The sequence below is a fragment of the Bradyrhizobium sp. Ken51 genome (genome assembly GCF_055807435.1).
This window is the reverse complement of the sequence record NZ_JBVVPB010000028.1, coordinates 1-55,700: the sequence shown is the minus strand read 5'-3', so window position 1 is coordinate 55,700 and position 55,700 is coordinate 1. Positions and strand designations below refer to the sequence as shown.

Here is a 55,700-nt window from a genome sequence, read left to right as displayed (position 1 = left end):
ATTCATGAGCGTCCTCCCGCTGGTTGCGACGGAAGCTATGCTATGCGTATTGTCCTGAAAAGCACTCTATCAGAGGAAACGGCTCACAAGGTGATGAGAGCATTTGGTCGATCATTGGCGCTCGCGGTGACGCTGGCGCTGACACTAGCCGGGCCCGGCCGCGCCGCGGATACCATCCGCCTTGCGGTGCAGAAGACCGGAACATTCTCCTGGGAGCTGGCCGCGATCCGCGCCGGCGGCCTCGACAAGGAGGCCGACCTGTCGCTCGACGTCAGCGAGCTTGCGAGCCCCGAGGCCGGCAAGATCGCGCTGCGCGCCGGCAATGCCGACATCATCCTGTCCGACTGGTTGTGGGTGTCGCGCGAGCGCACGCTCGGCGCCAAGCTCACCTTCTATCCCTATTCCAGCGCGCTCGGCGCGGTGATGGTACCGGCCTCCTCGCCGATCAAGTCGCTGGCCGATTTGAAGGGCCGCAAGCTCGCCGTCGGCGGTGGTCCCATCGACAAGAGCTGGCTGCTGCTCCAGGCGCGCATGAAGCAGGACGGCATCGACCTGAAGTCGGAGGCGACCATCGTCTATGGTGCTCCGCCGCTGATAACCGCCAAGGCGCTCGACGGCGAGATGGATGCCAGCCTCAACTTCTGGAATTTCTGCGCACAGCTGGAGGCCAAGGGTTTTAAACGTCTCGCCGGCATCGAGGACATCCTGCCGAAACTCGGCGCCAAGGGCGCGGTCTCTGCAGTCGGCTATGTCTTCGACGAAAGCTGGGCGGCAAGTCATCGCGAGGCCGTGGCGCGCTTCATCGCGATGACTCGCAAGGCCAAGCAGCTGCTGGTGACCTCGGATGCCGCCTGGGACAAGGTCGCGCCGCTCACCGGCACGAGCGATGCCACACTGCTCAAGACCTATCGCGAGCGATATCGCGACGGCATTCCGCGCCGGAGCATCGATGACGAAGAAAAGGACGCGCGCGTGCTCTACCGCGTGCTGGCCGAAACCGGCGGCCGCGACCTCGTGGGCTCTGCCGCCGAGCTCGATCCCGGCACGTTCTATCACGCAGTTCCCGGAGACTGAGGTGCTGCGTCTTCTGTCGTTTGCCCTGTTCCTCGCGATCTGGTGGATTGCCGCGCTGTTCGTCGGCGCCACAAAGCTGCCGTCCCCGCCCGCCGTGCTCGACGTCGTCATCGCGGAAGCATCGAGCGGCGCACTGTTCCTGCATCTCGGCGCCACGCTCGCCCGCGTGAGCCTCGCCTTCGTGCTGGCGATGTCGCTCGGTAGCGCCATCGGCTATCTGATGGGGCGGGTGAAGCTCGCCGACCGGCTCGGCGATCCCTGGCTGATCCTGCTCCTGAACCTCCCCGCGTTGGTCGTGATCGTGCTGGCCTATATCTGGGCCGGGCTCACTGAAGCCGCAGCGGTCGCGGCGATCGCCATCAACAAGCTGCCGACCGCCATCGTCACCCTGCGCGAGGGCACGCGCGCGCTCGACCGCTCGCTGGACGAGATGGCGAGCGTGTTCGCGATGCCGCGCTGGCGGGCCTTCCGCCACGTCGTGCTGCCGCAGCTGGCACCCTATATTGCAGCCTCAGCCCGCTCCGGATTGTCGCTGGTGTGGAAGATCGTGCTGGTCGCCGAACTCCTGGGCCGGCCAAACGGCGTCGGCTTCGAGATCGGCGTTGCTTTCCAGCTGTTCGACACGCCGCGGCTGCTGGCCTATTCGCTGACCTTCGCCGCCGTCGTGCTCGTGATCGAGACCGCGCTGGTGCAACCGTTCGAAGCCCGCGCAACACGGTGGCGACCCCGTGCGGCTTGAGGTCGATATCACAGGCAAGAGGTTCAGGAGTGCCGCGGGCGGAACGCAGGAGGTGCTCGCGCCGGTCAGCTTCGCGCTTCAATCCGGCGAGGTCGGCGTGCTGATCGGTCCGTCCGGCTGCGGCAAGAGCACGATGCTTCGCATCATCCTCGGGCTCGACCGCGATTTCGAGGGACGCGTCTCGCGCCCGCCGGAAGCGCGGATCGGCATGGTTTTCCAGGAGCCGCGGTTGCTGCCATGGCGCTCGGTCGAGCAGAATGTGCGGCTTGCGGCACCCGATGTCACTGATGCCAAGCTCGCCGAGCTGTTCAGGATCCTGGAGCTGGACGCGCACCGCAGCCACTTTCCCGGCGAGCTATCGCTCGGCCTCGCCCGGCGCGTCGCGCTCGCCCGCGCGTTTGCTGTCGAGCCCGATCTGCTCGTGCTCGACGAACCCCTCGCCTCGCTCGACGATGCACTCGCCGGCCGTTTGCGCGACGAGATCGCGACGCTGGTGGCGCGCCGTCCGGTAATGACGCTGCTCGTCACCCACAGCCTGGACGACGCGATCCGGCTCGGCGACCGCCTGTTCTTGCTGTCGCCGCGACCGGCGCGCATCGTGCGGGAGGTGCCGATTGCCATCCCGCGCGCGGAGCGCAGCGAGGCCGAGCTCGGCCGGATCAGGGCCGAGCTCGCGGCGTTGCAGCTTGAATCGAAATGAGAACTCATGGTCAATTGGACCAACGACATCTTCGCGGGAGGTTCACCATGCGGCGTACGCTGATTGCGATCGGCATCCTGTTGGTTGCGATGCCGGGCGCGGCGCTCGCGCAGGCCAAGGGCAAGGGTATCCGGCTCTGGAATCTGACGACGGAAACGATCTCCGGCTTCCAGCTCTCGCCAGCCGGGAAGATCGAGTGGGGGCCGAACCAGTGCCTGAACGACAAGGACAAGGAGGTCGACCACGACGAGCGGCTGCGCATCACCGGCGTCGAGCCCGGCCGCTACGACGCCAGGGTCAGCTATCCCAATACCCGGCAGTGCATCGTGCGCGACATCGAGATCAAGGCGGATGCGGTATTCTCGATCGCCGACAAGGATCTGAAGGACTGCACGAAGTAACGCCGGCGGCTCACGCCTTGTCGTTCGGGTGCGGGTATTCGCAGCGCCACCGCACCGCCTGCCACTTCGGATGGTCGCCAACCCATTGCGCGATATAGGGCGGCGCAGCCATCGCGCATTGCGTCGGCGACCCCGCATAGTTGAACACCAGATGCTGCTCCTCGCAGGTCGCAGGCGAGAGCACCGCACACACAGTCACCACCAGGTCGATCGGGTTCATGCCGGGATCCTCGCAGAGGCGATGAAGATTAGCACAAAAGGTTACGCTCCGAGCAGCGGGAAGTTTCAATCCGGCCGCGAGAAATAAAACGGGAATTGCCCCGTCGCCTCTCCCCGCAACCGGGGCGCGAGCGTTAGAAATTGACCCCAAACACCAGCCTCGCCTGGTGGCGCTCGAAATTGACGAGGTCAAGATTGCCGCCCGACCCGGCCGGACGGCCCCAGGCCTGCATGCTCCAGCTCATGGTCAGGCGCGAGCGCTCGGAAAGCTGGAAATAAGCGGTCGGACCGACGAAGAGGGCCTGGCCTGCGAACTCGCCGAGGCCGATGCCTTCATACTGCCGGAAGTAGCGCACCTCGCCGCCGAGCAGCACGTCGGGACGCACCCGCACGAGGCCGGCGAAGGCCGCGCCGATCGTCGAGCTCTTTTCGGACCGTCCCGCCATCTCGAAGCGTGCCCATTCGGGTTGATAGATCAGGTTGAGCGCCCCGATCGCGAAGTTCGGGATCAGCTCGCGATCGAAGGCGAGCGTGAAATCGGTACCGTACATCCGCCCTTTTGCGCCCGAGGTCTCGTCGATGCGGTCGCCATGGAGTTCGGCGGCGACAGTCAACCCGATTGGCGCGCGCTCGCGATCGAGCAGGCGATAGCGCAGGTCGAGCGAAGCGCCCTGAAAATTGAACTGGCGGCGGTCGCCGATATCGGGGACGCCGGTGATGTCGTGCAGCGTGGCGGTGCCGCCGACCTCGATCCGGAAGTTCGGCAGCGGCACGATCTCGATCTCGACCTCCTGCGACAGGGCGCGATAGGTCCCGCCGCCTTTGCCGAATCGTCCTGTCGTTTGGGTCTGGAATTCGCGCTCGCCGGGATTGCCGACATCGGTGCCGATCATGAAGCCGAAGATGTGCTCGGTATCAAAGCCCTCTTCGGCGCTGACGCATACCGGCGCGAGCGCGACGGTGCAGGCGGCTATGGTCCAGAATGTATGGGCTCTCGCGCGCATCCCCGACACTACCACGGCTTCGACGGTGGTTGCCATCGAAGCCGCGGCAGGTCGTCAGTCTTACTTGTGGTCTTACTTGCGCAAAGCGCAGGCGTACATGTTGATTTCCATGCCGACCGGCACTTCCACGATCTTCGGAGCTTTCCAGGCCATTCGGGGACTCCCAAGGGATTGAGCGCGACATCGCGCCGGCCAAAACCTAGGGCTGCGTCAGTCACAGCGCAAGTCTGGAATCGCGCCGTCGACACAGCGAACTGCCGCATCGCGCTTGCAAATTTCTCTCTCGGGCAACTCGCCTTCGCTCCCAGTCAAGCGGCGCTGTTCTCACCGCAACAAGCGCAGCAGCGCACGGCCGGCGCGCGAGTTCAGCTCCTTCCCATCCAGCGTTCCATCCTTGTCGGGATTCGCTGCGTTGAAGCGCTGCTCCACCACCGAGAGATATTCGTCGAGCGTGAGAGTCCCGTCGCGATCGGGATCGGCGGCGGCGAGTTCTTTTGCCGTTAACCGTCCGCGCAACTCGCGGGCATCGAGCGTGCCGTCGTGATCGGGATCGAGCTTCGCGAACGACGCGGCCGCCGCTTTCTTCACCTCGGCAAGATCGAGCGTGCTGTCATTGTCGGTATCGAACGTCTTGACCGGGGTGCCGGAGGCCGACCATGCCGGACCGGACAGCAGCGCAATTGTGAGCGCAAGTGCAACAGAGCGACGCGATATCATGAAAATCTCCCTCACCAAGAGCTCCGATTCGAACCGGATCGAAACGACATAAGTCCACAAGCGAGCCTCGGTTCAAGCCCCGAATTGCAGCCTGCGCTCGGCACAACTTGCGGAACCCGTCGGCCCGACCGCTGCCGTCGCGCACGCGCTCTGCATCATGCCGCGGAATTTCTTCAGCGCCTGCGCACAAGTGAGCATGGCTTGTCAGGTCTCCGTCAGGTGACGACATCCGGTCGCCCACCATATCGGCGTCCCAGATACGACTTTCGTATTGACGCGTTTTGCATTCGGGCGGAGTGTTGCTGTCGCAGCGTCAATAGGCGCGCATATTGGGAGGAACGGATGAAACGCTTTGCGATGGCCGCGGGCCTCGTCATGCTTGCATCGTCTTGTGCAAATGCACAAACCAGCGAGCAGCTGGTCAAGGGTGCGACCGATACATCGAACGTTCTCAACTACGGGATGGGCTACAATCTCCAGCGTTTCTCGACGCTGAACCAGATCAACAAGGACAGCGTCAAGAACCTTGTCCCGGTTTGGAACTACTCTTTCAACGACGATCGCAGCGAGGAATCGCAGCCGCTGGTGTACCAGGGCGTGATCTACGTGACGTCGCACAACGCGACCATGGCGGTCGACGCCAAGACCGGCAAGCAGATCTGGAAATCCAAGGTCGAGTATCCTGCCGAAACGCCGCGCATCGTCTGCTGCGGCATCATCAATCGCGGCGCCGCGCTCTATGAGGGCAAGGTGTTCCGCACCACGCTCGATGCCAACGTGATCGCGCTCGACGCCAAGGACGGCAAGGAGCTGTGGCGGCAGAAGGCGGCCGACATCAAGGAGGGATATTCGATGACGGTGGCGCCGCTGGTCGCCGACGGCGTCGTGATCACCGGCATCTCCGGCGCCGAGTTCGGCACCCGCGGCTTCATCGACGGCTGGGATCCGGCCACGGGCAAGCACCTGTGGCGCACCCATTCGATCCCCTCCCCGGACGAGCCCGGCGGCGACACCTGGAAGGGCGATACGTGGAAGCTCGGCGGTGGCTCGACCTGGATTACAGGCTCCTATGATCCCGAGCTGAACACGGTCTATTGGGGCATCGGCAATCCCGGCCCGTTCAATTCCGCAGTGCGCCCGGGCGACAACCTCTACACCTGCTCCGTGCTGGCGATGGATCCCAAGACCGGCAAGATCAAGTGGCACTACCAGTTCTCGCCCAACAATCCGTTCGACTATGACAGCGTGGCCGAGATGGTCCTCGCCGACATGAACGTCGAGGGCAAGCCGACCAAGGTGCTGATGGACGCCAACCGCAACGGCTTCTTCTACGTGCTCGACCGCACCAACGGAAAGCTGCTCGCGGCCAATCCTTACGTAAAGGTCAACTGGGCGACCGGAATCGACATGAAGACCGGACGTCCCATCGAGACCGACGTCTCGAAGGACGCGCGTGAGGGCAAGAAGGTGACAGTCTATCCGTCTATTCTCGGCGGCAAGAACTGGGAGCCGATGTCGTTCAATCCGCAGACCGGCCTCGCCTACGCCAACACGCTCGCCTTCGGTGGCAGGTACAAGACCGAACCCGCCACCTTCAAGCAGGGTGAATGGTATCTCGGCATGGACCTTACCGATCTCTGGGAATGGGGTGACGGCCCGCGCGGTCATCTGAAGGCGATCGATCCCATGACCGGCAAGGCGAAGTGGGAAGCACCAAGCGACATCCCGCGCTTCTCCGGCGTGCTGTCGACCGCGGGCGGCGTCGTGTTCTCGGGCGCGCTGACCGGGGAGTTCGAGGCCTTCGATGCCGACACCGGCAAGAAGCTCTGGCAGTTCCAGACCGGCTCGGGCATCGAGGGACAACCGGTGACCTGGCAGCAGGACGGCGTGCAGTATGTCGCGGTGACAAGCGGCTATGGCGGCGTCTACTCGCTGTTCTCCGGCGACGAACGGCTGGCCAAAGTGCCGCCCGGCGGCTCGCTTTGGGTTTTTGCGGTCAAGCAATAACCACGGCACGATGCTGAGAATGCTATCCCACAAGACGGTGGCGATCCTCGCCACCGTCGCGGTGCTGACGGTCGCACTTGCGGCGACCGTTCGTGCCGCGGATGACTCAACCGGCAATCCCGTGCAGGCGCAGATCGACCACGGCAAGTCGACCTATGCCGAGAAATGCTCGCACTGCCACGGCCCCAACATGATGAATCCCGGCACCATCACGCCGGACCTGCGCGCCTTCCCCGACGACAAGACGCGCTTCGTCACCACCGTGAAGAACGGCAAGAACAACAAGATGCCGCCCTGGGCCGATATTCTCAGCGACGAGGAGATCGGGAATCTCTGGGCCTTCGTCTCGAGCCGGAGAAAACCATGACGCGCTGGCTGGTCGCTTGGAGCATTGCCGCGATCCTCGCGGCGGCGGCCACGGCTGCACGCGCGGCCGACGATCCGCTCAAGATTTGTCTCGACGAGGACCGGCCACCGCTCTCGGTGCATCACAAAGGCAAGCCGGACTCGGGATTCGACGTGCTGCTGGCGCAGGCGCTCGCCGACCGGCTCGGACGGCCGCTGACGATCCAGTGGTTCGAGAGCAAGCTGGATGAGGATTCGAGCCCGCAGCTCGAGGCCAATGCGCTGCTGTCCGACGGGCGCTGCTCGCTCGTCGGCGGCTACGCTCTGACGACGGACTCCCTGGTCAAGCCCGGCATGAAAACGGCGCGCCTGCCGGATTTTGCCGGCGCCACGCGCGACGACCGGCGCCGCCGCGTCGCGCTCGGCGTGCTCGCACCGAGCCAGCCCTATGTCTACTCGCCGATGACGGTCGTGCTCGGACCGAAGGCGCGGGGTCGCAAGATCGGCGATATCGGCGACCTCGCCGGCCTGCGCCTCGTTATCGAGAGCGGCTCGCTGGGCGATGCGATCCTCATGACCTTCGACAAGGGGCGCCTGATCGACGACATCACGCATCTCGTCCCCGGCCGCGATGATCTCCTCGGCGCACTTGCCCGTGGCGATTATGACGCGACGCTGATCGACCTCGGCCGCCTCGACTCCCACCGCGCCGCGCACCCCGATACGGCGATCACCGCGTCCGGCTACTACTATCCGATCGGGGCCAATCGCGGCTATGTCGGGCTGGCCAGCGATCCCGCGCTGATCGACGCCGTCAACAAGGCGCTGACCGGGCTTGCTGCCGAGGGCAAGATCGCCGAATTCGGCAGGCAGGCGGGGCTGACCTATCTGCCGCCGCGGGAGCCTGCGGTCCTCGGCGACGTCTGGATGAAGATCATTCAGCGTTGACGCTCTCGCTTCCCGCTGTGTCCAGTCTCGAGACTTAAATCTTCGCCCGCAACTGCATCAACATCGTCATTGCGAGCGTAGCGAAGCAATCCAGAGTCCCTCCAGAGAAAGACTGGATTGCTTCGCTACGCTCGCAATGACGGAGTGTGGAGCGGCGACGGCGCATCTCTTGAATCAACCTGACGGCATCCACTCGCTTAGTGGCGCCCCGCACCGTATGATGTCTGCGTTCTCATTCGCCCTTTCGGTGCCCCGTGAATTCCCCGACCACTACTGCCAACCTGCGCGACCTCCTCGCCCGGGAAATCAAGACCGGCGAGCTGGTGCGGGCGTTGGTCGTCGTCGGCCCGGTGATCGCCGCGTATTTCGTCGCGCGCGAGACGGCGCTGCTGAATCTTGGTTTGGTCGCGGTCTCGTTGCTCATTCCTGCGCTCAGGTTGCACCTGCCGCCGAAAGTCGTCGCGTGGCATTATCTCGCCATCCTCCTCACCTTTGCCGCGCTGTTCCTGGCGAGCCCGATCAAGCCGCTATTCGCAGTGCTGACGGCGCTCGCCGGATTCCTTGCGGTCGCGGTGACACGCCATGGCGAACATTTCCGCACGCTCGGGAATTGGGTGTTCATCCCCGCCGTGTATCTTGCCTGCGAGGTGCGGGAGGGCGTGAGCGCCTCGGAAGCCCTGCGCCATGCCGGCATGATCATCGTGTCCTCCCCGATCGCGCTGGCTCTGGTCTGCGCTATCCAGATTTACGATCAGCGACGGTGCGGCGATGCCGCGACCTCGTTCGGAGCGCCCCGGCCGAGTGGTTTGTGCCCGCGGCGGCAACCGCCCTTGCGGTGTTCGCTGCGGCGGTGCTGGTCGAGATCCTCGGTCTCGCGCAGGGCCAATGGGTGATGTGGTCGGCCGCAAGCGTCGTGGTCGGCGATCTCGCCGCTTCTACCGGCAAGCTGAAGCAGCGGGCGATCGGCGCCGTCGTCCGCGTGCCGCTCGGCTTCCTTGCCGGCATAGTGCTGCCGCAAAGCCGGATCGGCTATGCGCTCGCGGTTCTCGCGGCCACCCTCACGCTGATCTCGTTCTCCCGCTACATCATCGGCTTCGGCCTGCGCTGCTTCTTCATCGCGCTGGCCGCCTCTTTCGCTGGGAGCGCCAGCGGCATCGCGGAGGAGCGCATCCTCAACGTGCTGATCGGCGGCACCTTCGGCTTGCTTGCGGTAGCCCTGACCGAAATCGTCTGGCTGCGTGTCATGCGAAAGGTGCGATCGTCCGGATGACGCCCGAATAGGCACAATGCGGCCCTTCGAATGCGCCAATCTGTCTCGCCTGCCACCCATGGCAGAGGCGACCCGATGCAGTACCGTCGGCGGCAATCCGGGAGAGAATCATGTCCGCAACGCTCGATCGCCGCAACTTCATCGCCGCCGGCACCGCGACGCTCGCGATGCCTTTCGTCTCGCGCGGCGCCTCGGCGCAGGCTGCGTGGCCATCGCGGCAGATCCGCATGATTTGCAGCTATCCCGCCGGCGGACAGACCGACCTGCTCGCGCGCGCCTATGGCGAATTCATTGCCAAGCAGGTCGGAAAGACCGTCGTCGTCGAGAACAAGCCCGGTGCCGCCGGCGCGATCGGGACGGCGGAGGTTGCCCGCTCGGAGCCCGACGGCCACACCATCCTGTGCTCGATCTCGACCACCTACATCATGAACCGGGTGGTGATGAAGGCTCCGGGCTACGACATGGACAAGGATTTGACGCTCGTCAGCGTCATTCCGGGCGCCGGCTTGTTGCTGGTGGCGAACCCGAAAACCGGCGTCAAGACGCTGGAGGATTTCGTCGCCTTTGCGCGCAAGAGCGGCAAGGTCAACTTCGGCACCTATAGCGCGGGCTCGGCCCCGCATATGACGGTCCATGAGCGCAACAAACAGTACGGCCTTGCCATCGAGCCGATCCACTATCGCGGCGAAGCCCCGATGTGGACGGGCATGTTGGAGGGTACGCTCGATGTGGCCATGGGCAGCTACACCGCAGCGCAATCGGTTTTGCAGAGCGATCGCGGCACCGTGTTCGCGGTGCATTCGAAGAAGGTCGACGCCATCCCTGATATCAAGACCCTGCCCGAGCAGGGCGCGACGTCGAAATTCTTCACCGTCAGCGGCTTCTCCGGTTGGGCCGTGCCGAAAGCGGCACCGCAGCCGGTCGTCGACCGCCTGGCGGAGCTTTGCGTCGCTGCCAACAGCGATCCGAAGGTGAAGGAAGTGCTCACCACGTTCGTGCTCGAACCCGCGATCGGCTTCAAGGAAACCAACGCGCTGTATCAGCGCGAACTGCCGATCTGGATCGAGAGCGCACGGTCGCTCGGCCTCGAGCCCTCCTGAACCGCGAGCAAGACGCCCTTCGCGGCGCAGCATCCGACCAAAGCCTAGTGCCGGAAACGCATTTTCCCGCTATGATTGTGCGACGCTGGCGGGAAGGTTTGACCGGCGCGGAGAAGAAAGGCCGATCCCATGACACCGGATGGCGTTGCCGTAGCCGTCATGATCATCCTGCTCTTTCCGATGGGCTATTTCACGCTGGCGTCTCCGGCCTTCCTGCTGGTGAAGCTGGATATCCAGCCCGTCGCCCAGCTTTTGCGCGGAATGTTCAATGCGCATTTTCTGGTGATGCGCATTGCCGGACTGATTGGGACGGTCGCTTTCCTGCTCGACGGTCGTTTGGTCGCCGCGATGGGCGTTGGCCTCCTTGCAGCCTTGGCGATCTACGGACGCCGCGGGTTCATGCAACGGATGGACGAACAGCTCAGCGCGAGGGACGCCGGCGATGCCGAGGCCCCGCGCCGGCTACGCCGACTGCATTGGAGTGGAATGCTGGGCAACGCGGTCTTGCTCGTCGCTCTCCTGACCAGCATTCCCTACATCGCCATATCGGCGTGAGAGACATCGCGGGCGCGTGACGGCCAACCCTGGTCGTCGACGCCGAACCTGGCGTTTGCCTAATGCTCGTCCGCGGCAACGGCGCCCTGTTGCGCCTTGTGGATCGAGGAAGGCACCACGCCGAAATATTTCCGGAACACCCGGCTGAAATGCGATGAGCTGGAGAAGCCCCAGGAGAACGCGACGTCGGTGATGGTCTTGCCGGCGTGGGCCTCGAGCTCCTGGCGGCAATTCTGAAGACGCGCCTGCCAGATGTAGTCGCTCACCGTTGTGCCGCGCTCCGAGAACAGCATGTGCAGATAGCGCTTGGAGCAACCGAGCTCGTTGGATATCTGGTCGATGCACAGATCCGGATCGCGCAAATGTTCTCGGATGAAGAACTGCGCGCGCACATAGGTCGCTTCGGGCCCGACGCGATCGAGCATCGTGTCCGCCTCGCGCAGCGGCAGCAGCAAGAGGTCGATCAGCGAATCGGCGACCCCGACTGCACTGTTCGCCGACAGCTTGGCCGCCTCGTCGAAGGTCGCATGCACGAAATCGTGGGCGATCCGCCCCGTCCCCGTGCGTGAGGTCAATTTGCAGGCGGGCATCCGCTGCGACGGGAATCCGCGGTCGCGCAGCAGCGCCTTCGGCACGATCACCACGTCGTGGCGCGTGAAAGCCGGGCTGATGATCGAATGCGGACAGGAGACGTCATAGGCGATGATGTCGCCGGGGTTCAGCTCGATGTGGCGACCTTCCTGCTCGAAATAGGACACGCCGTATGTCTGGAAGTGGATCTTGATATACGGATGTTCGTTGGCCTTGGCGCGCGCCAGCGTGTGCGCGATGCGATGCTGGCTGACCTCGATCTGGCAGAGCTTCAGGCGCGAGACGCTAGTGTAGTCGATGCGGCCTTCGAGCGAAGACGCTTCCAGCGGATCGACGTCGAAATGCCCACACAGGCTGGTCAGCCCGTCGATCCAGCTCTGGATCTGCCGCTTCGGCGTCATTCCCGTCGTCGAGAGCGTGTGAATTGTGTCGGACATTAATCCAGCCACTGGTTTGATCCGGAGATTTTGACGCGAATCGCGAGCCGCGCTGCCGGAGCCCTGAACCGTGATTGCGTGACGTTTACCTCGATTTTGAGCGATCTTGTGGAACGAGCGCCATCGTTCCATTGCCACCCTTGAAAGTTAATCCTCCGCCTTAGTTGCTGCGCCGTCAAGGGGAACCTAAGCGTGGAAGGCGGTCCCAAACCGCTGCGGAAGCCGCTGAATTCGCTACTGCAAAATCAAAATCTTCGCGGCCGTGCGCTGTCAAGCAAACCAGCTTCTCTCTTGGGCAAGTTTCCCGGTGGCGAAGTCGCTACGGATGCATCAGGACAACAAAAACGGGCCGCTCCTGCACGTGGACCCGTAGCTCTCATCAGGAGGAGAAAGCACCACAGCATCGTTTCTGGTCCCAAACGTGACCGCCCTGCACGAGCAGACACCGGACGAGAAGCCCGGTGATTGAGCAATGCTTCGGAAAAATAAACGAGACAACGGAGGAATGACTATGCGCAAGGTACTACTGGCGACCTTTCTTGGGTCCGCGGCGGCTCTCGCCGTAGGCAGCGCGTCAGCCAATGACGAGCTGAACAAGATGGCGCAGAACCCGAAAGACTGGGTGATGCCGGCGGGCGATTATGCAAATACCCGCTATTCCAAGCTCAACCAGATCAATGCTCAAAACGTCGGCAAGCTCCAGGTCGCCTGGACCTTCTCGACCGGCGTGCTGCGCGGCCATGAAGGCGGCCCGCTGATCATCGGCAACATGATGTACGTCCACACGCCATTCCCGAACAAGGTCTACGCTATTGACCTTTCGAACGAGAACAAGATTGTCTGGAAGTACGAGCCGAAGCAGGATCCGAACGTCATCCCCGTGATGTGCTGCGACACAGTCAACCGCGGCGTATCTTACGGCGACGGCAAGATCTTCCTGCATCAGGCCGACACCACCCTGGTCGCGCTCGATGCCAAGACCGGTCAGGTTGCATGGACCGTCAAGAATGGCGATCCCGGCAAGGGCGAGACCGGCACCTCGGCGCCGCTCGTCGTCAAGGACAAGGTGCTGATCGGCATCTCCGGCGGCGAGTTCGGTGTTCAGGCCCATATGACCGCCTACGACATCAAGACCGGCAAGCTGGCTTGGCGCGGCTACTCTGAAGGGCCGGATGATCAGATCCTGGTCGACGCAGAGAAGACCACCGCACTCGGCAAGCCGGTCGGCAAGGACTCGAGCCTGAAGACCTGGCAAGGCGATCAGTGGAAGATCGGCGGCGGGGCCACCTGGGGCTGGATCTCCTACGACCCCGAGCTGAACCTCGTCTACTACGGATCGGGCAATCCCTCGACCTGGAATCCGAAGCAGCGTCCCGGCGACAACAAATGGTCGATGACGATCTGGGCTCGCAACCCTGACACCGGGCAGGCCAAGTGGGTTTATCAGATGACGCCCCACGACGAGTGGGACTATGACGGCGTCAACGAGATGATCCTCTCGGACCAGGCCATCAACGGCCAGCCGCGCAAGCTGCTGACGCACTTCGATCGTAACGGCCTCGGCTACACGCTCGATCGTGCCACCGGTGAACTCCTGGTCGCCGAAAAATACGATCCGAAGGTGAACTGGACCTCCGGCGTCGACATGGACAAGAACTCGCCGACCTACGGCCGCCCGAAGGTGCTCGACGCAGCTTCGACCGACAAGGCGGGCGAGGACCACAACGTGAAGGGCATCTGCCCGGCCGCGCTCGGCACCAAGGACGAGCAGCCGGCAGCCTACTCGCCGGACACGCAGCTGTTCTACGTTCCGACCAACCACGTCTGCATGGACTACGAACCGTTCAAGGTGAGCTACACCGCGGGCCAGCCCTATGTGGGTGCGACGCTCTCGATGTATCCGCCGCAGGGTGAAACCCACATGGGTAACTTCATCGCCTGGGACGGCAAGACCGGCAAGATCGTCTGGTCGAACAAGGAGCAGTTCTCGGTCTGGTCGGGTGCGCTCGCAACCGCGGGCAACGTGGTGTTCTACGGAACGCTCGAAGGCTACCTGAAGGCAGTCGACGCCAAGACCGGCAAGGAGCTCTACAAGTTCAAGACTCCCTCCGGCATCATCGGCAACGTCACCACCTATGAGAACGGCGGCAAGCAGTATGTCGCAGTGCTCTCCGGCGTGGGCGGCTGGGCCGGCATCGGTCTGGCGGCAGGCCTGACCGATCCGACCGCCGGTCTCGGCGCAGTCGGCGGCTACGCGGCGCTCAGCAACTACACGGCACTCGGCGGTACGCTGACCGTGTTCTCGCTGCCCAACTAGACCTCTCAGCATCGCTCCGGCGCGTGGATCAACTCCACGCGCCGGCTCGTCTCACCGAATGCCTTCCGAGGAAAATCTCTTGCGTAAAATCTGCTCTGCCATTGCTGCGATGTTCTTGGTCGCGTCCGGGGGAATTGCCGTCGCGGACGGCTCAGGTGACCCGACTGCCGTCAAGCAGAACGAAACCGGCGAATGGTCCGACAAGGAAGGCAACCCAACCTACAAGGTCACTGACGGATCCGTCGACTGGTACACCTATTCCGGATACCGCCGCTATCACTCGGACTGCCATGTGTGTCACGGCCCGGATGGAATGGGCTCGACCTACGCCCCGGCGCTGAAGGATTCGCTGAAGACGATGAGCTATGCCGATTTTCTCGGCGTCGTCGCCTCCGGCCGCAAGAACATCTCGACTGCCGCAGACAACGTGATGCCGGCCTTCGGCGATAACCCGAACGTCGCCTGCTACATGGACGATCTCTACGTCTATCTGCGCGCCCGGTCCAACGAGGCCTGGGGCCGCACAAGACCCGGCAAGCACGAGGACAAGAACGACGCCTATACCAAGAACGAAGATTCGTGCATGGGCAAGAAGTGAACGTGCGGAGCCCGACCAGGACCTGGTTCTTGGCGCCCTGCTGGATTTGAGGAGTTTACGATGAAGACACGTGCCGCCGTCGCTTTCGAAGCCAAGAAGCCGCTCGAGATCGTCGAAGTCGATCTGGAAGGACCGAAGGTTGGCGAAGTCCTGGTCGAGATCAAGGCGACGGGCATCTGCCATACCGACGCCTACACGCTCGACGGCTTCGACAGCGAGGGAATCTTCCCGTCGATCCTGGGCCATGAGGGCGCGGGCATCATCCGCGAGATCGGTCCTGGCGTGACCTCGGTAAAGCCGGGCGACCATGTCATCCCGCTCTACACGCCGGAATGCCGGCAATGCAAAAGCTGCCTTAGCCAGAAGACCAATCTCTGCACCGCGATCCGCGCGACGCAAGGCAAGGGCGTGATGCCCGACGGCACCAGCCGCTTCTCCTACAAGGGCAAGCCGATCTACCACTACATGGGCTGCTCGACCTTTTCGAACTTCACTGTGCTGCCGGAGATCGCGGTCGCCAAGATCCGCGAGGACGCGCCGTTCGACAAGAGCTGCTACATCGGCTGCGGCGTCACCACTGGCGTCGGCGCCGTCGTCAACACCGCCAAGGTCGAGCCGGGCTCCAACGTGGTCGTGTTCGGCCTCGGCGGCATCGGCCTGAACGTGATCCAGGGCGCCAAGATGGCTGGCGCGGACAAGATCATCGGCGTCGACATCAACGATTCCAAGGAGGAATGGGGACGCCGGTTCGGCATGACCGATTTCGTCAATCCCAAGAAGATCACCGGCGACATCGTCCCGCATCTCGTGACCCTGACGGACGGAGGCGCCGACTACACCTTCGACTGCACCGGCAACACCACAGTGATGCGCCAGGCGCTCGAAGCCTGCCATCGCGGCTGGGGCACCTCGATCATCATCGGCGTTGCCGAATCCGGCAAGGAGATCGCTACCCGCCCGTTCCAGCTCGTCACCGGGCGAAACTGGCGCGGCACCGCCTTCGGCGGCGCGCGGGGCCGCACCGACGTGCCGAAGATTGTCGACTGGTACATGAACGGAAAGATCCAGATCGACCCGATGATTACCCACACGCTCAAGCTCGAAGACATCAACAAGGGCTTCGACCTGATGCATGAGGGCAAATCGATCCGTTCAGTCGTCGTGTTCTAGCTCGAAAAGCGTCACCCCCAAGGAGGATCGACCCATGACTGTTGCACTCCATCCCTCGATCGATAACGGCCTCAAACAGGGCAGCGGCAGCTTCGCCGGCGGCACGCTCGCCTGCAAATGCAGCGACCATCAGGTCAAGGTCGCCGTCAAGGGCGACGTCGCGCACAACCACGCCTGTGGCTGTACCAAGTGCTGGAAGCCGCAAGGCGCGAATTTCTCCGTCGTCGCTGTGGTACCGCGTCAGAACGTCACCGTGCTCGAGAACGGCGACAAGCTCCAGATCGTCGATCCATCGGCGGTGATCCAGCGCTACGCCTGCAAGGCCTGCGGCACGCACATGTACGGCCGCATCGAGAACAAGGGCCACCCGTTCTACGGCCTCGACTTCATCCACCCCGAACTGTTCCAGGAGCAGGGTTCGCAGGCGCCGCAATTCGCCGCCTTCGTCTCGTCGGTGATCGAATCGGGCGTGAAGCCGGAGCAGATGGGCGGAATACGGGCTCGGTTCAAGGAACTTGGACTTGAGCCCTATGACTGCTTGTCGCCGGCGCTGATGGACGCGATCGCGACGCACGTGGCGAAAGCCAAAGCCGCCTAAGCAAAGGCCTCCCTGACGTTTGCCGCGCCCCGCCCGCTCGCCGGTTCCACCACAGCCAGCGAGCGGACGGAGCCGGCCCCGGGGACAATCGCGGCGCTACCGCCGCTTCTCGACTGCGCTTGTGCGGGAGCCGTCAGCTCCCTCAGTCCTGGTCTCTGAATGACTGCGCAGGGCCGCCGGCTTCCTGCTTGAAGTCCGCGGCGCCTGCGTTTCTCCCTCCCTCGACTGAGGCATCCTGCTTCGTCCGCACAGGTCTTCTGGCGGACGAAGCTTTTTTCAGTGTGCCCGTATCGAGAGGCGCGCGGCGTGGCGCCCTGCTTTTGACAAACCTTCGTTGCAATCTTTTCCCATCGAGAACAGCTGACTCAAGAATACTTGGCTGTGAACGCCAGACTGAAGCGATCCCGCTACGATCGCGACGTCGCGATGCCGCGCGAATTCAATAATCAAGAACACGACGGGAGGTATCGAACACATCCGGACATGACATAGGCATTCCTGATTCCTGCCGGGATCTGCCCGCGCGGGATAACCGCTGGAATGCGACGCCGCGCAGCGGGCACTGCACCGACCGGCATCTGGAAAATCTGAAATCAGCAAAGCTTATGAAGAGCGAGGGACGATCATGATCAAGGTGAAGATCAATGGCCAGGAACAGAGCTGGGACGGCGACCCGGATCTCCCGCTACTCTGGTTCCTGCGCGACGAGGCCGGGCTGACCGGCACCAAGTTCGGCTGTGGCCAGGCCCTGTGCGGCGCCTGCACCGTCATCGTCGACAAGGAAGCCGTGCGCGCCTGCATCACGTCGATCAACGACGTCGCCGGCCGCGAGGTCACGACGATCGAAGGACTGCATCCGAACGGCGATCACCCGGTGCAGAAGGCCTGGCGCCAGGTCAACGTTCCCCAATGCGGCTTCTGCCAGGCAGGCCAGATCATGCAGGCGGCTGCGCTGCTGATGGACAATCCAAAGCCGTCGCACGACCAGATCCGCGAAGCGATGTCCGGCAACATCTGCCGCTGCGGCTGCTACCAGCGCATCGAGAATGCGGTCCATCTCGCATCGACGGGAGTGTGACATGAATTTCATCGACAATCCGAAGAAGCTTCGTGGTTTCGAGAAGAACATCAAGGTCGAGAAGGTTTCGCGCCGCAGCATCCTGAAGGGGCTCGGCATCACCGGCGGCTTCGTGCTCGCGGCGCCCGTGATGTCGCGCCGGGCGTTCGCCTACGAGACCGGCGCCGGCAAGATGCCGCACGGCGTCGTGATAGATCCGCGCGTATTCGTCGCGGTCGCTCCCGATGGCACCGTCACCATCCTCGCCCACCGCGCCGAGATGGGCACGGGCGTGCGCACCAGCCTGCCGCTGATCGTGGCTGAGGAGATGGAAGCCGACTGGTCCAGGGTCAAGGTGGAACAGGCCCATGGCGACGAGGTCAAATTCGGCAACCAGGACACCGACGGCTCGCGCAGCACGCGGCATTATTTGATGCCGATGCGCCAGATCGGTGCCTCCGCCCGCACCATGCTCGAGCAAGCCGCCGCGAAACGCTGGGGTGTGCCGGCCACCGAGGTCAAGGCCGTCAATCACGAAGTCGTCCACAGCGCGACGAGCCGCAAGCTCGGTTTCGGCGAACTCGCAGCCGACGCTGCCAAGGAATCGGTGCCGAGCATCGAAGGGCTCAAGCTGAAGGACCCCAAGGACTTCCGCTATCTCGGCAAGGGCCAGATCGGCATCGTCGATCTCCACGACATCACCACCGGCAAGGCGCGTTACGGTGCCGACGTGCAGTTGCCTGGCATGAAGTATGCCGTGATCGCTCGCCCGCCGGTAACAGGCGGCAAGCTGGTCAAGTTCGATCCGGACGCCGCGCTGAAGGTTCCGGGCGTCGAGAAGGTGATGCAAGTGCGCGGCTGGCCGTGGCCGTCGAAATTCCAACCGCTCGGCGGCGTTGCCGTGATCGCGCGCAACACCGGCGCGGCGATCAAGGGCCGCGACGCGCTGAAGCTGACCTGGGACGACGGCGCCAACGGCAAATACGACTCCGTCGCCTACCGCAAGGAGCTCGAGGAGGCCTCACGCAAGCCGGGCCTTGTCGTGCGCCAGGAAGGCGACGCCGAGGCTGCTCTGAAGGGCGCCGACAAGGTCGTCGTCGGCGAATATTATCTGCCGCACCTTGCCCATGTCAGCATGGAGCCGCCGGTGGCGGTCGCCGACGTCAAGGGTGACAAGGCGGAGATCTGGGCGCCGGTGCAGAGCCCGGGCGGTACGCGCGAGGACGTCGCGAAGACGCTCGGCATTCCCGAGGGCAATGTCACCGTCAACGTCACGCTGCTCGGCGGCGGCTTCGGCCGCAAGTCGAAATGCGACTTTGCGCTCGAGGCCGCGCTGCTGTCGAAGGAGCTCGGCGTGCCTGTCAAGGTGCAGTGGACGCGCGAGGACGACGTCCGCCACGATTTCCTGCACACGGTCTCCGTGGAACGGATCGAGGCGGGGCTCGACAAGAGTGGCAAGGTGATCGCATGGCGCCATCGCAGCGTCGCCCCGACCATCGCTTCGACGTTCGCCGCGGGTGCCAAGAACGAGGCCCCCTTCGAACTCGGCATGGGCTTGGTCGATATGCCGTTCGAGATCGCCAACATCTCCTGCGAGAACCCGGAGGCCGCGGCGTTCACCCGCATCGGCTGGTTCCGCTCGGTCTCGAACATCCCGCGCGCCTTTGCGGTGCAGTCGATGGTGGGTGAGATCGCCCATGCGACCGGCCGCGACCAGAAGGAGACGCTGCTCGCGCTGATCGGCAGCCCGCGCATCGTCAAGCCTGCTGTGAAGGACATGTGGAACTACGGCGAGCCCTTGGACAGCTATCCGATCGACACCGCGCGCCTGCGCAAGGTGGTCGAGCTGGTCGCCGAGAAGGGCGAATGGGGCCGTCGGGTGCCGAAGGGCCATGGCCTCGGCATCGCCGTACACCGCAGCTTCGTCAGCTATATCGCGACCATCGTCGAGGTGGCCGTCGACGACAAGGGCAAGCTGACGGTGCCGCGGGTGGACACTGCCATCGACTGCGGCACCTATGTCAACCCCGAGCGCATCGCCTCGCAAATCGAGGGTGCTGCAATCATGGGGCTCAGTCTCGCCAAGTACGGCGAGATCACCTTCAAGGACGGCAAGGTGCAGCAGAAGAACTTCGACGACTTCCAGGTCCTCAGGATGGACGAATCTCCTGTGGTAACCAACGTCTACATCGTGCCGCCCGGACCCGACACGCCGCCGAGCGGCGTGGGCGAGCCCGGTGTCCCGCCATTCGCGCCGGCGCTGATGAACGCCATCTTCGCCGCGACCGGAAAACGCATCCGCAGCCTGCCGCTTGGCAAGCAATTGGAAGCATAAAGGCGGGAACACAAGGCGGCCTCGCGCCGTTTGCATCGATCTGACAGGAGCAGATCGATGACCAACACCTCAAGGGCGCTCGCAGTCTCGTTGCTGTCGGGCGCCTTTCTTTTGACGGCCACTGGCGCATACGCCCAGAGCAACACCACGCCGCCGACCACGGCGACGCGCCCCAGCACGCCGGACCAGAACTCCCTGCCCAACGCCAATGCCCCGCCCCCTTCGACCACCCAGACCACCGGGCAGCACAATCCCGATCCCAAGGTTCGCGAGATGAACCAGAAGGAAAAGGACAAGGTCGAGCGCGAGGGGAAATAGCGATCTCGCATTGCGTGCGAGCGCATCGTCGTGGCCGGGCTTGTCCCGGCCGTCTACGAGCGTTGCTATGACACGAAGACCGTGGATGCCCGGGACAAGCCCGGGCATGACGACTTTCGTGGCGTGGGCAACAATCCCGTCACGCACGCAAAATGCGGCGGACGTTGCCGTCCGCCGCATTTGCCCCCTGACACTCCGCTTCTTTCGATCCGCCAGCGGAGCCTACTTCTTCAGCGCGAACACCCAGATCACGCCGCCCTGCGGCACGTTAGCTTCGATACCAATATTGTTGGTCACGAGTGCATCCTGGATCCGCTGCGCATCCACGCCCCATCCCGACTGAATCGCGATGTATTGCGTACCGTCGATCTCATAGGACACCGGCATACCCATGATGCCGGAGTTGGTCTTCTGCTCCCACAGCAGCTCGCCACTCTTGGCGTTGAAGGCGCGGAAGTTGCGGTCGTTGGTGCCGCCCACGAAGACGAGATCGCCCGCAGTCGCCGTCACTGAGCCGAACAGCTGCGACTTGGGGAAGTTGTGTTGCCACATCTTCTTGCCCGTGACGGGATCCCAGGCCTGGAGCTCGCCGAAATGATCCGCGCCCGGCTTCGTCTTCAGGCCTATGTCCTCCGGCTTGGTGCCGAGCCAGAGCTCGCCCGGCTTGAGCGGAACCTTCTCGCCGGTGAACCCGCCGCAGAAATTCTCGTTGGCGGGCACGTAGACGAGGCCGGTCTTCTGGCTGTAGGCCGCCGACGGCCAATCCTTGCCGCCCCACAGCGACGGACAGAATTCCACGCGCTTGCCAACCATCGGCTTGTGCGCGGGATCGACGATCGGCCTGCCGCTCTCGGCGTCGATGCCCTTCCAGACGTCGGTGGAGACGAACGGCCAGCCGGCAACGTAGTTGATCTTGGTCGGCGTGCGCTCGAGTATCCAGAAGATCGCATCGCGTCCCGGATGGACCAGGCTCTTGATGTTGCGACCGTCGCGTTGCAGGTCGATCAACATCGGCGCTTCGACCTCGTCCCAGTCCCAGGAATCGTTCTGGTGATACTGGTGATAGGTCTTGATCTTGCCGGTGTTCGGATCGAGCGCGAGCACCGAGGAGGTATAGAGATTGTCGCCGGGATGCATCTCGCCGGGCCACGGCGCTGCGTTGCCGACGCCCCAATAAATCGTCTTGGTCTCCTTGTCGTAATTGCCGGTCATCCAGGCCGAGCCGCCGCCGTTCTTCCAGTCGTCGCCCTGCCAGGTGTCGTGGCCGGGCTCGCCTTCGCCCGGAATGGTGTAGGTCCGCCACAGCTCCTTGCCGTCCTTGGCATCATAGGCGGCGACATAGCCGCGCACGCCGAACTCGCCGCCGGAGCCGCCAACGATGACCTTGCCGTCGACGACCAGCGGCATCAGGGTCATGTACTGGCCCTTCTTGTAGTCCTGCACCTTGGTGTCCCACACCACCTTGCCGGTCTTGGCGTCGAGCGCGACGACATGGTCGTCGGTGGTGGCGAGATAGAGCTTGTCCTCCCACAGGCCGACGCCGCGGCTGGTCGGATGCAACTGGAACAGATCGTCGGGGAGCTGCCGCTTGTAGCGCCAATATTCGTCGCCGGTCTTGGCGTTCAGCGCGATCACCTGCCCCATCGGGGTCGCCACGAACATCACGCCGTTGTTGACGATCGGCGGCGCCTCGTGGCCCTCGACGACGCCGGTGGCGAAGGTCCAGACCGGCGTCAGGTTCTTCACGTTGGAGGCGTTGATCTGGTCGAGCGGGCTGTAGCCCTGCCCGTCATAGGTCCGCCGGTAAAGCATCCAATTGGCGGGCTCCGGATTTTCCAATCGCTGCGCGGTGACCGGAGAATAATTCTCGATCGGGCCTGATACGGCGGCGGTCGAGGCAAGAGTCGATGCAAGACACGTGAAGGCGACGAAGCCGGACAGTAACCACTGCTTCCTGGTCATGGCGTTCCCCTTTTTCATCCGTTTGAATTCTTGTTTTGAATTCTTGTCGTTCGTCCCGTCGTCCGCCCATCGGCGGATGCGGTCTCTCGTGACGCGGGCACAACCCGCACGCCCATCATCCCGGCTGCGCGCCACCTACCTTTCCGATGAAGTTTCCGGCGACGCTGAGCGAGCCGTCAGCCAGCGTCAGCGGCAGCGCAGCGAGCCGTCGCGGCGCCGGCCCGAACACGACCTGCGCGCCCGCGCGAGGATCGTATTCCGAGTTGTGGCACATGCATTTGAGCACTTCCTTGTCGCCGACATCGCTCTTCACCCAGGCCGTGACGGGACAGCCGGCATGCGAGCAGATTGCCGAATAGGCGATGATGCCGTCGACAGCGCGCGCTTTCGTCTGCTCGTCGAGCTCGGCGGGATCGAGCCGGATGATCAGAATCTCGTTGAGGCGCGAGGCGCTGCGCACGACCGACGTCTTCGGATCTTTCGGCCAGGCATGCACCGGCGGTCCGCCGGCCGGCAGAGCGGCCGCGGTGACGGGCTTTCCCTCCTGATCGCCTTCGGAGAATACGAGCAGATCGCCTTTCTGAGGCCGCTCGTCGGAGCCAGGCGCATCCTCGCCCGCTTGGACCTGCTTGGAACAGGCGAGGCACGCCGTGGTGGCCAGCGCACTCATCAGGAGCGCCCGCCGGGTTTGCTCCCTGCAGGCGTCAGCTTCGGATTCCGCTGTGTTGTCGGAGGATGAAGAGGATGTGTTGAACGATGCACGCGACATGCGTGCAAGCAGGCGCTGGAACTCTGCCGAAAAAAAGGCAGAGATTTTTTCCCGCAGTGCATCAATACAGCTTTGCTCGCACTGATTGAACGCGAACAGGCGCATTTGCGCGCATATTTTGAATTGCAACGGCACGCTACGCGACCGGCATGATGATTTTGCAGATCAGGTCAATGCTGTCGGTATTGGTGCAATGGGCGACGCTCGGCGCGATCGTAGCGAGATCAGTGCGGCTTGTGCATTTCTCAGGCAGGCATTCTGTATTCTAGGAGCGGAGCACGTGGCGCGGCGAAGCGATGCGACCGGCCAAGGTCGCCGACGCCATCTCGAAGCTGTCGGCGATGCGGCGCGCCCTGTCGATGAACAGAGCGGCTGCCTGCGGCGGGCAGACCTCGCGCGCGGTCTGTTCGAACAGATCGAGCCAGCGGTCGAAATGATCCCCGACGAGGCTCAGTGGCACATGCGCCCGCATCGGCGAGCCGTGATAGCGGCCGCTCATCAGCACGACCGACGACCAGAAATCCCGGAGCTTGGCCAGGTGCTCGTCCCAATTCTGCACGACCGCGAACACCGGCCCCAACAGCTCATCCTCGCGCACGCGTCCGTAGAAGCGGGTGACGAGTTCCCCGATCATCTCTTCGGTGATCCCCGTGCGCTCGATTGCATCCTGGGTCAGCAAATTCCGCCGCGCGGCCGCAGCCTCGCGCTCGGCCTTCAGTCGATCCGACATATCCCTTGTTATCCGTTCCGTTGTTCCCGCAGGGCGCCCGTTCGACATTGTCGGGCCGATTGCGCGCGGCGTCTTTGTCGCAGCGCAAAGCGCGGAGGCTGGCGGCGAGCACTCAACACCCGCCGCCCGCGCCATTGTCAGGCGCTGTAGGTGTAAAAGCCCTGCCCCGTCTTGCGGCCGAGATGGCCGGCGTCGACCATTTCCCTGAGCAAGGGGGCTGGACGGTATTTGGGGTCGTTGAAGCCTTTGTAAAAGACCTCCATCACCGACAACATGGTGTCGAGCCCGACGAGATCGGCGAGCGCCAGCGGCCCGATCGGATGGTTGCAGCCGAGCTTCATGCCGGCATCGATCTCTTCCGCCGTCGCAATCCCCTCCTGAAGCGCGAAGATCGCCTCGTTGATCATCGGACACAGGATGCGGTTGACGGCGAAGCCGGGGCTGTTCTTGGCCGTGATCGCCACCTTGCCGACGCGCTTGGCGAAATCGAGAGCCTTGGCGTGGGTGTCATCCGAGGTCTGCAGGCCGCGGATCAGCTCTAGCAGCGCCATGACCGGAACCGGGTTGAAGAAGTGCATGCCGATGAAGCGGTCGGGGCGGTCGGTCGCCGCGGCGAGCTTCGTGATCGAGATCGACGAGGTGTTCGTGGCGAGCAGCGTGCGCGGCGACAGCGTCGCACAGAGATCCTTCAGGATCTTGACCTTGAGTTCCTCGTTCTCGGTCGCAGCCTCGATGACGAGATCGCAATCGACGAGCTTGGCGCGGTCGGTAGTGCCGGTGATGCGCTTGAGCGTGGCGTCGCGATCGCCCGCCGACATCTTCTCCTTTTTGACCAGACGCTCGAGGCTGCCGCCGACCGTCGAAATCCCGCGGTTCACCGCCGCATCGGAAATATCGACCATCACGACCGAAAGCCCGGCCGCGGCACAAATCTGCGCGATGCCGTTGCCCATTGTCCCTGCCCCGATGATGCCAACGGTTTGGATCATTGCCTCAAATCCTTCATCCTTGCGGACGTGCCATACCGGCCCCGTCCCATTGTTCCTGGATCAGGGTCTAGCACCGCCCCCGGCCGGGTGCGACCCGATCCTGTCCCTTCCTTAAAGCATCCAAGGCGGGAATAAAGCCGCCTTCCGGTCGCGAAACGGCATGATTTCGCGCCCGGCCCGTTTGGCCCGGCCTATCTGCGGCATCCCGTCCGCGGGGAGCCGGGCTCGCGGCGGTAACGGCTTAACCGAGACGAAGCACCTTGCCCGGATTCATGATGTTCTTGGGATCGAGCGCCCGCTTGATCGTGCGCATGATGTCGAGCTCGGTCCGGGAGCGATAGTGCTGGAGCTCGTCGAGCTTCTCGATGCCGATGCCATGTTCCGCCGAGATCGAACCGCCCATGGAGGTGATGAGGTCGTTGACGGCCCGTGTGATCGCCGCGGAATATTGGGAGAGCGTATTGCGGTCCATGCCCTTCGGCCCCATGAAAGAGAAGTGCACATTGCCGTCTCCGATGTGGCCGAGCGGATAGGGGCGGATCGCGGGCAAGATTGCGAGCACGGCCTCAAGACCGCTGTCGATAAACTCGGGAATCCTGGAGACCGCGACCGACACGTCGTAGCTCAAGCCCGGACCTTCGGCGCGCGATGCCTCGGCCACGCTCTCGCGAATCCGCCACATGTTGCGCGACTGCGCTTCGGTTTGCGCGATCACCGCATCCAGCACCCGGCCCGCCTCGAGTTGGTCGGCCAGGAACTGCTCCATCCTGTACGACATGCCCGTGCCGCCGTCCTGCCGTGGCCGGGCCGACGACCATTCGAGAAGGAGATACCATTCGGTCTCAGCCTTGAGAGGATCCTGGGTGCCGGGAATGTGGCGCAGCACCATGTCGGTGCACGCACGGCTGATGAGCTCACAGGAGCCGACATTGTCATCGGAAGCGGCATGCGCCTGCGACAGCAGGTCGATGGCTGCCTTGGGATCGCGAATCGCGAGCCATGCCGTGCACACGTCTTTCGGCGCCGGCCAGAGTTTCAGCACCGCCTTGGTGATGATGCCGAGCGTCCCTTCGGCGCCCATGAACAGATGCTTGAGGTCATAGCCGGTGTTGTCCTTCTTGAGTGCGCGCAGGCCGTCCCAGACATCGCCGTTAGCCAGCACGACTTCGAGACCCAACACCAGATTTCGCGCATTGCCATAACGCAACACCTGCACGCCGCCGGCATTGGTGGACAGATTGCCTCCGATCATGCACGAGCCCTGAGCACCCAGGCTGAGCGGAAAGAGGCGATCGTGGCGCGCAGCTGTGTCCTGAAGCGTCTCGAGGATGCAGCCTGCCTCCACGGTCATGGCATAGCCGACCGGATCGACATTCAGCACCTGGTTCATGCGACCGAGCGACAGCACGATGCCGCGGTGCATGGGCCACGGCGTGGCACCGCCCATCAGGCCGGTGTTGCCACCTTGCGGAACGATGGCAATGCCGCTGTCGTAGCAGAGCTTGACGACAGCGGAGACTTCCGCGGTGCTGGCCGGACGCACGACCGCCGCGGCCTGCCCCGCCAGTTCGCCGCGCCAGTCGGTCACGAAGGGCTGTTTGTCTTGCTCATCCAGGATCAGGCCTTTGTCGCCGACGATGGTCCGCAACCGGTCGAGAACGGCTGACGTCACGGGCGCGGTCGGAATCGAGGGAGCGGTGGGAAGGGCTGCACCCGGCATGTGTTCCTCTCTTTTCGGCCGTTCAGCGCCTTGGCGCGCGCCGGCCTTCGATCTTGTTTTCGTTTCTGGGCGGTGGTGCGACGAACCTAGCATAGGGGTCGCGCTTGCGGGAACGTCCCCGGCAGTAAGCCTCGTGCGGATTTGCCCGGAATGCTGAACGCAGGTGCACTTCCGCCGAGCTCCCGCATACCCTACTGTGCCCGATCAAATTCGGATTGGAGATCATGAGCCGTTTCTGGAGTCCGGTCGTCCACACGCTTTCGCCCTACGTTCCCGGCGAGCAGCCGAAGCAGGACGGCATCGTCAAGCTCAATACCAACGAGAATCCCTACCCGCCCTCGCCGCGCGTGCTGGCGGCGATCGCATCGGCTGCGGAGCGGCTGCGCCTTTATCCCGATCCGCGCGCAACGCGCCTGCGCGAGGCGATCGCTGCCCATTGCGATGTGGCGCCCGAGCAAGTGTTCGTCGGCAACGGCTCCGACGAGGTTCTGGCCCACACCTTCCAGGCCCTTCTGAAGCACGAACCACCGCTTCTATTCCCCGACGTCACCTACAGCTTCTACCCGGTCTATTGCGGCCTCTATGGAATAGCGCATGACGAGGTGCCGCTCGATGCTGCGATGAGGATCGATATCTCCGACTACAGGCGACCATCGAGCGCCATCCTCCTCTGCAATCCGAACGCGCCTACCGGCATCGCCCTTCAGCGCGACGCAATCGCATCACTGCTGGCCGAACAGCCGGGCAGGCTGGTGGTGGTGGACGAGGCCTATGTCGATTTCGGCGCCGAGAGCGCCGTGCCACTGGTTGCACGGCACGACAATCTACTGGTCATCCAGACCTTCTCCAAGTCGCGCTCGCTCGCTGGCCTGCGGGTTGGTTTTGCCATCGGCCAACGACCGCTGATCGAAGCGCTGGAACGGGTGAAGGACAGTTTCAACTCCTATCCCGTCGATTGCCTCGCGATCGCCGGCGCCGTTGCCGCGATCGAGGACGACGGCTGGTTCAAAGACACCCGTGCCCGTATCGTCGCAAGCCGCGAAACCTTGGCCCGCGACCTCAGACAACTCGGCTTCGAGGTGTTGCCGTCGCTCGCCAACTTCGTCTTCGCGCGCCATCGAAGCCGGAGCGGAGCAGATCTCGCGGCGGCGCTTCGCCAGCGCGGCGTTCTGGTGCGGCATTTCGGAAAGCCGCGCATCGAGGACTTCCTGCGCATCACGGTCGGAACGGAGGCCGAGTGTGCCCGGCTTGTTGAAGTGCTGCGCGGCTTGATCTGAGCCCCGACGGTCCCTGCATCGGCCAACGTCAAACGATGGGGCCGAACGCCACCTCGTGCCATGGCGCGCGAGGCTTTGATTTCCGGTCAAATTCGGGTTACCAAACCGCTCCGCCGCCGACTTGCACGACGATGCCCTCGGGGAAATATACGTGAAACACCTCCGCAGTCCCGGAATCGACGCACCCGAGACATCGTGGCGGGCGCCGAAGCTCAGGCACGGATGAACGACTTCGCGCGATCCGTCGGCGCCGCATTCACGCTGATCGGCGAGGCCGACGCAGAGCTTCTGGGCATCGTCGGACTGTCGGTGCGCGTCAGCCTGACGGCCAGCATCGTCGCGCTTCTGATCGGGGCGCCATTGGGGGCGCTACTTGCGATCACCCGGTTCCGCGGGCGGCAGGTCATCATCGTCCTGACCAATGCCTTGCTTGGTCTTCCGCCGGTCGTAGTGGGGCTCGCGCTTTATCTTCTGCTGTCGCGGTCCGGCCCGTTCGGGGCGGCCGGCCTGTTGTTCACGCCGGCGGCCATGGTGATCGCGCAGGCGCTGCTCGCCACACCGATCGTGGTCGCACTGGTGCACCGGCCGGCGAGCCTGCTGTGGGCGGAGTATGGCGACTTGGCGCGGATCGACGGGCTGTCAACGCTGCGCAGGATCGGCTTGCTGTTCGCGCTGGGCCGGACCTCGCTGCTGACGGCTTTTCTCGCAGCCTTCGGGCGCGCGATTGCCGAGGTTGGCGCCATCCTCATCGTTGGTGGCAACATCCGCGGTTTCACGCGCACGATGACGACGGCGATCGCGTTGGAGACCAGCAAGGGCGACCTGCCGCTGGCGCTCGGGCTCGGGCTGATCCTGCTCGCACTCAGCGTCGCAGTGTCGACCGTCGCCTTCCTTCTAGTGGGACGCGTTGGGGAAAAATAGCTGCTCGCCGCCGACCTTATAGCCGGCAATGGCCTCCTGTCCCTTTGAAGAGATCAGCCAGTCGATGAAGGCCTGCCCGTCCCGCGCCTTCACGTTCGCATGCTTGGCTGGATTCACCAGCATGACACCGTACTGGTTGAACAGCCGCTTGTCGCCTTCGGTCAGGACGGCAAGGTCGCCGCGGTTCTTGAATGACAACCAGGTACCGCGGTCCGACAGCAGATAGGCATTCGACGACGAGGCCATGTTCAATGCCGGGCCCATTCCCTGGCCGATCTCGCGATACCAGCCGTCCTTGGCGGCACCTAGGTCGATGCCGGCCTCCTTCCACAGCCGCAGCTCGGCCGCGTGCGTGCCGGACTTGTCGCCGCGCGAGATGAACGGCGCCTTTGCGGCGGCGATCTTGCGCAGCGCCTCGGCCACGTCCTTGCCGCCGGCGATCTTCGCGGGATCGCTCTTCGGCCCGACAATGACGAAGTCGTTGTACATGACGTCGAAGCGCTTCACGCCCTCCCCTTCGGACATGAACTTGTCTTCGGCAGGTCTGTCATGGACGAACACGACGTCTGCATCGCCGCGCCGTCCGATGTCGAGCGCCTGGCCCGTGCCGACGGCCACGACCTTCACATCGATGCCTGCGGCCTTCGAGAACAGCGGCAGCAAGTAACCGAACAGCCCCGACTGTTCCGTTGACGTCGTCGAGGCCACGGTGATGGCGCGCTCCTGCGCGAATGCGATCGTGGACCAGAGCAGAACCGCTCCGAGAGTCAGTATCCTTTTCATGCCTCGTCCTTACACCAGATGCCGGATGTTCCAAACTCTACCGTCGATAGAGCCGTACAGGGAACCCTGACAAGCGCCGCAACGCGCTTGGTCATGATCCTCGCGGCGCTCCCCGGTGAGGAACGTCCGCTCCGCGCGTAAGTTGTGCCCAAGTCAACCCAGGAGGAAACCAGATGAAGAAGCTCATTTTGGCATCCGCGTGCATCATGGCGCTGGCGACCGGCGGCGCCGTCGCGCAGACACAACCCGCCCCCGGCGCATCCGGCCAGGGCGACGTTGGCCCCTCGTCGCGAGGCCCCGCGACCAAAGGCATGACGACCGGCACGTCGTCGAACATGCAGAACGAGGCCGCCGACAGCAAGGGCAAGCAGACTCCGAGCGCCGGCGGCAGCAACACGAACAACATGGGCAGCCAGGCCGGCGGCGGCGCAGGCTCCGGCTCCGGCGCCGGAAAGTAGGCCGGTGTCGATTGGAAATTCTGGAGAGGGGGCGATCGTCCCCTCTCCAGAAGCCTACGTGCCATCAAAGCTTGTCGACGTCATGTGCGAAGGTGTTGGTGTCGCACGAAGCGCATTGGCGGGGCCGCACCTTGCTTACAGTCACGCCGGCAAAATCGCAGCCGCGCGCTCTGAAAGCGCGGATGTTCTGCAATTGGTCCCACCCACATTGACATCAGTGTGACAGCCGGGGATTTTTACATTGCTGGCGAATCAGCGATGGCCTCAAGCCGAGTACCTCTTGGACAACTCCCAGTGCTTTCGAGACTGATATCGTTGCTGCGCCGCATCCCCGCGGTGAAATGGGCGTTCACCCGGCTTCGGCCCGCGCCGCACGGCGGCAGCATCGACGTCGCGCCTGATGCCGCAGACGCCTCACCCGCCATTGTTGCCGAAATTATAAAAGCCGCCCCGGCTCTCGACACTACCATTGGCGCGGATACCTTGAACTCCGACGCGGCGATCACGGCTTCAGCCGCCGAAGACGACAGCGCCAGCCTTATTATCGCGGAGAACCCGTCGGAAGCGCCAGCCGATTTCAGCGGCAGCGACGAACCATGCCGGGAGACGGGGGCGGACGTCGAGCTCGTTGTCGTGGAGGAAGCGTCGGTTGCGACCATCGGCGTCGAGCGCGAGCCGGTCGACGTCCCCGTACTCATCATCAACAGCGATCCATCTTCCGAACTCGCGGACGGCGTTGAGCCCGTTGTCGCGGAGAAGGCCTCGTCTGCCGAGGTCGAGTTGGAGATCGTCCCGGTCGATGCCCCCGCTCTCGCTGTCAACGAGGAGCATTCCTCTGCCGCCGACGTGGATACTTGCTCAACTTTCGCCGACACGTGTGTCGCGTTCGCCGATCGCGGCATCTCGCCGGAGCATGTCCCTGAAGACAGCATCGCCAGCGATCCGTCCCCCAGCGGCGCGGACGTCCTCGCCGACACGCCCAGCGTCGTCACGGATGTTGCGCCGGAGCCGGCCCTCGAGGCTCCCGCTCCGGAGATCGCCAGCGCGCCGAAGATTCGTGCAAAGATCGCAGAACCCGCCGACCGCGCCGCGCTGATCCGGCAGCGTTGGGCGGAGACCGGGATCAGAATGTGGAATCCCCGCCTCCATGGCGCCGGTGATGCCACGCTGAACATCCAGGGAAGCGTCGGGCTGTTGCCGCCCGGGCTCGGCGAGACGATGCCGCGCTACGACAAGCTGGAATTCCGGATGCTCGGCGGACAGATCGTCTGCGAAGGCGTGATTGTCGAAGCACCCGCGCATGCAAGCCAGCGCAGTTTTACGCGGCTGGCCGAACCCGGGAAACCCGACCGGATCCGCGAACCAATGCGGGAACGCCAGGCCGCTCTCGCCTGACCCTTTATTCCCTGCGACGACCAGCCCATATGCTAGGCTGACGCCCTGAATCTGGGAGATCGTATGCCCGCAAAATCATTGCGACTGGTCGTGATTGCCGCCCTCTGCGTCTCGCAAGGAGCGTTTGCCGCATCCAGTAGACGCCACGCGCCCGCTACCGATCGGGCCTCACCCTACAAAGCCGACCGCCTCTCCTCTTCGCGCGGAGAGACGATCCTCGGCACGCCCGGCCAGACCACCGTGCTGACGCGAGAGATCCTCGACGACAAGCACGCGACGAGCCTCAAGGACGCCATGCGCTCGACCGCCGGCGTGACGATCGGGCGCTAGGCCACTTTCGCTCAGGGGATAGGGTAGCCCTTCCAGACCCACTCCAGCGCCGACGGAAGCGTCTGCGCGATCGTGGGGCGGTCGACGTGCTTGGCGTTGCGCACGAACAGGAATTGATAATGGTAGCCCTTCTCCGCCAACACCTTGGCCATTAGCGCGTTGGAGAGGGTCCAGTCGTGCATACCGTCGGGAATAGTGGGGTTCGGATAGAACAGGTCCTGGTCGCCGCCGAAGAACCAGAAACGGATCGGCTTGGTCGGCGCAGCGACGATCAGCGGCACGCCGGGCGGCTCGGCCGGCGTGAGCACGCCCGCCTTGGAAATGAGGTTGGGCCCGGCCGGCCCCGTCCATGCGCTGTGATATTCCCAGGCGCCGCCGCGCAGCGACGGGTCATGCGGCCATTGCTGGTTGACCATGGTCGGCGAGAACGCCAGCACGCGGCGATAGAGATCAGGATAGAACCACGCCATGGTGAAGGCTGCCACGCCACTCGAACTCAGCCCCATGGTCGCACGCCCATCGGGATTTCTGGTCAGCCTGACCTCGGCGTTCTTTTCGACCAGCGGCAGCACTTCACGCTCGACGAACTGCGCGTAGGCGCCTGACACCGCGTCATATTCGCGGCCGCGCTGACTGCCCTGCGCGTCCTGCCCGCCATTGCCGATCTGAATCGCGATCATCGGCGGCACGCGGCGCTGCGCGATCAGATTGTCGAGCGTGACGGCGAGATCCTTGTAGGCGTTGGAGCCGCCGTCGCCGACCACGATGAACGGCGCCTCGCTGCCGCGCACATATTGCGCCGGGACATAGACGTCGATGGTACGCGACCAGATCCCTGGGTGGCTGGTCGTGACGATCATGTGCGACTTGTCATCCGGCGCCGTAACGGTCGTCATGATCGAGGAATTGGTGCAGCCGGCAAGATCGTCGCGGATCAGACCCGGATTGTAGATAGTGCTCTCCTTCGACGACAGCGTGAAGGATTTTGTCGTCCCACGCGGCACGCCCTCCTTCGCGATCGTCTCCGGCGCAGGATTGTGGGTGGGACCGATGATGAAATTGCCCTCGGCACCCGGTGGCGGCAGCGTTCCGTCAGGAAGCTCAGTGCCACGCGGATAGTTGGGATTGGAGGGATCGCGCGTCGGAGGTGTCGTCTTGAAATCGAGACCCGCCGTATCAATGAAGAACGGGCCCGCCTTGTCGACGGTGTTGGCCCCAGGCGGCACCACCATGTTCTGGGTGACGCAGGCCGGCTGCGAGAAGGCAATCGATGTGGACGAGACGAGGGAAATCAGCGTCCCCGCAACAACGGAGAATGAATTGGTCATTTGAGCTCCCGGTGTTGACGAGTCTTTCTGGCTCGCCTTGGCGCAAAGTATGACGAGCCGCCTGCGCGCGGTCAAACCCCAGCCGGCCGCATTGCAGCTATGGCCGCCATGCTCAAATCGGACAGGGAGGGTTATTCCGCGCACTGTCACGAAATTACGGGACACGTGGCGCTCGAGAAAACAGCGATCGTCTCGCGCTATCTTCACCTCTCCTTCTCCGGGGGAGAGGTGAAGCGGCCATACCGGCTCGCACTGTTGTCGGTGCGACAATACGTTTCGCCGCGCATATGGTTAGCAGAGCGTAGCCGCTACTTATGCAGTCTCTTTCAGCCAATCACCGCGCTTCCGCCGCCGGATATCGTTAACGCGGTCTCACCGGTGCGCGGATCGAGAAGATCCGCGGCGCGTCGAACCTCTCGCGAGGACGCCAATCTAACGCCCCCTTTACCCCCGCCGTGCAAGATCGCCCGCGTTTTGAGGGAATTCAGGGCTGATATTGCAATGCCTGTCACCAATTTGAAGTCTCATCTAGCTGCCGTTGTAGAGCTGTTTCGCGTTCCGGCCGACAATCCGGAGCTGATGCGCGCGCAATTCGACGCCTTCTCAAAACAGATCCCGCTGCTCTATTTCATCCTGATCACCAACACGATCGCGGTGGCTTATACCTATGTGCCGCTGGCGCCGGCCTCGCTCAGTATGATCATGCCGGCCGTGTTGATCGCGGTGACAGGCTTTCGCACATTCTGGTGGCTGCGCCAGCGCGGTGTCGTCCGCAACGATGCCGACATCCTGCGCAACCTGCGCCTCACCAACTGGATTGCAGCGCCGATCGCGGCGGGTTTTACTCTCTGGTCGTTTGCCCTGTATCCCTACGGCGATGCTTTCGCCAAGAGCCAGGTTGCCTTCTACATGGCGGTGACCGTGATCGGCTGCATCTTCTCGCTGATGCATCTGCGCTCGGCGGCACTGATCGTGACGTTGGTCGTCGACGTGCCCTATGTGCTGTTCTACTTCGCGACGGGCGAACCGACGCTGGAGGCGATGGCCGTCAACAATCTGCTGGTCACCGGTGCGATGGTCACGGTGCTGTTCATCTACTATCGCGACTTCGCCGACCTTGTCGCGAGCCGCAAATCGCTGCTGGCGCAGCAGGCGGCCACCCAAGCCCTCTCGGACGAGAACTTCCGCCTCGCCAATCTCGATTCCCTCACCGAGCTGCCGAACCGCCGGCGCTTCTTCGCCGAGCTGTCGAGCGCGTTCACCGATGCCGAGCGCAGGAACGTTCGCGTCGCGGTCGGGATCATCGACCTCGATGGCTTCAAGCCGATCAACGACAATTATGGCCATTCGGTCGGCGACCGCGTTCTGATCGAAGCGGGCCGGCGCATCCGCGAGGTCTGCGAGGGCTTCGGCCCGCAGCGGGTGGAATTTGCCAGGCTCGGCGGCGACGAGTTCGGCCTCGTCGTGTGCGGCGACCCTGACGATGCGGATCTGATGCGGCTCGGCGAACGCATCGGTGACCGGGTCAAGCTGCCCTACCAGCTCGACACCGCCCATACCGGGCTGTCCTGCTCGATCGGCTTCGCGCTATTCCCGCAATCGGCAACGACGGCGGAAGCGCTCTATGAATGCGCCGACTATTCCCTCTATCATGCCAAGCGCCATCTGCGCGGCCGCACCGTAATCTTCTCGAGCGAGCTCGAGGCCGAGATCCGCAGCCGCGGCGTCATCGAGAATTTGCTGCGCACCGCCGATTTCAGCACCGAGATGGACCTGGTGTTCCAGCCGATCGTGGACGCCATGAGCGAGCACACCGCCGGCTTCGAGGTCCTGGCGCGCTGGCGCAGCTCCCGCCTCGGCCTGGTTTCGCCGGCCGACTTCATTCCGGCCGCCGAGCGCATCGGCCTGATCAGGCCGCTGACGCAGGCGCTGCTGGTACGCGCGCTCGCGACGGCCAAGACCTGGCCCGACCACATCCGTCTGTCGTTCAACCTGTCCGCCCACGACGTCTGCTCGCCCGAGGGCATCCTGCCGCTGATCACCATCATCGAGAGGAGCGGGCTGCCGCCGCACCGGATCGATTTCGAGATCACCGAGACCGCCGTTACCTTCGATTTCGTACGCGCACAACAATCGATCGCGGCATTGAAGGCAATGGGCTGCGGCATTTCGCTGGACGATTTCGGCACCGGATATTCCTCGCTGAGCCACGTGCATTGGCTGCCGCTCGACAAAATCAAGATCGATCGCAGCTTCATCGCCGACGTCAACGACAATGCAGTGAGCCACAAGATCATCAAGTCTCTCACGGGCCTCTGTGACGACATGGAGATCGCCTGCGTGGCCGAGGGCGTAGAGACCCGCGCTCAGCTCGATACCCTGCGCCGGCTGGGATGCGACTTCATCCAGGGTTACTACTTCGCAAAGCCCATGCACGGCGACGCGATCGACGAGTATCTCGCAAAGGAACGCCAGCGCCTCAGCGGCGCCGGAGCCAGGGTCGTGGCCTAAAGTCAGACCGCGCAGTAGCGCTCCTGGATGTCCTTGTCCGCCAGCAGCGCCGCGGCGCTGCTTTGATGCACGACTTCACCCTGATCGATGATCACGGCACGGTCGGCGAGCCGCAGCGCCCATTCGACGTTCTGCTCGACCAGGAGCAGCGTCTTGCCCTCGTCGCGCAGGCGACGGAACAGCACGCCCATCTCCTCGACCAGGACAGGCATGATGCCTTCCGATGGCTCGTCGAGCAGAAGCATCTTCGGCTTCGCGATCAAGGCGCGTGCAATCGCCAGCATCTGCTGCTCGCCGCCCGACAGCGTGACACCCTCCTGGTCGAGACGCTCCTTCAGGCGCGGAAAAGTCTCGGCGATCTCGTCGATCGCGACGCGCTCATCGATGTCGCTTCCTGCCGCGACGAGGCCGAGACGAAGGTTCTCGCGCACGGAGAGACCGGGGACGATGCGGCGCTCCTCGGGAACGTAAGCCAGGCCGAGATGGAAGCGCTGATGGGCGCGCAGCTGCAAAAGCTCCCGGCCCGCAAAGCGCACGCGACCTGTCGCCTTGGGCATCAGGCCCATCATCGACCGCAGCGTGGTGGTCTTCCCGGCTCCGTTGCGACCCACAAGGGCAACGACCTCGCCGGGCTGGACATGCAAGGAAATGCCGTGAAGGACGTGGCTCGCGCCATACCAGGCGTGGAGATCCCTGATTTCGAGCAGTGCGGTCTCAGCCATAGCCTTCACTCTGTCCGAGATAGACCCGGCGGACCTCCGGATTGCTCCTGATCTCATCGGGCGCGCCGTCCGCAAGCAGGCGGCCATGATGCAGCACCACGACGCGCTTGGATAGGCCCAGCACCATCTTCATCTTATGCTCGACGAGAAGCACGGTGCGCTTCTCGGCGAGCCGTTCGAGCAGCGCGACCATGTCCTTTGTCTCTTCCGGCCCCATGCCGGCGGTCGGCTCGTCGAGCAGAAGCAACTCAGGCTCCGAGACCAACGCGATCGCGATCTCCAGCGCGCGCTGCTGGCCATGCGACAGGAACTTGGCCAATTCGGCGCGCCTGCCCAGCAGCCCGACTGCGTCGAGTGCAACATCGGCGCGGGCATTGAGTTCTGTAAGTCGGGCGCGGTTGCGCCAGATGTCGTAGCTCACGGTCAATGCCTGCGCTGCCACGCGGACGTTCTCGTGCACGGACAGGTCCGGGAAGATGTTTGTGATCTGGTAAGAGCGCGAGATGCCCTGATGCACGAACCGATGCTGCGGCAGACCGTTCAGCTCGCGTCCTCTGAAATGCAGCTTGCCTGACGTCGGTGTCAGCGCGCCGGAGAGGATGTTGAAGAACGTGCTCTTGCCGGCGCCGTTCGGCCCGATGATCGAGGTGAGCTGTCCGGCCGCAAAAGACACGGTGATGCCTTCGAGCGCGACGAAGCCGCCGAAGTGCTTGCCGATCCCCTCGGCACGAAGCAATTCGCCGCTCATGGCCGCGCCTTTCCGACACCCAATGTGTCGAGCAGCGTGCCCCAGATGCCCTTGGGGAGGAACAGCACGAACAGGACGAAGATCGCACCGACGAAGAGCTGCCAGTGTGGGGTCCAGACCGAGATGACGTCCTCCAGGATCAGGAACGCCGCCGCGCCGACGAACGGCCCGAAGAAGCTGCGCGCGCCGCCGAGCAGCACCATCATCACGATCATGCCCGATGTCTGGTAGTGCAGGATGTCGAGCGGCACGATCGACAGATGTAGCGCCAGCATGCAGCCACCGAGCGAGGAGATCGCGCCCGACAGCATGAACACGATCAGCTTGCTGCGCTCGACGTCATAGCCGCAGGCCCGCGCCCGCTGCTCGTTCTCGCGGATTGCCTCGATCACGGCCCCGAAGGGCGAGTTCAGGATGCGCGACTGGAACCACATCGCCAATGCGGCAAAGGCCATCAGCACATAATATTTGTTGAACGGGTCGAGGAAATTGACGGGGAAGCCGAACAGGCTGATGCGATCGACAGTAAAGCCGCGCAGCCCGTTCTCGCCACCGGTGAACGACGAGGCCTGGAGCGCCACGTAATAGACGAGCTGGGCCAGCGCGAGTGTTACCATGGAGAAGTAGATGCCGCGGGTGCGCGTGGAGACGATGCCGATCGCGGCGGCGAGGCCGGTACTGAGGAGAACAGCGATCGGCACCGCTGCGAACCAGGGCACGCCGTAACGGCCGATCGCGATACCCGTGAAGTAGGCGCCCGCACCAAAGAAGGCGGCCTGGCCGAACGACAATAGCCCGGTGTAGCCGAACAGCAGATTGTAGCCCATCACGACGACGCCGTAGATCAGGACATTGACGGCCAGCGCCTGGGACGGCAGCAGCCAGGGCAACACGGCCAGCACCGCGATGGAGAGCAACACGCGTTGGTCGAGAAGCCGGCCGAGCCCGCTGGAGGTGCTCTTGGCGACCGCTTCGCCGCCCGATGGTGACGTCACGCCGTCCTCCCTCTGACGCCGAACAGACCTTGCGGGCGGATCAGCAGCACCACAGCCATCAGCGCGAACATAACGATGGTTGCCATCTCCGGCGCGAACAGCGCGACCAGGCTGATGGAGATGCCGACCATGAGGCCTGCGACCACCGCCCCGACGATCGACCCGAGGCCGCCGATCACGGTCACCACGAAGGCTTCCGCCAGCACCAGCGATCCCATCTCCGGATTGACGCTGCGCATGGGACCCGCGAGCACGCCCCCGAGCGCGGCCAGCCCGACGCCGAGTCCGAAGATCGCGAGCCAGACCCGGCCGATGTCGACACCGAGCACCTGCATGATGGTGGGATCGCGGGCGCCCGCGCGCACGATCAGGCCGATTCGGGTCTTCTCCAGCGTCAGCCAGAGCACCAGGAGCACCACCGCCACCAGCGCAATGACGAACAGGCGGTAGCGCGGGAAGAATCCGATACCGAGATCGAGCACGCCGATCAGCTGCGGCGGAGTCGGAAACGGGATGCCGTCGCTGCCGAACACGATCCGCACGCCCTCGACCAGGATGTAGCTGAGGCCGAAAGTGAGCAGCAGCGGATCGTCGATCGAGCGCCCATAGAGCCTGCGGATCAGGACGAACTCGATCAGCATGCCGAAGCCGCCGATCAGGATGGGAGCGAGCAGCAATCCCCACCAGAAGCTTCCGGTGAGAGACGCCAAATACAGCCCCGCGTAGGCCCCGATCATGAACAGCGCCCCATGGGCGAAATTGACCACCCCGAGCATGCCGAACACGATCGTCAGTCCAAGCGCAGTGATCACCAGGACCGCCCCAAGGGCGATCCCGGAAAGAAGCTGCATGATGATCAGCGACAGGTCCATTGCCCAGGCTTCAGGTCGCGTGGCCCAGCTCGCTGCAACTGCGCAGCATGTCGTCGGAACCCGTGTCGTTGGCGAGAATGGCGAATAGATCGTTGTCGTTGGCCATGGCGGACTTCTTCTTGGACTCCAGCACCAGGACTGGCTGCACCGACTGGTGGTCGCATTTGCGGTAATGCTGCGGACCCTTGGTCAGGTCGTATTGCAGCTTCTCCAGGGCATCGACCACCTTGTCCGTATCGGTGCCCCCCGCGGTTTGCATGGCCTGCAAAAGCGATCCGACGCCGGAATAGCCGTAGGCGCCGTAATCGGTCGGGATCGCGCCGCCATTGGCTGCCTTGAAGGCGCTGTTGAAAGCGGCGGCGGACTTGCTCTGCGTCTCCAGGCCCCAGTAATAGTTGGCGCCGCCGACCACGCCCTCGAACACGTCGGGACCGACCGCGAGCCGCTGGTTGTGCAGGATCACCGGCACGACGATCTTCATCTGCTGCTTGACGCCGAAGTCCACCGCTTGCTTGATCGCATTGGCCTGGTCGCGGCCGAAATTGGAGATGCAGAGCACGTCCGGCCGCATCGACATCAGGCGCGGCATGAAGGTGGAATAGTCGGCAGCGCCAAACGGATGCAGGATCTCGCCGACATTGTCCGCGCCGATCGCTGCCTGCGCGCGCTTGAAGCCGCGCAGCATCTCGTGGCCGTAGGCATAATCGGCGACAAGATGGGCAACCTTCATGCCCTTCTTCAGGGTCTGCCGTGCCACGGCGGCGGTCGTCATGTGCGGGTTCAGCGCTTCATGGAAGGTATATTTGCTGAAATCCTTGGCCTCGTTGATGGTGTCGGACTGGCTGATCGAAACGTAGATCACGCCGCGGGCGCGGGTGACCTCGTTGACTGCCAGCTGCACAGCGCTGGAGAGCGCGCCGACCACGGCATGAACCTTGTCCTTCTCGATCAGCTCCAGCGTACGGGTCGCGGCCTCACCGGCATTGAGCTTGTCGTCGCGCACCAGCAGCTCGACCTTGCGGCCGCCAATACCGCCCTTGTCGTTGGCGAGCTTGACCGCAAGCTCGGCGCACTTGACCTGATCGCGCGCTTCCGCGGCGAAAGGGCCGGTCAGCGGGGTTGGAAAGCCGATGCGGATCGTTTCGTCCGCGGCGCGGCCAAGCCGCGGCATGGCGAGAAGTGCCGCGCTTGCGGAGAGACCGGCGAGCGCGGTGCGGCGGGATATTTTCAGGGTCGAACCGGACTTGGGCATGATTTCCTCCAACTATCTTTTTTAGAATCGCTTCAGGGCTTTCAGGACTTTTGCAGGCGTGATCGGGATGGAATTGATGGTCGCACCGAACGGCGTGAGCGCATCGTTGACGGCGTTCAGCACACAGGCCGACGCCGCGGCCGTCCCCGCCTCGCCGCATCCCTTGGCGCCAAGCTCCGTGTCGGCGGTCGGTGTCTCGATATGGGCGATGACGATGTCAGGCATCTCCATCGGCATCGGGACGAGGTAGTCGGCGAGCGAGCCGTTCACGAGCTGGCCAGTCTCGCTGTAGCGGCATTCCTCGAACAGCGCCGCGCCCAGTCCTTGCACGATGCCGCCGCGCAGCTGCTCGTCCACCAGCATCGGATTGATGATCCGGCCACAATCCTCGACGATGAAATGCTTCAACATCTTGACGAAGCCGGTCTCGACGTCGACCTCCAGCGAACAGCCCTGGATGCCGTTGGTGAAGGCGAAAGGATAGCCCTGTGGCGCGAAGTGCTGGCTCACGGTGAGCTGAGCCTGCGTGCCCGGCGGCAGCGTATCGGAACGGAAATACGCAATGCGCGCGATCTCGGAGACCGGCATCCGCTGATTTCGCGTGCCGGCGTCGACGACCTCGCCATCGATGATGTCGAGTGCCGATGGCTGCTCCTGGAGGATGAGCGCGGCAATTTCCAGGATGTTGCGCCTGAGCGCGCGCGTAGCCTGGAGCGCAGTCTCGCCGCCGATGCCGGCGCCACGGCAGGCCCAGGTCGCACCGCCATGCGGCGTCACCTCGGTATCGCCGGTGATGACCTTGACGTGCTCTTGCGCGACGCCGAGCTGATCCGCGACGATCTGACTGATGATCGCCTCGGTGCCCTGCCCCTGCTCGGTGACCGAGATAAGGCAGCGCACTTCGCCTGATGGCGTCAGGCTGATGATCGCACCGTCCTGTGAGGAGATACGGGCTCCGCCAACGCCATAGAACGCGGGACTTGGATTGGTGATCTCGACAAAGGTCGCGATGCCGATCCCGCGATAGACGCCGCCCTTGCGCAACTCTGCCTGCTCGGAGCGCAGCGCATCATAATCCATCATCTCGTGCAGCCGCTTCAGGCAGGCCTGATGCGACAGCGCCTCGAAGCGGTAGCCGGTCGGGGAGGTCTGCGGATAGGCATCGTCGGCGATCAAATTCTGCGCTCGGATCGCGAAGGGGTCGAGACCGACCTTCACCGCGGCCATGTCGACCAGCCGCTCCGTGACGGCGCAGGCGATGGGATGGCCGACCGCGCGATACTGGCTGGTCTGCACCTTGTTCTGGAAGATCACCTCGAGCGTCGCGCGGTAGTCCTTGAAGCGATAGGGCGCGCCAATCAGGCGGATGACCTGGTTGCCCTCCACCACGCTAGTACGCGGATAGCTCGAAAATGCCCCGATCGCGGTCAGGTCCAGCACGTCCATCGCCAGGATCTCGCCCGTGCCATCAAGCGCCATCCGGGCGCGGACGCGGTGGTCGCGGGCGTGGATGTCGGAGACAAAGGATTCGATGCGGTCGGCAACGTATTTGACGGGACGGCCGAGCAGGATCGAAAGGCCGACCACGGCCATGTCCTCGTGATAGACATGCAGCTTCATCCCGAAGGAGCCGCCGATATCGGTCGCGATCACGCGAACGCGGGCCTCCGGGATGCCGTAGTGGCGCGAATAGAGGTCCTGGAATTGATACGGCGTCTGTGTCGCGTGGTGGACGGTGAGCGCACCTGCTGCGGGATCGTAGTCGGCGACGATGGCGCGCGGCTCCAGGGTCACGGCCGTATGGCGTCCGAAACAGAATTCCTCTTCCACCACATGGGCCGCATGTGCAAAGGCGTCGTCGACGCTGCCGTTGTCGAGCTGGCTACGGAAGCAGACGTTGTTGGCACTGCCCGGATTGATCAGCGGCCCGCCGGCCTCACGCGCGCTGTCGATATCGGCGACGATGGGAAGGTCCTCGTAGTCGATCTCGATCAGCTCCAGCGCATCCTCGGCGATCGCGCGGCTCTCGGCAACGACTGCAACCACCGCCTGCCCGGCCCAGACCACGCGGTCGAGCGGCAGCGGCAATTGCGGTGCCGAGGTCATGCCCTTGAAATGGTCGAGCGTGCCGGTCCAGGGCGTGCAGATCTTTGCGAGATCGGCACCGGTCGCAACGAGATGCACGCCTTCGAGCGCGCTCGCCCGCCCGGCATCGATGGAGATGATCTTCGCATGCGCATGCGGGCTGCGCAGGAACGCGGCATACAGCATCCGCGGCAGCCTGAGATCGCTGACATAGCGCCCGCGCCCGGCGAGCAGCCGCTTGGCGTTCGGGCGCGGCACGGAGCGGCCGATATAGGAATTCGGGCGATCGAGCGAGGTCAGCGGCGCGCTCATGTCGGGCCTCCGCTTTCGCTTCGCGCTTTTGCCACGGCGTCGATCGCATCGACGATCGCTTCATAGCCGGTGCAGCGGCAGTAATTGCCCGACAGCGCATCGCGAATGTCCTCACGGCTGGGCCGCGTCACCTGCGAGAGGAGTTCGTGGGCGTTGACCAGCATGCCCGGGGTGCAAAAGCCGCATTGCAGAGCGTTGCGGCGGTGGAATTCGGCCTGGAGGTCGGCGATTACGCCGCTCTCGGTGAGCCCTTCGATCGTATCGATCCTGGCGCCGTCAGCCTGCACCGTGAACATCAGACAGGCGTGCACGGCGCGGCCGTCGAGCTGCACAAGACACGCGCCGCAGGCGCCCATCTCGCAGCCGGCATGCGTGCCTGTCAGCTCGAGCACGTTGCGCAGGCAATCGACCAGCGTCTCGCGCGGCGCGACCTCGCAGGCGACCTTGCGGCCGTTGACGGTGAAGCGAACGCGCACGGTCTCGTCCGCATCATCCAGAAGGGATTCGTCGAAGCCGCTCATGCGCCCGCTCCGAGACGTCCGAGCATGCGTCCGAGCAGTACGCGGGCGAGATGGAGCCGCATCGCCGGCGGCACCTCGTCGCCATCAGGTGGTGCGAGATCACCTTCGAGCGCGGCCTGCGCTGCGGCGATGCGTTCAGCGCCAAGGCTCGAGCCGATGAGCGTAGCCTCCGTTCCTTTCACCCGCGTCGGCGTGTTGCCGACGGAAAAGAACGAGATCCGTACGTCGTCGATACGGTCGCCGGTGCAGGTCGCGAGCATACCGCAACCGACCAGCGCATAGTCCCCCCGTCGCCGGGCCAATTCGTCAAATGCAAAGCGCTGATCGGCCTTGAACAGCGGGACGAAGACCGCGGTGATCAGCTCGCCGGGCTGCAAAGCCGTCTCGAACAGGTCGACGAAGAAGTCGTCGGCCTTGACGCGCCGGCTGCCGGAAGGGCCGACAATCTCGATCTCGGCACCGAGCGCCAGCGTCATCGCCGGAAATTCGGAAGCCGGATCGGCGTGCGCGACACTGCCGCCGAACGTGCCGCGGTTGCGGATCGCGGGATGGGCGACGAAGGGCGCGGCCGCATGCAGCAGCGGCGCGAATTCGGCGATCAGCGGCTCGCTCAGCATCTCGCAATGGCGCGTCAGCGCGCCGATGCGCAAGAATGCGCCTTCACGCCTGACGCCGCGCAGCTCGGCAATGTGGGTGATATCGATCAGCAGCCGTGGCGCCTGCAGCCGCAGCGACAACGCCGGCACGAGGCTCTGACCGCCGGCGATGAAACGCGCATCGTCGCCGGCGCGCGCGTGAGCGTCCAACGCCTGGTCGATCGTCGCAGCGCGAAAATAGCTGAAAGCCCTCGCCTTCACCGCCGTTTCCTCGAATCCCTCGGCTCATCAGCCGGGACGCCAGATTTGTAACCATCTGGTCTCAAAATCCTGACACGCCGCCGGAAGCCGGTCAACAGGAAATGACCATTTGGTTACAAATGCGCGTTGGGCTATGAAGACAACTGGACGTGCGATTCAGCGACGAAATGGCCCGAAAAGCGCAGAAGACGAAGCGACCGGCCCGGAAGCGGGCCGAGACAGGCAGCAAGTCCGCGCCAAAGCGCCGCAACATGCGTGCGGCCGACCGCGAGCGCGCAATCCTGGACGAGGCAATCCGCTTCTTCGCCGAGCGCGGCTTCGAGGGGCAGACGCGCGAGCTCGCCAAGCGCCTGGGGATCACGCACTCCGCGATCTATCGCCACTTCCCGAGCAAGGAAGCGCTGATCGAGCGTGTCTACCAGGAGGTTTATCTCAGCCGCTGGTCGCCCGATTGGGGTCCGATGATCCGCGACCGCTCGCTATCGCTGGAGGCCCGGCTGACGCGCTTCTATCTCGACTATGTCGAACGCGTGTTCGAGTACAATTGGGTGCGGATCTTCGTCTTCTCCGGCATGAAGTCGTTCGGCATCACCGGCCGCTATCTCGACATCATCAGGCGCGAGATCATCGAGCCGGCGGCCGGCGAGCTGCGCCACGACCTGAAACTGCCCGAAGCAAAGACACATCCGCTCGGCGAGCGCGAGACCGAGCTGTTCTGGGGCCTCCACGGCCGCATTTTCTATCTTGCGATCCGCAAATTCATCTACGCGACGCCGATCCCGGCCGATCTCGACGCGATCGTCCGCGATGCAGTTCAGACCTTCATGGACGGCGCGAAGACGACCATGCCGAGGCTCCTGGCGCGCGACTGAGCCTGGCTACTTCGTCAGGCTCGGCAGATCGAGCCCTTTGTCGCGGGCGCATTCGATCGCTGTGTCGTAACCCGCGTCGGCGTGACGCATGACGCCGCTGGCGGGATCGTTCCAGAGCACGCGCGAAATCCGCTTTGCCGCTTCCGGCGTACCGTCGGCGACGATCACCATGCCGGCATGCTGGGAATAGCCGATGCCGACCCCGCCGCCGTGATGCAGCGATACCCAGGTCGCGCCGCTGGCGCAATTGAGCAGCGCGTTGAGCAAGGGCCAGTCGGATACGGCGTCCGACCCGTCCTTCATCGCTTCGGTTTCGCGGTTGGGGCTCGCCACCGAGCCGCTGTCGAGATGATCGCGGCCGATCACGATGGGCGCCTTCAATTCGCCGCGCGCCACCATCTCGTTGAAGGCAAGGCCCAGGCGATCGCGATCGCCGAGCCCGACCCAGCAGATCCGTGCCGGCAGGCCCTGGAACTTGATGCGCTCCCTGGCCATGTCGAGCCAGTTGTGCAGGTGCTTGTCATCAGGCATCAGCTCCTTGACCTTGGCGTCGGTCTTGAAGATGTCCTCGGGATCGCCGGACAGCGCAGCCCAGCGGAACGGCCCGACGCCACGGCAGAACAAGGGACGGATATAGGCGGGGACGAAGCCGGGAAAATCGAAGGCATTCTTCAGGCCCATGTCCTGCGCCATCTGGCGGATGTTGTTGCCGTAGTCGAGTGTCGGGATGCCTTGCCCATGGAAATCCAGCATGGCCTGGACGTGCTCAACCATAGAAGCTTTCGAGGCGCGCTCCACGGATTTTGGATCGGCGGTGCGCTTGGCTTCCCATTCCGTGAGTGTCCAGCCCTTCGGCAAATAGCCGTTGATCGGATCGTGCGCGCTGGTCTGATCGGTGACGATATCCGGCCTGACACCACGGCGGACCAGCTCGGGAAAAATCTCCGCGGCATTGCCGAGCAGGCCGACCGAGACCGCTTTGTTCGTCTTCGCCGCCTCCGCCATGATCGCAAGCGCCTCATCGAGCGTTGCGGCCTGGCGATCGAGATAACCGGTGCGCAGCCGCATCTCGATGCGGCTCGGCTGGCATTCGACGGCCAGCATCGAAGCTCCGGCCATGGTCGCGGCCAGCGGCTGCGCGCCGCCCATGCCGCCGAGACCGGCGGTCAGAATCCATTTGCCGGCGAGGCTGCCGCCATAGTGGCGGCGGCCGACTTCAACGAAGGTTTCGTAGGTGCCCTGCACGATGCCCTGGCTGCCGATATAGATCCAGGAGCCGGCCGTCATCTGGCCGTACATCATCAGGCCCTTCCGATCGAGCTCGTTGAAGTGATCGAGCGTCGCCCAGTGCGGCACGATGTTGGAGTTCGCGATCAGGACGCGCGGCGCATCGGCATGGGTGCGGAACACGCCGACGGGCTTGCCGGACTGGACCAGCAGCGTCTCGTCGGCTTCGAGCTTGCGCAACGCCGCAATGATCCGGTCAAAGCTCTCCCAGTCACGCGCGGCGCGGCCGATGCCGCCATAGACGACGAGCTCGCTCGGACGTTCTGCAACGTCGGGATCGAGATTGTTCATGAGCATGCGCAAGGGAGCTTCCGTCAACCAGCTCTTGGCGCTGATTTCGCTGCCGCGGGGCGCGCGGATGGTGCGGTCATTGTCCAGTCGGCGGTTCATGCGGAACACCTCGTCAGGCAAGCGTCGGAAACGGGTCAGTTGAAAGTACGGCGAGCGCCGCAGCCGGCAGCGCGTCGGCCTCGACCAGCGCTGCAGCCTTGGCGAGATCGCCGGCCATGTAGCGGTCGTCGCCGAGCGCCGGCACCTGCTCGCGCAGTGCGGCGATGACGGCAGCGAGCGGCGCGCTGGTTGCATGCGGCGCGCGCAGCGTGATGCCCTGGGCGGCGACCAGCAGCTCGATTCCCAGGATGGTGGCGAGATTGTCGGCCATGTCCGACAGCCGCCGCGCGGCATGCGCGGCCATGGAGACATGGTCTTCCTGGTTGGCACTGGTCGGCGTCGAGTCGATCGAGCAGGCAGAAGCGCGCTGCTTGTTCTCGGCATAGAGCGCGGCCGCCGTCACCTCGGCGATCATGAAGCCGGAATTGATACCGGGATCGGGGGTGAGGAACGGCGGCAGGCCGAAATTGAGCGCGGGATCGACCAGCGTCGCGATGCGCCGCTCGCTGATCGCACCGATCTCCGACAGCGCCACCGCGATGGTATCCGCCGCAAAGGCCACCGGTTCAGCGTGGAAATTGCCGCCGGAGACGATCTCGCCGGTCTCGACCAGGACGAGCGGATTGTCGGTGACGGCGTTGGCCTCGACGATCAGCGTCCGCGCCGCCTGCACGATCAGGTCGAGCGCCGCGCCCGCGACTTGGGGCTGGCAGCGCAGGCAATAGGGATCCTGCACGCGCTCGTCGCCTTCGAGATGCGACAGGCGGATGTCGCTGCCGTCGAGCAGCGCCATCAGGGTTGCCGCCGCCGCGATCTGTCCGGAATGACCGCGCAGCGCCTGGATCTCGGGGCGGAACGGCGCCGTCGAGGCCATTGCCGCATCGACCGACAGCGCGCCGGTGACGAGCGCGGCGCGGGCCAAGCTAAATGCGCGCAGCACGCTGGAGACGGCGTAGGCGGTGGAGAATTGCGTGCCGTTGATCAGCGCGAGCCCTTCCTTGGGCCCCAATGTCAGCGGCACGACGCCGGCGGCGGCGAGCGCCTCGCTGCCCGATACGATCTTGCCGTCGACGAACGCCTGTCCTTCGCCGATCATGACCGCAGTCATATGTGCGAGCGGCGCGAGATCGCCGGAAGCACCGACCGAACCTTGCTGCGGCACCAGCGGTGAGACGCGCCGCGCCAGCATGGCTTGCAACTGTTCAATCACCTCGCGGCGCACGCCGGAGGCGCCGCGCCCGAGCGAGATGATCTTCAGCGCCATCATCAGGCGGACGATCGGCTCGGGGGTTGCCGCACCGACGCCGCAGCAATGCGAGACGATGAGATTGCGCTGGAGCAGCGCGGTCTGATCGGCCGGAATGCGCTTCGAGGCCAGTTTTCCAAAGCCGGTATTGATGCCGTAGACGGGGACGTCGGCTCGCGCGGCCCTTGCAACGATCTCCGCGGCCGCGTCGACGCGCGGCCAGAACGCGGGATCGAGAACGACAGATGCGCCTTCGAGCACGCGCGCGAGATCATCGAGGCTGACCGTTCCCGGTTTGACGACGATCGCCGCGCCCGGCTCCGTCATTGTCCCCTCCAAACCCGGCGATGCAGCGGATTGAAGCCGATGCGGTAGACCAGCTCGGCGGGGCGATCGATGTCCCAGATCGCGAGATCACACCATTTGCCAGCCTCAAGCGTGCCGGTATCATGGAGCACGCCGAGCGCTCGCGCGCCTTCGCGGGTGACACCGGCAAGGCACTCGGCCACATTCATTCGGAACAGCGTCGCACCCATGTTCATGGCGAGCAGGAGCGAAGTCAGCGGCGAGCTTCCGGGATTGCAATCGGTCGCGAGCGCCATGGCAACGCCGTGCTTGCGGAACGCCTCGACCGGAGGTTTTTGCGTCTCGCGGATGAAGTAGAAGGCGCCGGGCAGCAGCACGGCCGCCGTTCCGGCCTTTGCCATCGCGGCGGCACCGGCTTCGTCGGTGTGCTCGAGGTGATCGGCCGATAGCGCCGAGAATTGTGCGGCGAGTGCGGCACCGCCGAGGTTCGAGAGCTGGTCGGCATGCAGCTTGACCGGCAGTCCAAGCCGCCTCGCCGTCTCGAACACCCGCGCCGTCTGCTCCCCGGAGAATGCGATACCTTCCATGAAGGCATCGACGGCATCGGCCAGGCCGGCCTGCGCGACCGACGGCAACATCTCCTTGCAGACGAGATCGATGTAGCGATCCTTGTCGCCCTCCGCCTCGATCGGCAACGCGTGCGCGCCGAGGAAGGATGTACGGATCGCGACCGACCGCTGACGGCCCAAGCTTCGCGCAGCGGCCAGCTGCCGCATCTCGGTCGCGGTGTCCAAGCCGTAGCCGGACTTGATCTCGACCGTGGTGGCGCCCTCGGCAATCAGCGCATCGAGCCGCGGCAGCGCGTGGGCTACGAGTTCGGCCTCGCTTGCCTTGCGCGTCGCAGCCACCGTCGAGACGATGCCGCCGCCGGCGCGCGCGATCTCCTCGTAGCTCGCGCCCTTGAGGCGCAGCTCGAATTCATGGGCGCGGTTGCCGCCATAGACCAGATGGGTGTGGCAGTCGACGAGACCGGGCGTGATCCAGCGCCCTCCGCAATCGATCCGGTCGGCCGCATCGGCACTCACCGGAAAATCGGTCTGCGAACCCGCATAGACGATACGGCCGCCGCGCGAGGCGATGACGCCGTGCTCGATCTCACCGGGATCGGGACGGTCGGCCCGCATCGTGGCGAGCCGGGCGTTATGCCAGATCCGGTCGAAGCGCTCTGCCATGCAACTGTCCCTTCGCGGATGCCCCTGCGCCCCGGGATGCTTGACTTATATGTCTAGACATATAATCGTGTCGCGGTTCTGTCCAGCCGGCATGGAAACATGACACGACTGCATTTCGCCTCCGCGCTCCTGCCCTCGGGCTGGGCCAATGACGTGCAGGTGGTGATTACCGCCGGCGCGATCGCCGAGGTGACCGCGGGCGTGGCCCCGGCCTCCGGCGACGAACGCCACGCTATTGCACTTCCTGGACTTGCGAGCCTGCACAGCCACGCCTTCCAGCGCGGCATGGCAGGTCTCGCAGAACTGCGCGGCGATAGCACCGACACCTTCTGGACGTGGCGCGAGACGATGTACCGCTTCGCGCTGGCGATGACGCCTGACGACGTCGCGGCGGTCGCGACACTGCTTTATGTCGAGATGCTGGAGCAGGGTTTTACCCGCGTCGGCGAATTCCACTATCTGCATCATGATCGCGACGGCTCGCCCTATGCCGACGCCGGCGAAATGGCCGCACGCATCGCGCAGGCCGCCGAAGCTTCGGGTATTGCGCTGACGTTGCTGCCGAGTTTTTATGCGCATGGCTCATTTGGGGGCGCAGCACCGCATGCCGGCCAGCGCCGCTTCATCTGTACGGTTGATCAGTTCGCCGCGCTGGTGAGCGCCTCGCGCAAGGCGATCGCAACATTGCCGGATGCCAACATTGGCATCGCGCCGCACAGCTTGCGCGCTGTGATGCCGGCCGAGCTTGCGGCGATCATTCCGCTTGCTGAGGGCGGACCGGTGCACATTCATGCCGCCGAGCAGGTGAAGGAAGTCGAGGATTGCCTGGCGTGGTCCGGACGACGTCCGGTGCAATGGTTGCTGGAACACGCGCCGGTCGATCAGCGCTGGTGCCTCATTCACGCCACCCATACGACGAATGAGGAACTGGCCGCCCTCGCCAAGACCGGCGCGGTCGCCGGGCTCTGCCCCATCACCGAGGCAAGCCTCGGCGACGGCATTTTCCCAGCTCGCGAATTCGTCGGTGCCGGCGGTGCCTTTGGGATTGGCACGGATTCCAATGTGCTCGTCGGCGTCGCCGACGAGCTGCGCCAGCTCGAATATGGCCAACGGCTCAAGCATCGCGAGCGCAACGTGCTCTCTGCCGGTGCAGGCCGCTCGACGGGACGCGCCCTGTTCGATCATGCATTTGCAGGCGGCGCGCGGGCACTGGCACAGATGTCAGTCGGTCTCACGCCAGGTGCGCGCGCCGACATCGTCACGCTCGACATCACCCATCCCTCGCTGGCGGGGCGCGTGCGCGACGCCGCCATCGACGGCTGGATCTTTGCTGCGGGCAGCGGTGCGGTCGATTGCGTCTGGGCCGGCGGCGACAAGGTCGTCGAAGGCGGCCGGCACAGACTGCGCCAGGCCGCGCGCGAACACTTCAACGCATCGGTGCGGAGGCTCGTTGCATGAGCCTGGCCACTGATACGACCGACCAGCCCACGCTCTACAAACGGATTCGCGCCGATATCGAGAACCGCATTCTGACCGGCGAGTGGCCGCCCGGGCATCGCATCCCGTTCGAGCACGAACTGGTCGCGCGTTACGGCTGCTCGCGCATGACCGTGAACAAGGCTCTGTCGGAGCTCGCGCAAGCCGACCTGATCGAACGGCGGCGACGTGCCGGCTCCTTCGTCCGCCGGCCACAACATCAGTCCGCCGTGCTCAAGATCGCCGACATGCGCGCCGAGATCACTGCGCTCGGGCGTGCTTACGGCTACGAGCTGATCGGTCGCAAGCTCCGCGCCGCGACCGCTGCCGACCGCGACCGGCTCGGCGTCAAGAAGGCCGGCAAGGTGGTCGCGATCACCTGCCGCCACAGCGCCGACAACGTGCCCTTCGCCGTCGAGGACAGGTTGATCGATCTCGCGTCGGTGCCGGATGCGGCGACCGCAGATTTTTCGCGTGAGCCGCCCGGCTCGTGGCTGCTTCACCATGTTCCATGGACAGAGGCCGAGCATACGATCAGCGCTATCGTTGCGGACGATCGCACGGCAGAAGCGCTCGACATTGCCGTCGGCGCACCCTGCCTCGTGATCGACCGCTATACTTGGCGCAGCGCGCGCACGATCACCGCGGTGCGGCTGCTCTATCCCGGTGACTCTCACCGCCTTGTCGCCCGATTCAAGGGAGGCTGAGAGGACGATGTCGGCACAAATCGTGCAACGCTTCGGGCAACGGTCCATGAGGACCGACCAAGATCAACAGGACGTCAATCCATCGATCGGCAAGAGGACGACAATCATGCGTAGTTCGAAAGTATTTGCGACAATCATTGCTCTCACAGCTTCCACTTCCGTGCTCGCCGACGACGTCAAGGTCGGCGTCGGCATTTCCGGATGGACGGGGTTCGCGCCGCTGACGCTGGCGAAGGAAGCCGGCATTTTCAAGAAGAACGGCCTCGACGTTACCATCAAGAAGATTCCGCAGAAGGATCGCCATCTCGCGATCGCCTCCGGTGACGTCCAATGCGCGGCAACGACCGTGGAGACCTGGATCTCCTGGAACGCCAACGGCGTCGCGACCAAGCAGATCTTCCAGCTCGACAAGAGCTACGGCGCCGACGGCATGGCCGTGCGCAACGAGCTCGCCGCGATCAAGGATCTGAAGGGCAAGACGGTTGCGGCGTCCGCGCCCGGCACCTCGCCCTATTTCGCGCTGGCCTGGATGCTCAAGAAGAACGGCTTGTCGGTTAAGGACGTCACCGTCGTGAATCTCGAGCCGGCTGCGGCCGCGCAGGCCTTCGTCTCCGGCCAGAACGATGCCGCCATGACCTATGAGCCGTACCTGTCGACGGTTCGTGCCGCACCCGACAAGGGCAAGATCATCGCGACCACGCTCGACTATCCGATGGTCATGGACACGTTCGGCTGCACGCCGAAATTCCTCACCGAGAACCCGAAGGCCGCCAAGGCGCTCGCCGACAGCTATTTCGAGGCCCTCGAAATGATCTCCAAGGACCAGGCCAAGGCCTACGAGATCATGGGCGCCGACGTGAAGCAGACCGGCGAGGCCTTCGGCAACTCGGCAAAGTATCTGCGCTGGCAGGACAAGGCTGCGAACCAGAAATTCTTCGCCGGCGATTTCCTGACCTTCAACAAGGAGGCCGCCGACCTCCTGCTCGAGATCGGCATCATCAAGGCCGCGCCGAAGGTCGAGGATCTCTTCGACGCGAGCTATATCAAGTAAGTCTCCTAGGAGCCGCCGGCCCCGTCTCGCGGCGGGGCCGGCAAACTTGTTCACCGCCCGGATAGACAGTTTGATGCGTCCCCTCGATCCCGTGACGTCAAGGCAGCGCGTGGCTTACGGCCTTGCGTTCTTCGTGGTGTTCGTTGCCCTCTGGTCCTGGGCGACCTTCGGCGGCCACGTGTCGAAGGTGTTCCTCGCCAACCCGCTGACCATGGTGCAGGAAGGCGTCGATCTGATCGTCAAACAGGGCTTCCTGTTCGACATCGGCATGACAATCTGGCGCGTCGTCGGCGGCTTCGTGCTGGCCGCCATCATCGCGGTGCCGTTCGGCGTGCTGATGGGCGCGTACAAGCCGGTCGAGGCGTTCCTCGAGCCGTTCGTCTCCTTTGCGCGCTATTTGCCGGCCTCCGCTTTCATTCCTCTCCTGATTCTGTGGGCCGGCATCGGCGAGCTGCAGAAGCTGCTCGTCATCTTCATCGGTTCGGTGTTTCAGATCATCCTGATGATCGCCGTCACCGTCGGTACCACGCGGCGCGACCTGGTCGAGGCCGCCTATACGCTGGGGGCCAGCGACCGCGGCATCATCCGCCGCGTGCTGTTGCCCTCTTCCGCGCCGGAGATCGCCGAGATCCTGCGGCTGGTGCTGGGCTGGGCCTGGACCTATGTCATCGTCGCCGAACTGATCGGCTCCTCCTCCGGCATCGGCCACATGATCACCGACAGCCAGGCGCTGCTCAACACCGGCCAGATCATCTTCGGCATCATCGTGATCGGGCTGATCGGCCTCGTCTCGGACTTCCTGTTCAAGGCGTTCAACGCGTGGCTGTTTCCCTGGAGGCTCGCATGACGATCCTCAAGATCGAACAGGTCTCGCGGACCTTTCCCGCGCGCCACGGCAACGCCCCAACGAGGGCACTGGAGCCGACCGATCTTGTGATCGGCAACAACGACTTCGTCACCATCCTCGGCCCTTCCGGCTGCGGCAAGTCCACGCTGCTTCGCATCGTCGCCGGCCTGGATCGCCCGACCGGCGGACGCGTGGTGCTCGACGGACGCGAGGTCACCGGTCCGGGCGCCGACCGCGGCATGGTGTTCCAGTCCTACACGCTGTTTCCCTGGCTGACGGTGCGCGAGAACATCGCCTTCGGCCTGCGCGAGCGTCGGGTGTCCGAGTCGGAGCGAAACAAGATCGCCGACGCCTTCATCCGCCAGGTCGGTCTGTCCGGCTTCGAGAACCATTGGCCAAAGCAGCTCTCCGGCGGCATGCAGCAGCGCACCGCGATCGCGCGCGCGCTCGCCAATGACCCCAAGATCCTGCTACTCGACGAGCCATTCGGCGCGCTCGACAACCAGACTCGCGCCCTGATGCAGGAAATGCTGCTCGGGATCTGGGAGCGCGACCAGAAGACCGTGCTCTTCGTGACCCACGACATCGAGGAAGCGATCTTCCTCGGCAGCCGCGTCATCGTCATGAGCGCGCGCCCCGGCCGCATCAAGGCCGAGATCAACGTGGACCTGCCGCATCCGCGCTCCTACAAGATCAAGACCACGCCCGAATTCGTCCAGTTGAAGGAACGGCTGGTCGAGGAGATCCGCACCGAGGCGTTGAAGGTTGCCGAGCATGCCTGACACTTTTTCACGCGCAAACGGGATACGCGTTCTCGCCGATCTCAATGCGCTCCGCGCCATCGGCGCCTACAAGACCGGCGTGCACAAGCCGACCTTCTCCGAGCCGCACAGGCTTTCGCTGGATTGGCTGGTGCGGAAGCTGCCCGACGCGGGCCTCACCGCGGCGATCGACGGCATCGGCAATGTCTTCGGCACCAGCGCAAAGCCGGGACCCAAGCTGCTGGCGGGATCGCATCTCGAAAGCCAGAACTACGCCGGCTGGCTCGACGGGCCGCTCGGCGTCGTCTACGCGCTCGAAGCGGCCCGCGTGCTCAATGCCGATCCCTCGCTCGACGGCGCGGTCGAACTTGCCGCCTGGTGCGACGAGGAAGGACATTTTGGGCACTTCCTCGGTTCGCGCTCCTATGTCGGACAAGTGACCGAGGCCGACATTGATGCCGCACGCGACCGCACCAGCGGCCGCAGCATGCGGGAGGCACTCGCCGACATGGGGCTGGCAGGACGACCGCGCATTACCGCCGAGCCGGGCCGGCATGTCGGATATCTGGAAGCGCATATCGAGCAGGGCGACACGCTCGAAAGCGGTCGCCTTGCGATCGGCGTCGTCACCTCCATCGTGGGCATCTGGCAATACCAGATCAATTTCGTCGGTGAGCAGAATCACGCCGGCACCACCCGCATGGCTGCACGGAAGGATGCCGGGCTGGCGCTGGCAAAATTCTGCGTCGCGATCGACGAGCGTTTCCCTGATACAAGCGGCCCGCGCACGGTCTGGACCACCGGCCGCATCACGCTCGATCCTGGCGCGCCCAGCATCATTCCGGGGGGAGCCGAAATGCTGTTCCAGATCCGCGACGACGATCCATCGGTTATCGCGCGGCTGGAGGAGTTGCTGCGGAGCATGGTGTACGAGGCCAGCGCGAAAGGCCCCTGCACCATCACCGTGGAAAAGATTCGCACTGGCGCTCCGGCCATGATGAACGCGGGCATCCAGGACGCGATCGAAGCCGCGAGCAAGGCCCTTGCCGGCGGACGGTCCGTCCGCATGCCCAGCGGCGCCGGCCACGACGCGCAGATGCTGGCGACGGTCATGCCCGCGGGTATGCTGTTCGTACCGTCGATCGGCGGCATCAGCCATCACTGGACCGAGAACACCGCCGACGTCGACATCGTCACGGGCGCGCAAGTGTTCGTCGAAGCTTGTCGGCGGATACTCGGCGGCTAGAACGGCGTGCCGCCCCCACTCTCTCCCCATCGTCATTGCGAGCGAAGCGAAGCAATCCAGAATCTCGCCGCGGCGGCAGACTGGATTGCTTCGCTTCGCTCGCAATGACGGAGTATGAGGCGGTAGCGCCGCTGTTCCAGTTAGCATTTTGAATTGCAGACACAGCTTCGCAGCCTCGCGGCGCATTTCGCCCGAGTTTTGCTTCGTCATTCCACCCTCTTATCCAAGAGGGCGCAGGGAAG

General features: G+C 64.2%; 55 protein-coding genes (1 of these 55 running past the window's edge). 31 read left to right on the top strand and 24 right to left on the bottom strand.

Annotation, left to right across the window (positions count from 1 at the left end):
- Positions 1–6: the 5' end (the start) of a hypothetical protein gene (locus AC0L27_RS32645; protein ID WP_007601391.1), read on the bottom strand. The gene continues 354 nt to the left of window position 1, outside the view; the window shows 6 of its 360 coding nt (coding positions 1–6); it begins with the start codon at positions 4–6; its stop codon lies beyond the left edge, outside the window.
- An 87-nt stretch (positions 7–93) separates the two neighbouring features.
- On the opposite strand from AC0L27_RS32645, the gene AC0L27_RS32640 reads away from it, so the two are divergent.
- Genes AC0L27_RS32640 through AC0L27_RS32625 form a run of 4 tightly spaced genes read left to right on the top strand, consistent with a single transcriptional unit; the run spans position 94 to position 2,914 of the window.
- Positions 94–1,074 (top strand): ABC transporter substrate-binding protein, encoded by a 981-nt coding sequence (locus AC0L27_RS32640; protein ID WP_473321832.1) that lies wholly within the window; start codon positions 94–96, stop codon positions 1,072–1,074.
- 1 nt (position 1,075) lies between these two features.
- Positions 1,076–1,813 (top strand): ABC transporter permease, encoded by a 738-nt coding sequence (locus AC0L27_RS32635; protein WP_275173206.1) that lies wholly within the window; start codon positions 1,076–1,078, stop codon positions 1,811–1,813.
- Complete coding sequence (locus AC0L27_RS32630; RefSeq protein ID WP_473306020.1) at positions 1,803–2,513, top strand: ABC transporter ATP-binding protein; 711 nt, start codon at positions 1,803–1,805, stop codon at positions 2,511–2,513. Before AC0L27_RS32635 ends, AC0L27_RS32630 begins: the two co-directional genes overlap by 11 nt.
- 47 nt (positions 2,514–2,560) lie before the next feature.
- A complete protein-coding gene (locus tag AC0L27_RS32625; protein ID WP_473321801.1) occupies positions 2,561–2,914 on the top strand; it encodes a hypothetical protein in 354 nt (117 codons plus the stop codon).
- A gap of 10 nt (positions 2,915–2,924) precedes the next feature.
- Here the strand turns inward: AC0L27_RS32625 and AC0L27_RS32620 are convergent, their stop codons facing one another.
- From AC0L27_RS32620 to AC0L27_RS32605, 4 genes are all read right to left on the bottom strand, one after another.
- Positions 2,925–3,134 (bottom strand): hypothetical protein, encoded by a 210-nt coding sequence (locus AC0L27_RS32620; protein ID WP_027566545.1) that lies wholly within the window; start codon positions 3,132–3,134, stop codon positions 2,925–2,927.
- 133 nt (positions 3,135–3,267) lie between these two features.
- Entirely contained in the window at positions 3,268–4,173 is a 906-nt protein-coding gene (locus AC0L27_RS32615) for a hypothetical protein (protein WP_473321799.1), read from the bottom strand.
- Between the two features lie 36 nt (positions 4,174–4,209).
- The gene (gene pqqA, locus AC0L27_RS32610; protein ID WP_018460299.1) at positions 4,210–4,290 is read right to left on the bottom strand and encodes a pyrroloquinoline quinone precursor peptide PqqA; all 81 of its coding nucleotides are present in this window, start codon (positions 4,288–4,290) and stop codon (positions 4,210–4,212) included.
- Between the two features lie 171 nt (positions 4,291–4,461).
- A complete protein-coding gene (locus AC0L27_RS32605) occupies positions 4,462–4,854 on the bottom strand; it encodes an EF-hand domain-containing protein (RefSeq protein WP_473321798.1) in 393 nt (130 codons plus the stop codon).
- Positions 4,855–5,196: 342 nt separating this feature from the next.
- Here AC0L27_RS32605 and AC0L27_RS32600 point away from each other — a divergent pair, with 342 nt between their 5' ends.
- From AC0L27_RS32600 to AC0L27_RS32570, 7 genes are all read left to right on the top strand, one after another.
- Positions 5,197–6,861, top strand: coding sequence for a methanol/ethanol family PQQ-dependent dehydrogenase (locus tag AC0L27_RS32600; RefSeq protein ID WP_275173213.1), 1,665 nt, complete (start codon positions 5,197–5,199; stop codon positions 6,859–6,861).
- Positions 6,862–6,871: 10 nt separating this feature from the next.
- Positions 6,872–7,228: a c-type cytochrome gene (locus tag AC0L27_RS32595; RefSeq protein ID WP_354210602.1), complete on the top strand. Its 357-nt coding sequence runs from the start codon at positions 6,872–6,874 to the stop codon at positions 7,226–7,228.
- A complete protein-coding gene (locus AC0L27_RS32590; protein WP_473321795.1) occupies positions 7,225–8,154 on the top strand; it encodes a substrate-binding periplasmic protein in 930 nt (309 codons plus the stop codon). The genes AC0L27_RS32595 and AC0L27_RS32590 overlap by 4 nt, the downstream gene beginning before the upstream one ends.
- 332 nt (positions 8,155–8,486) lie before the next feature.
- Positions 8,487–9,047 carry a hypothetical protein gene (locus AC0L27_RS32585; RefSeq protein WP_473321794.1) on the top strand — a complete coding sequence of 187 codons (561 nt, stop codon included), beginning with the start codon at positions 8,487–8,489 and terminating at the stop codon, positions 9,045–9,047.
- Positions 9,005–9,424 carry an FUSC family protein gene (locus AC0L27_RS32580; RefSeq protein WP_473321792.1) on the top strand — a complete coding sequence of 140 codons (420 nt, stop codon included), beginning with the start codon at positions 9,005–9,007 and terminating at the stop codon, positions 9,422–9,424. Before AC0L27_RS32585 ends, AC0L27_RS32580 begins: the two co-directional genes overlap by 43 nt.
- A 110-nt stretch (positions 9,425–9,534) precedes the next feature.
- Positions 9,535–10,524 carry a Bug family tripartite tricarboxylate transporter substrate binding protein gene (locus tag AC0L27_RS32575; RefSeq protein WP_473321791.1) on the top strand — a complete coding sequence of 330 codons (990 nt, stop codon included), beginning with the start codon at positions 9,535–9,537 and terminating at the stop codon, positions 10,522–10,524.
- Between the two features lie 129 nt (positions 10,525–10,653).
- Positions 10,654–11,079 (top strand): hypothetical protein, encoded by a 426-nt coding sequence (locus AC0L27_RS32570; RefSeq protein WP_354065550.1) that lies wholly within the window; start codon positions 10,654–10,656, stop codon positions 11,077–11,079.
- Positions 11,080–11,138: 59 nt separating this feature from the next.
- Here the strand turns inward: AC0L27_RS32570 and AC0L27_RS32565 are convergent, their stop codons facing one another.
- The gene (locus tag AC0L27_RS32565) at positions 11,139–12,107 is read right to left on the bottom strand and encodes a helix-turn-helix domain-containing protein (RefSeq protein WP_106946412.1); all 969 of its coding nucleotides are present in this window, start codon (positions 12,105–12,107) and stop codon (positions 11,139–11,141) included.
- Between the two features lie 511 nt (positions 12,108–12,618).
- Between AC0L27_RS32565 and xoxF5 the strand changes: the two genes are divergently transcribed.
- The 7 genes from xoxF5 (at position 12,619) to AC0L27_RS32530 (ending at position 20,500) form a co-directional block, all read left to right on the top strand.
- Complete coding sequence (gene xoxF5 / locus AC0L27_RS32560; RefSeq protein WP_275173221.1) at positions 12,619–14,424, top strand: lanthanide-dependent methanol dehydrogenase XoxF5; 1,806 nt, start codon at positions 12,619–12,621, stop codon at positions 14,422–14,424.
- Between the two features lie 109 nt (positions 14,425–14,533).
- Entirely contained in the window at positions 14,534–15,022 is a 489-nt protein-coding gene (locus tag AC0L27_RS32555; protein WP_354210642.1) for a c-type cytochrome, methanol metabolism-related, read from the top strand.
- Between the two features lie 60 nt (positions 15,023–15,082).
- Positions 15,083–16,192, top strand: coding sequence for an S-(hydroxymethyl)glutathione dehydrogenase/class III alcohol dehydrogenase (locus AC0L27_RS32550; RefSeq protein ID WP_027566533.1), 1,110 nt, complete (start codon positions 15,083–15,085; stop codon positions 16,190–16,192).
- 34 nt (positions 16,193–16,226) lie between these two features.
- Complete coding sequence (gfa, locus tag AC0L27_RS32545; protein WP_275173223.1) at positions 16,227–16,790, top strand: S-(hydroxymethyl)glutathione synthase; 564 nt, start codon at positions 16,227–16,229, stop codon at positions 16,788–16,790.
- A gap of 625 nt (positions 16,791–17,415) precedes the next feature.
- Entirely contained in the window at positions 17,416–17,868 is a 453-nt protein-coding gene (locus tag AC0L27_RS32540) for a (2Fe-2S)-binding protein (protein WP_007612984.1), read from the top strand.
- 1 nt (position 17,869) lies between these two features.
- A complete protein-coding gene (locus tag AC0L27_RS32535; RefSeq protein WP_473321789.1) occupies positions 17,870–20,182 on the top strand; it encodes a xanthine dehydrogenase family protein molybdopterin-binding subunit in 2,313 nt (770 codons plus the stop codon).
- A 57-nt stretch (positions 20,183–20,239) separates the two neighbouring features.
- Complete coding sequence (locus AC0L27_RS32530) at positions 20,240–20,500, top strand: hypothetical protein (RefSeq protein WP_473321787.1); 261 nt, start codon at positions 20,240–20,242, stop codon at positions 20,498–20,500.
- A 222-nt stretch (positions 20,501–20,722) separates the two neighbouring features.
- Here the strand turns inward: AC0L27_RS32530 and AC0L27_RS32525 are convergent, their stop codons facing one another.
- From AC0L27_RS32525 to AC0L27_RS32505, 5 genes are all read right to left on the bottom strand, one after another.
- Entirely contained in the window at positions 20,723–22,462 is a 1,740-nt protein-coding gene (locus tag AC0L27_RS32525) for a methanol/ethanol family PQQ-dependent dehydrogenase (RefSeq protein WP_354065538.1), read from the bottom strand.
- Positions 22,463–22,577: 115 nt separating this feature from the next.
- Positions 22,578–23,231, bottom strand: a complete 654-nt coding sequence (locus tag AC0L27_RS32520; RefSeq protein WP_473321785.1) for a QcrA and Rieske domain-containing protein — start codon at positions 23,229–23,231, stop codon at positions 22,578–22,580.
- A gap of 265 nt (positions 23,232–23,496) precedes the next feature.
- Entirely contained in the window at positions 23,497–23,961 is a 465-nt protein-coding gene (locus AC0L27_RS32515; protein WP_354065534.1) for a group III truncated hemoglobin, read from the bottom strand.
- A gap of 137 nt (positions 23,962–24,098) precedes the next feature.
- Positions 24,099–24,950: a 3-hydroxybutyryl-CoA dehydrogenase gene (locus tag AC0L27_RS32510; RefSeq protein WP_354065532.1), complete on the bottom strand. Its 852-nt coding sequence runs from the start codon at positions 24,948–24,950 to the stop codon at positions 24,099–24,101.
- 241 nt (positions 24,951–25,191) lie between these two features.
- On the bottom strand, positions 25,192–26,670 hold the full coding sequence (locus AC0L27_RS32505; protein WP_473321784.1) for an FAD-binding oxidoreductase: 1,479 nt from the start codon (positions 26,668–26,670) through the stop codon (positions 25,192–25,194).
- 224 nt (positions 26,671–26,894) lie between these two features.
- Between AC0L27_RS32505 and hisC the strand changes: the two genes are divergently transcribed.
- Together hisC and AC0L27_RS32495 are read left to right on the top strand one after the other, a co-directional pair.
- The gene (gene hisC / locus AC0L27_RS32500; protein ID WP_473321783.1) at positions 26,895–27,947 is read left to right on the top strand and encodes a histidinol-phosphate transaminase; all 1,053 of its coding nucleotides are present in this window, start codon (positions 26,895–26,897) and stop codon (positions 27,945–27,947) included.
- 222 nt (positions 27,948–28,169) lie between these two features.
- Complete coding sequence (locus tag AC0L27_RS32495; RefSeq protein WP_473321830.1) at positions 28,170–28,868, top strand: ABC transporter permease; 699 nt, start codon at positions 28,170–28,172, stop codon at positions 28,866–28,868.
- Here the strand turns inward: AC0L27_RS32495 and AC0L27_RS32490 are convergent.
- On the bottom strand, positions 28,842–29,651 hold the full coding sequence (locus AC0L27_RS32490) for an ABC transporter substrate-binding protein (RefSeq protein ID WP_473321781.1): 810 nt from the start codon (positions 29,649–29,651) through the stop codon (positions 28,842–28,844). The genes AC0L27_RS32495 and AC0L27_RS32490 overlap by 27 nt on opposite strands.
- A 173-nt stretch (positions 29,652–29,824) precedes the next feature.
- Here AC0L27_RS32490 and AC0L27_RS32485 point away from each other — a divergent pair, with 173 nt between their 5' ends.
- The 3 genes from AC0L27_RS32485 to AC0L27_RS32475 all read left to right on the top strand — a co-directional run bounded on the left by AC0L27_RS32485 (position 29,825) and on the right by AC0L27_RS32475 (position 31,834).
- Positions 29,825–30,109, top strand: a complete 285-nt coding sequence (locus AC0L27_RS32485; protein WP_473321779.1) for a hypothetical protein — start codon at positions 29,825–29,827, stop codon at positions 30,107–30,109.
- A 294-nt stretch (positions 30,110–30,403) separates the two neighbouring features.
- A complete protein-coding gene (locus AC0L27_RS32480; protein WP_473321828.1) occupies positions 30,404–31,504 on the top strand; it encodes a hypothetical protein in 1,101 nt (366 codons plus the stop codon).
- Between the two features lie 63 nt (positions 31,505–31,567).
- Positions 31,568–31,834, top strand: coding sequence for a TonB-dependent receptor plug domain-containing protein (locus AC0L27_RS32475; RefSeq protein ID WP_473321777.1), 267 nt, complete (start codon positions 31,568–31,570; stop codon positions 31,832–31,834).
- 11 nt (positions 31,835–31,845) lie between these two features.
- On the opposite strand, the gene AC0L27_RS32470 is transcribed toward AC0L27_RS32475, so the two are convergent.
- Positions 31,846–33,162: an alpha/beta hydrolase gene (locus tag AC0L27_RS32470; protein ID WP_473321776.1), complete on the bottom strand. Its 1,317-nt coding sequence runs from the start codon at positions 33,160–33,162 to the stop codon at positions 31,846–31,848.
- A 501-nt stretch (positions 33,163–33,663) separates the two neighbouring features.
- Here AC0L27_RS32470 and AC0L27_RS32465 point away from each other — a divergent pair.
- Positions 33,664–35,673, top strand: a complete 2,010-nt coding sequence (locus AC0L27_RS32465) for a putative bifunctional diguanylate cyclase/phosphodiesterase (protein ID WP_473321775.1) — start codon at positions 33,664–33,666, stop codon at positions 35,671–35,673.
- Positions 35,674–35,675: 2 nt separating this feature from the next.
- Here AC0L27_RS32465 and AC0L27_RS32460 read toward each other — a convergent pair whose 3' ends face one another.
- Genes AC0L27_RS32460 through AC0L27_RS32425 form a run of 8 tightly spaced genes read right to left on the bottom strand, consistent with a single transcriptional unit; the run spans position 35,676 to position 44,037 of the window.
- A complete protein-coding gene (locus tag AC0L27_RS32460; protein ID WP_247290635.1) occupies positions 35,676–36,395 on the bottom strand; it encodes an ABC transporter ATP-binding protein in 720 nt (239 codons plus the stop codon).
- Positions 36,388–37,143, bottom strand: coding sequence for an ABC transporter ATP-binding protein (locus AC0L27_RS32455; protein ID WP_275173249.1), 756 nt, complete (start codon positions 37,141–37,143; stop codon positions 36,388–36,390). The genes AC0L27_RS32460 and AC0L27_RS32455 overlap by 8 nt, the downstream gene beginning before the upstream one ends.
- Positions 37,140–38,138: a branched-chain amino acid ABC transporter permease gene (locus tag AC0L27_RS32450; RefSeq protein WP_473321771.1), complete on the bottom strand. Its 999-nt coding sequence runs from the start codon at positions 38,136–38,138 to the stop codon at positions 37,140–37,142. Before AC0L27_RS32450 ends, AC0L27_RS32455 begins: the two co-directional genes overlap by 4 nt.
- Positions 38,135–39,010, bottom strand: coding sequence for a branched-chain amino acid ABC transporter permease (locus AC0L27_RS32445; RefSeq protein WP_473321769.1), 876 nt, complete (start codon positions 39,008–39,010; stop codon positions 38,135–38,137). The genes AC0L27_RS32450 and AC0L27_RS32445 overlap by 4 nt, the downstream gene beginning before the upstream one ends.
- Positions 39,011–39,020: 10 nt before the next feature.
- Positions 39,021–40,262, bottom strand: coding sequence for an ABC transporter substrate-binding protein (locus tag AC0L27_RS32440; protein WP_473321767.1), 1,242 nt, complete (start codon positions 40,260–40,262; stop codon positions 39,021–39,023).
- Positions 40,263–40,283: 21 nt separating this feature from the next.
- Positions 40,284–42,659, bottom strand: a complete 2,376-nt coding sequence (locus tag AC0L27_RS32435; protein WP_473321766.1) for a xanthine dehydrogenase family protein molybdopterin-binding subunit — start codon at positions 42,657–42,659, stop codon at positions 40,284–40,286.
- The gene (locus AC0L27_RS32430) at positions 42,656–43,180 is read right to left on the bottom strand and encodes a (2Fe-2S)-binding protein (protein WP_354065503.1); all 525 of its coding nucleotides are present in this window, start codon (positions 43,178–43,180) and stop codon (positions 42,656–42,658) included. The genes AC0L27_RS32435 and AC0L27_RS32430 overlap by 4 nt, the downstream gene beginning before the upstream one ends.
- A complete protein-coding gene (locus tag AC0L27_RS32425) occupies positions 43,177–44,037 on the bottom strand; it encodes an FAD binding domain-containing protein (RefSeq protein WP_473321764.1) in 861 nt (286 codons plus the stop codon). Before AC0L27_RS32425 ends, AC0L27_RS32430 begins: the two co-directional genes overlap by 4 nt.
- A 251-nt stretch (positions 44,038–44,288) precedes the next feature.
- Here AC0L27_RS32425 and AC0L27_RS32420 point away from each other — a divergent pair, with 251 nt between their 5' ends.
- Positions 44,289–44,909, top strand: a complete 621-nt coding sequence (locus AC0L27_RS32420; protein ID WP_027519406.1) for a TetR/AcrR family transcriptional regulator — start codon at positions 44,289–44,291, stop codon at positions 44,907–44,909.
- A 6-nt stretch (positions 44,910–44,915) separates the two neighbouring features.
- Here the strand turns inward: AC0L27_RS32420 and hutU are convergent, their stop codons facing one another.
- The 3 genes from hutU to hutI are packed head-to-tail and all read right to left on the bottom strand — an operon-like array spanning position 44,916 to position 49,370.
- Positions 44,916–46,586: a urocanate hydratase gene (gene hutU, locus AC0L27_RS32415; protein ID WP_473321762.1), complete on the bottom strand. Its 1,671-nt coding sequence runs from the start codon at positions 46,584–46,586 to the stop codon at positions 44,916–44,918.
- 13 nt (positions 46,587–46,599) lie between these two features.
- Positions 46,600–48,159 (bottom strand): histidine ammonia-lyase, encoded by a 1,560-nt coding sequence (hutH, locus tag AC0L27_RS32410; RefSeq protein WP_473321761.1) that lies wholly within the window; start codon positions 48,157–48,159, stop codon positions 46,600–46,602.
- Positions 48,156–49,370, bottom strand: a complete 1,215-nt coding sequence (gene hutI, locus AC0L27_RS32405) for an imidazolonepropionase (protein ID WP_473321759.1) — start codon at positions 49,368–49,370, stop codon at positions 48,156–48,158. The genes hutH and hutI overlap by 4 nt, the downstream gene beginning before the upstream one ends.
- Positions 49,371–49,469: 99 nt before the next feature.
- On the opposite strand from hutI, the gene AC0L27_RS32400 reads away from it, so the two are divergent.
- The 6 genes from AC0L27_RS32400 (at position 49,470) to AC0L27_RS32375 (ending at position 55,458) form a co-directional block, all read left to right on the top strand.
- Positions 49,470–50,828: a formimidoylglutamate deiminase gene (locus AC0L27_RS32400; protein ID WP_473321758.1), complete on the top strand. Its 1,359-nt coding sequence runs from the start codon at positions 49,470–49,472 to the stop codon at positions 50,826–50,828.
- On the top strand, positions 50,825–51,553 hold the full coding sequence (gene hutC, locus AC0L27_RS32395; RefSeq protein ID WP_473306081.1) for a histidine utilization repressor: 729 nt from the start codon (positions 50,825–50,827) through the stop codon (positions 51,551–51,553). Before AC0L27_RS32400 ends, hutC begins: the two co-directional genes overlap by 4 nt.
- A gap of 106 nt (positions 51,554–51,659) precedes the next feature.
- On the top strand, positions 51,660–52,604 hold the full coding sequence (locus tag AC0L27_RS32390) for an ABC transporter substrate-binding protein (protein WP_354065489.1): 945 nt from the start codon (positions 51,660–51,662) through the stop codon (positions 52,602–52,604).
- A gap of 73 nt (positions 52,605–52,677) precedes the next feature.
- Positions 52,678–53,451 carry an ABC transporter permease gene (locus tag AC0L27_RS32385; protein WP_027519414.1) on the top strand — a complete coding sequence of 258 codons (774 nt, stop codon included), beginning with the start codon at positions 52,678–52,680 and terminating at the stop codon, positions 53,449–53,451.
- Positions 53,448–54,233 (top strand): ABC transporter ATP-binding protein, encoded by a 786-nt coding sequence (locus tag AC0L27_RS32380; protein WP_473321756.1) that lies wholly within the window; start codon positions 53,448–53,450, stop codon positions 54,231–54,233. The genes AC0L27_RS32385 and AC0L27_RS32380 overlap by 4 nt, the downstream gene beginning before the upstream one ends.
- Entirely contained in the window at positions 54,226–55,458 is a 1,233-nt protein-coding gene (locus tag AC0L27_RS32375; RefSeq protein WP_275173275.1) for a Zn-dependent hydrolase, read from the top strand. The genes AC0L27_RS32380 and AC0L27_RS32375 overlap by 8 nt, the downstream gene beginning before the upstream one ends.
- Positions 55,459–55,700 lie beyond the last annotated feature (242 nt).

Bases quoted from the DNA above. Each gene is read 5' to 3' on its own strand.
- AC0L27_RS32485 (WP_473321779.1), top strand. From the start codon at position 29,825: ATGAAGAAGCTCATTTTGGCATCCGCGTGCATCATGGCGCTGGCGACC.
- AC0L27_RS32445 (WP_473321769.1), bottom strand. From the start codon at position 39,010: ATGGACCTGTCGCTGATCATCATGCAGCTTCTTTCCGGGATCGCCCTT.
- AC0L27_RS32535 (WP_473321789.1), top strand. From the start codon at position 17,870: ATGAATTTCATCGACAATCCGAAGAAGCTTCGTGGTTTCGAGAAGAAC.
- AC0L27_RS32640 (WP_473321832.1), top strand. From the start codon at position 94: ATGAGAGCATTTGGTCGATCATTGGCGCTCGCGGTGACGCTGGCGCTG.
- AC0L27_RS32555 (WP_354210642.1), top strand. From the start codon at position 14,534: ATGTTCTTGGTCGCGTCCGGGGGAATTGCCGTCGCGGACGGCTCAGGT.
- AC0L27_RS32375 (WP_275173275.1), top strand. From the start codon at position 54,226: ATGCCTGACACTTTTTCACGCGCAAACGGGATACGCGTTCTCGCCGAT.
- AC0L27_RS32460 (WP_247290635.1), bottom strand. From the start codon at position 36,395: ATGGCTGAGACCGCACTGCTCGAAATCAGGGATCTCCACGCCTGGTAT.
- xoxF5 (WP_275173221.1), top strand. From the start codon at position 12,619: ATGCGCAAGGTACTACTGGCGACCTTTCTTGGGTCCGCGGCGGCTCTC.
- AC0L27_RS32390 (WP_354065489.1), top strand. From the start codon at position 51,660: ATGCGTAGTTCGAAAGTATTTGCGACAATCATTGCTCTCACAGCTTCC.
- hutH (WP_473321761.1), bottom strand. From the start codon at position 48,159: ATGACGGAGCCGGGCGCGGCGATCGTCGTCAAACCGGGAACGGTCAGC.
- AC0L27_RS32565 (WP_106946412.1), bottom strand. From the start codon at position 12,107: ATGTCCGACACAATTCACACGCTCTCGACGACGGGAATGACGCCGAAG.
- AC0L27_RS32570 (WP_354065550.1), top strand. From the start codon at position 10,654: ATGACACCGGATGGCGTTGCCGTAGCCGTCATGATCATCCTGCTCTTT.
- AC0L27_RS32440 (WP_473321767.1), bottom strand. From the start codon at position 40,262: ATGCCCAAGTCCGGTTCGACCCTGAAAATATCCCGCCGCACCGCGCTC.
- AC0L27_RS32550 (WP_027566533.1), top strand. From the start codon at position 15,083: ATGAAGACACGTGCCGCCGTCGCTTTCGAAGCCAAGAAGCCGCTCGAG.
- AC0L27_RS32385 (WP_027519414.1), top strand. From the start codon at position 52,678: ATGCGTCCCCTCGATCCCGTGACGTCAAGGCAGCGCGTGGCTTACGGC.
- AC0L27_RS32400 (WP_473321758.1), top strand. From the start codon at position 49,470: ATGACACGACTGCATTTCGCCTCCGCGCTCCTGCCCTCGGGCTGGGCC.
- AC0L27_RS32380 (WP_473321756.1), top strand. From the start codon at position 53,448: ATGACGATCCTCAAGATCGAACAGGTCTCGCGGACCTTTCCCGCGCGC.
- AC0L27_RS32510 (WP_354065532.1), bottom strand. From the start codon at position 24,950: ATGATCCAAACCGTTGGCATCATCGGGGCAGGGACAATGGGCAACGGC.
- AC0L27_RS32420 (WP_027519406.1), top strand. From the start codon at position 44,289: ATGCGTGCGGCCGACCGCGAGCGCGCAATCCTGGACGAGGCAATCCGC.
- AC0L27_RS32530 (WP_473321787.1), top strand. From the start codon at position 20,240: ATGACCAACACCTCAAGGGCGCTCGCAGTCTCGTTGCTGTCGGGCGCC.
- AC0L27_RS32520 (WP_473321785.1), bottom strand. From the start codon at position 23,231: ATGTCGCGTGCATCGTTCAACACATCCTCTTCATCCTCCGACAACACA.
- AC0L27_RS32505 (WP_473321784.1), bottom strand. From the start codon at position 26,670: ATGCCGGGTGCAGCCCTTCCCACCGCTCCCTCGATTCCGACCGCGCCC.
- AC0L27_RS32620 (WP_027566545.1), bottom strand. From the start codon at position 3,134: ATGAACCCGATCGACCTGGTGGTGACTGTGTGTGCGGTGCTCTCGCCT.
- AC0L27_RS32495 (WP_473321830.1), top strand. From the start codon at position 28,170: ATGAACGACTTCGCGCGATCCGTCGGCGCCGCATTCACGCTGATCGGC.
- AC0L27_RS32515 (WP_354065534.1), bottom strand. From the start codon at position 23,961: ATGTCGGATCGACTGAAGGCCGAGCGCGAGGCTGCGGCCGCGCGGCGG.
- AC0L27_RS32455 (WP_275173249.1), bottom strand. From the start codon at position 37,143: ATGAGCGGCGAATTGCTTCGTGCCGAGGGGATCGGCAAGCACTTCGGC.
- AC0L27_RS32615 (WP_473321799.1), bottom strand. From the start codon at position 4,173: ATGGCAACCACCGTCGAAGCCGTGGTAGTGTCGGGGATGCGCGCGAGA.
- AC0L27_RS32470 (WP_473321776.1), bottom strand. From the start codon at position 33,162: ATGACCAATTCATTCTCCGTTGTTGCGGGGACGCTGATTTCCCTCGTC.
- hutI (WP_473321759.1), bottom strand. From the start codon at position 49,370: ATGGCAGAGCGCTTCGACCGGATCTGGCATAACGCCCGGCTCGCCACG.
- AC0L27_RS32625 (WP_473321801.1), top strand. From the start codon at position 2,561: ATGCGGCGTACGCTGATTGCGATCGGCATCCTGTTGGTTGCGATGCCG.
- gfa (WP_275173223.1), top strand. From the start codon at position 16,227: ATGACTGTTGCACTCCATCCCTCGATCGATAACGGCCTCAAACAGGGC.
- AC0L27_RS32540 (WP_007612984.1), top strand. From the start codon at position 17,416: ATGATCAAGGTGAAGATCAATGGCCAGGAACAGAGCTGGGACGGCGAC.
- AC0L27_RS32490 (WP_473321781.1), bottom strand. From the start codon at position 29,651: ATGAAAAGGATACTGACTCTCGGAGCGGTTCTGCTCTGGTCCACGATC.
- AC0L27_RS32475 (WP_473321777.1), top strand. From the start codon at position 31,568: ATGCCCGCAAAATCATTGCGACTGGTCGTGATTGCCGCCCTCTGCGTC.
- AC0L27_RS32600 (WP_275173213.1), top strand. From the start codon at position 5,197: ATGAAACGCTTTGCGATGGCCGCGGGCCTCGTCATGCTTGCATCGTCT.
- AC0L27_RS32595 (WP_354210602.1), top strand. From the start codon at position 6,872: ATGCTGAGAATGCTATCCCACAAGACGGTGGCGATCCTCGCCACCGTC.
- AC0L27_RS32465 (WP_473321775.1), top strand. From the start codon at position 33,664: ATGCCTGTCACCAATTTGAAGTCTCATCTAGCTGCCGTTGTAGAGCTG.
- AC0L27_RS32430 (WP_354065503.1), bottom strand. From the start codon at position 43,180: ATGAGCGGCTTCGACGAATCCCTTCTGGATGATGCGGACGAGACCGTG.
- hutC (WP_473306081.1), top strand. From the start codon at position 50,825: ATGAGCCTGGCCACTGATACGACCGACCAGCCCACGCTCTACAAACGG.
- AC0L27_RS32590 (WP_473321795.1), top strand. From the start codon at position 7,225: ATGACGCGCTGGCTGGTCGCTTGGAGCATTGCCGCGATCCTCGCGGCG.
- hisC (WP_473321783.1), top strand. From the start codon at position 26,895: ATGAGCCGTTTCTGGAGTCCGGTCGTCCACACGCTTTCGCCCTACGTT.
- AC0L27_RS32605 (WP_473321798.1), bottom strand. From the start codon at position 4,854: ATGATATCGCGTCGCTCTGTTGCACTTGCGCTCACAATTGCGCTGCTG.
- pqqA (WP_018460299.1), bottom strand. From the start codon at position 4,290: ATGGCCTGGAAAGCTCCGAAGATCGTGGAAGTGCCGGTCGGCATGGAA.
- AC0L27_RS32435 (WP_473321766.1), bottom strand. From the start codon at position 42,659: ATGAGCGCGCCGCTGACCTCGCTCGATCGCCCGAATTCCTATATCGGC.
- AC0L27_RS32525 (WP_354065538.1), bottom strand. From the start codon at position 22,462: ATGACCAGGAAGCAGTGGTTACTGTCCGGCTTCGTCGCCTTCACGTGT.
- AC0L27_RS32575 (WP_473321791.1), top strand. From the start codon at position 9,535: ATGTCCGCAACGCTCGATCGCCGCAACTTCATCGCCGCCGGCACCGCG.
- hutU (WP_473321762.1), bottom strand. From the start codon at position 46,586: ATGAACCGCCGACTGGACAATGACCGCACCATCCGCGCGCCCCGCGGC.